This window comes from Bacteroidales bacterium, assembly GCA_035342335.1.
Lineage (GTDB): Bacteria > Bacteroidota > Bacteroidia > Bacteroidales > JAGONC01 > JAGONC01.
Window position 1 is genome coordinate 57,672 of the sequence record DAOQWY010000007.1, and the last position, 57,671, is coordinate 115,342.

Below are 57,671 nucleotides of genomic sequence, written 5' to 3' on the forward strand. Positions count from 1 at the left end.
TCTATATGGCTACCGATATGGTCAGCTCCCCGATGTCGGCAAAGGGGATGATCATCTACGGAGTGGGCTGCGGAATCATAACCATGCTGATCAGGATCTGGGGCTCTTATCCGGAAGGGGTTTCCTTCGCCATTCTTCTGATGAATGCGGTGACTCCGCTGATCAACCGCGGATTCAAACCGGCCCGGTTTGGATGAGCCTGTACAAAAGTACCTAACGGATGAAATGATCCATTAAAAGATAGATATCGTGTTCTCCTGAAAAGATACTTATTATGGCAAAGAAAACAGAATCGACGTTTATCAATATGTTCCTGAACCTGCTGATCTTTACCGCGGTAGGTTCGTTTGCACTGGCAGGCGTTTACAATATCACGCTGGAGCCCATTGCGAGGGTGGAAAAATTGAAAATGGAATATGCCATCCGACAGGTCATTCAGGATTTTGATACCGTTGTCACAGATACGCTGATCCTCCCCGACCAGGCAAGACCGATTGGAATGATAACCGGATACAAGAAAGATTCCCTTGTTGGTGTGGCCATTCAAACCTACTCAAAGAAAGGTTACAGCGGATTGATCGAACTGATGGTGGGGTTTGATACGAACGATTTCATTACAAAAATCGAAGTGCTTCAACAGAAGGAAACTCCCGGGCTGGGCACCAAGATGGAAACGCCGGAATTCAAGGAACAGTTTTACGGGAAAAATCCTGCGGAATTTAAACTCAAAGTGAAAAAGGACGGAGGTGATGTGGATGCCATTACGGCTGCCACCATCAGTTCCCGCGCGTTTTGCGATGCGGTGCAGCGGGCATATGATACTTATAAAAATGAAGGAGGTAATTGATTATGAACCAGTGGAAAAATTTTACCAAAGGGTTCATCAAGGAAAATCCGACACTTGTTCTGCTTTTGGGAATGTGTCCGACACTTGGTGTTACAACATCAGCGATGAATGGCCTGGGTATGGGATTGGCGACCACCTTCGTACTGGTGATGTCGAACCTGTGTATATCTGCCATTAAGAATTACGTACCTGATAAGGTTCGTATCCCCGTTTTCATTGTGGTCATCGCTTCATTCGTAACCATTGTTGACCTGTTCATGGCAGGCTATGCACCCGGACTTCATAAACAGCTCGGGATTTTCATCCCCTTGATCGTCGTAAACTGCATTGTGCTTGGAAGAGCAGAAGCCTTTGCATCAAAAAACAAAATACTTTCCTCCCTGATTGACGGAGCAGGGATGGGATTGGGATTTACCCTTGCCCTTACGATCCTCGGGTCCATCAGGGAGTTGCTGGGAAGTGGCTCAATCTTCGGATTGAAATTCATTCCGGGAGATGCCATTCTTATATTCATCCTTCAGCCGGGCGCATTCCTGACCCTGGGTTTTCTGATCGCACTGATAAACAAACTGAAAAAGGCAAATTAAAAATAATACGGAGATGGAATATGTAATCATAATAATATTTATTGTATTTGTCAATAATATTGTCTTTGCCCAATTTCTGGGCATCTGTCCCCTGCTGGGGGTTTCAACCCGCATCTCCACTGCAACGGGAATGGCAGGAGCCGTACTTTTTGTCCTGACACTGGCAACCATCATGACGTGGCTGGTCCAGCGGTTTATCCTTGAACCGTTTCACATTGGTTTTTTACAGACCATCGCCTTTATCCTGGTCATTGCCGCATTGGTCCAGATGGTGGAGATCATCCTCAAAAAGGTTAGCCCTGCCCTTTATCAGGCACTGGGAATCTATTTACCGCTCATCACAACGAACTGTGCTGTCCTGGGAGTTGCAATACAAACAATTACACGGGATCTGGCCTTGCTGACAGCAGTCGTATTTGCCATCTCCAATGCACTGGGCTTTGGTCTGGCCCTGTTGCTTTTCGCAGGTATAAGGGAACACCTGGCGCTGGTGGGAGTGCCGAAAGGGATGCAGGGAGTTCCCATCGCTCTGGTCATCGCAGGGATCCTTTCCATGGCATTCATGGGATTTGCGAACCTGGTGAGCTGGTGATTGCGGGAAAAGCTGCAAGTTACAAGCTGCAAGCTGCAAGCTAGAAGCTGATCGAAAAATTTAGAAATGGACAACGAACCGATCATAGATCTTCAGAACCTGGTAGTTTTCCAGAAGAACATACTGGTCCTGTCCAATGTTACCTTTTCCATCAGGAAAGGGGAGTTTGTATACCTTGTCGGCAAAACGGGAACGGGCAAATCCAGCCTTCTGAAAACCCTTTATGCTGAGTTGCCTGTCAGGGATGGTCTTGGCGTGGTGGCCGGTTTTGACCTTTCAACGATCAAACAGAAAGAGATACCCTTTCTGAGGAGGAAACTGGGCATTGTCTTTCAGGATTTTAAACTTCTGACGGACCGGTCTGTCAATGAGAACCTGAAATTTGTAATGAAATCAACCGGGTGGAAGGATAAGGAGAAAATGGAGGTTCGCTCACAGGAGGTACTTCAAAAGGTCGGTTTGGGCACCAAGGGCTTTAAAATGCCTCACCAGCTTTCCGGAGGTGAACAGCAGCGTGTCTCCATTGCCCGTGCCCTGGTGAATGACCCGGAGATCATCCTGGCCGACGAACCAACCGGTAACCTTGATCCTGAAACATCAGAAGGTATCGTGAAGCTTCTGTTTGACATCAGCAAAACCGGGTGTGCGGTATTTATGGCCACGCACAATTATTCCCTTTTCAGAAAATACCCCTCCAGAACCCTGAAGTGTGAAAATGGCAGGGTGGATACTTCAGAATACATATTCTATTAACCGGTCAGCATTCAGCCGGTTGGAATACAGCCGGGCAAGTACTTTTCTGCGGTGAAGTATTTCCGGTTCTTCGAACTCCTTTTCTTTCAGCCTGGTCAGAACAGCTTTCAGTTCTACGGGGGTATCGGCAATTTCACACAGCTCGTTCAGCCCTGTTCCGTTCAGCATGGCACTGTTGACCAGTAAGAACCTCCCCGTAAACAGGGTGTTCAGCAGCTTCAATTTCAATCCTGTTGCCTGAAATGTGACCAGCACATTGATGTGCGCCTGCTCAATCAGCCGGTTCATTTCTTCGGCGGAAGGATTTTCAATGATTTCGACATGCTTGCTGACCCGGGCTAACTTTTTCAGGTATTCGGGTGGATTCAATCCGGCAATTTTCAGATCAAGGCCGATATCATCAAAGACTTCCCTGATGAGGAAGGCAGCAGCCACCGAATTTTCAGCGACGGAAAGGTTGCCGTGGTAAAGACAATAATTTCCGCGTCCCGGTTTTATGCTAACCTCATTATTGAAATGAAAACTGGGAAGGTGATAAACCGGGATGCCGGTAAACTTGTCCTGCAGATATTCTTTATCCTTCGCGGAAACGGCCAGCATCAGGTCGGCAAATTTCAGAACTTTCTCATATCTTTTCAATTTGATGCTTGCGGTCAGAAAGTAGAGTTTTTTGAACAGGTTTTTTTCAGCCCTGCAGAGGTTGTAGTAATAATGATGTTCAATATTGCTCTCCCTGTAGATCTTCACCTTGCCACTGAGTCGCGGATCGTTCAGGTAGTAACATGTATGGAGCCCTTCAAAAAGGACCGGGTAATCGTCTTTTGACAGATTGCTGATCAGTTGCTCTGACCGGCGGCTGATGACGATGTAGGGTGTGCTGCTCAGAGTTGACCTCAGGCCTGTTTTTCGCTTGTAATAATGGACCGACTCACAGAATTTGTCCAGTTCATTGGCATGCTGACGGTCGTATTCGAAGCAATGGAGATGGATCTTTATTCCCTGGTTGTGCAGCGCCATAAGTTTGCAGTATACGTCGATGACGCCGCCATAGTTGGGAGGGTAGGGGACGGTGAAGGATACAATATGTAAATGACGATCATGCATACTTCCTGAATAGTTCAAGGAGTATCCCTTTTTCATTTTCCCAGTTCAGTTCTGCAGCAGCTTTCCGCAGGTTCTCTTTCCAGGTTTTCCGGCGTTCCTGATCAGTCAGCATGATCTTCATTCGTTCCGAAATGTGTTTTGGATCATGCGATTCGATCATCATGCCTATATTATATTTTTCAATGATCTTTTGTATCTCAGGCAGAGGGGAAGCCAGCACGGGCAGGCCGGCATGGATGTAGTCAAACAGCTTGTTTGGCAAACTGTACCGGTAGTTGATGTTGGTATCCTTGTCCAGGGTAATCCCGATATCTGCACATCGTGTATAATGAAACAGGCGCTCAAAAGGTTGCTTGGGAATGAAAAAAACCTTTTCCTCCAGGTGCAGCCTTTGAACCATTCCCGGGAGAACGGATACGATGTCCCCACCTCCAATGATCAACAGGATCGTCTTATCGAGGTACTGCATGGCCTCAATGGCTTCTTCCGCTCCCCGCTGGATGTTGATGCCAGCACCCTGCAGCAGCACAATGTGTTGATCCTCAGGAAGTTTCAGCTCCTCACGTGCTTTTGTTGTACCACTCCCCCTGGCCGGCGGGATATTCCTGACCACGTGCGGCCGTACACCATACTCCTGCCCGTAGAGATCTGCGATGGAATCGTTGACCGTAACGACATCTTTTAACCGTGGGAAGATCCACTTTTCGATCCTTTTCCAGAAATTCTGCACAAAGGGCCTGTTGACCAGCTCCGGAACACCCGTGTAATACTCGTGACTGTCGTATACAAGAGGGATGTTCTTGATCCGATGGATCAAAAAGTTGGGTAACAGCGTGTCCAGATCGTTGGCAATCAATAGGTCGGCTTTATGAAAAAGCAGGTATGAAAATAACCTGGCATTGAATTCCGCGTAGAACGGCGCCCCTTTTTCAAAAACCAGCCGCATCCGCCTGGTGATGTAGCTTCTTTCGCTCAAGGGCAAGCTGCTTCGCATCCTCCTTCCGACAAGGATGACCCTGAATCCGGTTTCCCGAAGGCTTTCAGCAGTTTTATCCACCCGCTGGTCGGTGACAAGATCGCTGGTGACGGAAACAATGGCTGTTTTCAAATCCAATTCCTTCAGATGATCTTATTTAACGAATCTGAGGTTCATTTGTTGCATTATGATTTTCAAGCTAAAATCCGTTATTTTGTCAGACGTTTAACTACCAACCGGCAGCGGCTGATTTGGCATGATCAGAAAAAATGTTTCATTAAAGAACCACAACACCTTTGGCATTGATGCCAGGGCAAGCCTTTTTGCGACCATTCAAACCGTGGAGGAATTGCAGGGACTGTTTCAGGGAAATGAGATTGACCAATCTGAGCCCATGCTGATTCTTGGCGGCGGAAGCAACATTCTTTTCACCCGGGATTTTGAAGGTCTGGTCATGAAAATGGATTTGCAGGGTGTCAGCGTGATCCGTGAAACCTCCGATGATGCTGAAATCAGGGCTTATGCCGGGCAGAACTGGGATCAGCTGGTCAGCTATGGTGTCGACAGGGGACTGGGAGGGCTGGAGAATCTATCGCTGATCCCCGGCACGGCCGGTGCCGCGCCCATTCAGAATATCGGGGCATACGGAGCTGAGCTGAAGGATGTTTTGACGGAGTTGTGTGCCTGGGACCGGAAAACAATGCAAATGGTTACGATCCCGGCTGAAGCGTGCGGTTTTGGATACCGGACCAGTATCTTCAAAACATCGGACAAGGATCATTATATTATCCTCTCCATCACCCTCCGCCTGATGAAACGTCCTGCCTTCAATCTCAGGTACAGTGCGGTTTCAGAGGAATTGAATCGAATGGATGTCTGTGAACCATCGCTGAAGGCTGTCAGGGATGCGGTGATCCGCATCCGGAGCCGGAAGCTCCCTGATCCAGCCCTTCTTGGAAACGCCGGAAGTTTTTTCAAGAATCCTTCCGTAGCTGCAGAACGATATTCTGATTTAAAGGAATCATTTCCGGGCTTGCCTGGAAATCAGCAGCCGGATGGAACGGTCAAACTGGCAGCCGGGTGGATGATCGAACATTGCGGGTGGAAGGGTTATCGGGAAGGCCAGGCCGGCGTTCATCAGGATCAGGCCCTGGTGCTTGTCAACCTTGGAAACGCCACCGGGATGGAAGTCCTGGACCTTGCGGATAAAATACGGCAATCGGTTGCGGGGAAATTTGGGGTAATGCTGGAAACAGAAGTCAACATTCTGTAAAATCCCGAATTCCAAGTACCAAGATCCAAACAAATTCCAAAATTCAAATTCCAAAACCGCTTTCTGACTATCCCAATGCCGACCATTAAGAGCTCCCGTTCATTGCTGACTGCTGACTGCTGACTGCCGACTTTTGTCAGGACGTCGCTTCGCTCCGCTGCCTACCGCTTCCCGCTCAGCTCCCTGAAGGTGATATACCGCTGGTCGTAGAGAAGGGTCAGGAACCGTGTGACCCTTTGTTCAGCCGGGCTGATCTTCTCGCCCAGACTTTCGTGCAATTTTGAGCAGATTTCTGCTACGTTGGATTCACCGTTAATGGCAAGCCAGGTGGCGGAACCCAGTTCATCGAGATGGATCCGGAAATGATCGGATTTATTCCTGGGGATCAGGTATTCCCGGAGCACCTGATTTTTGAACTTGGGAACCATCAGGGTCACTCTGCCATTTTCCGCAATTTCGTGCGCATGGATCCTGACAGGGGTCAGGGTGAGGTAGTTGGCTCCTTTCAGGATCCTGCGACGTTGAAAAAAGTTCATAAACGTGATCAGATGATAGGATTACGATGTTTTCGCCGCCTTCAAAGGTATTTTGACCAGAATGTAGCCGATGATCAGCAGGATAACGATGCCTGCCAGGTAGCTCGGGTGTGCAAAGATGGCCGGCGGGAACATATTTCCGACGGCGAAGATTGCAAAGAGCAGTCCTACGAGCGCTTCCCCGGCAATCAGTCCGGATGCGAGCAGAACGCCGGTGTTTTCTGCAGTTGTTAGCTGACTGGCTGAAAATCCTTTCTTTTTGGTAAAGTAGTCAACGATGCCTTTGATGAGGCCCCCTATGAAGATGGCGAAGGTAGTTTCCAGGGGCAGGTACATTCCGACACAGACCAGCATGGGGCTTTTGACCTGTGCCAGGATGAATGCAAATCCCATCAGCATCCCGGCGATGATCAGCGGCCAGGCCATATTGCCGCCCACGATGCCCTGGGAGAGCAGGGCCATCAGGTTGGCCTGCGGTGCGGACAGTTTGGTACTTCCAAATCCCCCCTCGTATCCTTCCACCGCTCCTTTGGCGATATCGCCGTCGTTGAGGAAACGCAGCACGAAGAACATTACGGCGGCGGAGATGACCACACCCAGAATGTCGCCAACCTGCATCCGCCAGGGAGTACCTCCCAGGATATGCCCTGCTTTAAGGTCCTGCAGCATTTCACCTGCAACAGCTGCACCCACGCAGACAATGGCCGCGACGCCAAGGGTGGTGGCCACTCCTTCCTGACCGTGAACGCCTAACAGTACCATGATCAGTGCAGTGACTACCAGGGCGGTCAGCGTCAGGCCGCTGATCGGGTTATTGCTCGATCCCATGATACCGACCAGGTAACCGGAAACAGCCGCAAAGAAGAATGCCAGGATGATCAGGATGGTGGCTGCCACGATGGCCACAAGAAAGTCGGCGTGGAAGATGAATTTGGTCACCAGGAAGGTCACGATGGCTACGGCGATGATGCCAAGGATGATCCAGTTGAAACGCAGGTCTTTTTCCGTACGCGGAACGTTCAGTTCAATTCCCTTGGCCGCTTTCCGCACATCGCCCACTGAGCGTTTCAGACCGGCACCCAGGCTGGCCCTCATTCGGTACAAGGTGAACACGGCGCTGACCAGCATCCCTCCGATGGCGATCGGACGGACAATGAAACGCCACACTTTATAGGCAGTATCCACCCAGGCTTTATCGATCGCCGCCGCACCGGATAAGGATGGATCTGCGGCCATAAACGAAGAAGCAATGGCCTGGATGTCAAAACCGGGAGCCAGGAAATACAGGATCATCGGTGTTAGCAATCCCCAGGCGAGCAGCGTTCCCGAGAAGTTCAGCGCCGCCAGCTTTGGCCCTATGATGTAGCCGACGCCAAGGTAAGCAGGAGCTATTCCCGGAGAGCCCATCATCATGCCTCCCTGACCCGAAAAACTGGTTCCGGTGATGAGTTGCTTTGAAAATGTGAAAAACTTTTCCCAGTATGTTGAAAAAAGTTTGAATTCGCCGAGGGCTTTGATCAGACCACCCACGCCCATGGCTGCAAAAAGATAACTGGATCCGCGGCTGGCCTTTTGTCCTGATTTGTGGATCTCAGCAGCAGCAATGGATTCCGGAAAGACCAGTTCAGTGTCTTCCACCATGACCCTGCGCAACAGAGCCACAAACATGATCCCCAGAATGCCGCCGGCAATGAGGATGATCGTGGTGGTTCCGTAGGTGAAGAAATCCTCCGCTGGAATACCCTGACGCTGTGAATCCAGGTACACGATGTAAAAAGCAGGAATGGTGAAAATGGCTCCTGCTGCAACGGATTCACCTATGGACCCCACCGTACGGGTGAAATTTTCTTCCAGAATGGTCCCCCGCATGGCTTTGATCAGCGCCATGCCAATTACAGCGGCCGGATAGGTGGCTGCAATCGTCATCCCTGCTTTCAGTCCCAGGTAGGCATTTGCAGCCCCAAGGACGACAGCCAGTATCAGACCGATGACCAGAGCCCGGATGGTGAACTCCTTCATGTTGGTCTCCGCAGATACAAATGGTACATACTTACGTTGTTCTGACATAGGTTTGGATTTTAATGAGAACGATTTGACCAGGCTAAATAAGGAAAAAATATTGACATGACAAAGTGTTGGCTGAATGTGAAGTTACAGGTTGCATCAAAAGGGTATGTGGATGATCTTTTTTTCCCGGAAATAGGGCTCACTGAAAAACGAATCAATTTCGTAAACGCTATAGGGCCTGTTTAACCGGCTCATCTCCCCGGCAACGTCCCCTCCTTTTAAATAAAGGATCCCGTTTGCGAGCAAACCGGATCCACCCTTGATCCCCTTATTCACGCACCACACCAGGAATTCAGGCAATGCAGCTACAGCGCGGCAAACAATGAAATCATACTGCTCATCAAGGTTCTCGATCCGGGTGTTCCGGGTGGTGACATTTCCAATTCCGGTTTCCTTGACGATATGATCAACCACCCTGATCTTTTTACCAATGGAATCCACCAGATGGAACTGTACCTCCGGGAACAGGATCGCCAGCGGAATGCCAGGGAAGCCCCCTCCGGTTCCGGCATCCAGGATCCGAGTTAATGATTTGAAGCTCATTATCTTAGCGATACTGAGTGAATGTAAGACGTGATGAAGATAGAGGTTCTCGGCGTCCCGGCGGGAAATGACATTGATCCGCGCGTTCCAGAAGGCGTAAAGGGGATGCAATTGCGAAAATTGCTCCTGCTGATGCGCACTGATCCCCGGGAAATATTTCAGGATGATCTCCATCACAACCTGGATCTCTTTGCCTCGAAAATGGAACTGCTCTGCCGGGCGAAAGTAGGATTTTTTATTTTATGAACAACTGCCTGTAGAAAACAATCCGTGCCCATTTCTTTTTGGATGGACCGGAACCAATATTTTTGTTCGGATTGATCAACCAGGCAATGAAAAAAATATTGGCGCTTTTTTTCCTGTGGAGCCTGACCCCGGCATCCCTGTTTTCGCAATCCAGCCAGAGGATGACCGCGGAGGAGTACATCCGGAGATACAGAATTATGGCGATCCACGAAATGAACACGCACCGCATACCGGCAAGCATTACCCTTGCCCAGGGTTTGCTGGAAACAGATAACGGAAACAGTGAACTTGCCCGTCTGGCCCATAACCACTTTGGCATAAAATGCAAAAATGACTGGACGGGACAGGTCTATTACAAGGATGATGACGCCGGGAATGAATGCTTCCGAAAATATGACTCGCCCTATGAATCCTATGCAGATCATTCGGTTTTTCTATCCACCCGGGAGAGGTATCGTTTTTTATTCGACCTGGAAATGACAGATTACGCTGGTTGGGCGAAGGGCCTGAAGTCGGCCGGTTACGCCACCAATCCGGAATATGCCGGTAGACTGATCAGGCTGATTGAAGCTTATTCCCTTGATGAACTTGATGATCAATATGTTCCAGGTAAAATTCTGATCATTAACGGAATGCCAATGGATACGGATACCCCTGTCGTCATGCAGCTGGCAGTTACCGATAGCATTGAATCGCGAAGCTTTGAGTCCACCTTTCGGAAGATCTATGAAAACAATGGTGTAAAGCTCATCTTTGCCTTGAAAAATGACTCTTATTACCAGATTGCCCGTGATTTTGGAATATATTCTTACCAGATACCCAACTACAATGAGCTTCCCAAAAGGGGATCTCTCGTGGAAGGTCAGGTCATTTACCTTGAAAAGAAAAAGAAAAGATCGGATTACGACTATCATTTGGTGAAAGAGGATCAAACATTACATTCGATCGCGCAGCAGTACGCCGTTCGCTCTAAGTCGCTGCGAAAGCTGAACCTGATGAGGAAAGCGGATCACCCGGGCACCGGCCGGATCCTGAGGCTGAACCCCGATGTGCCTTTACCCTGAGGGGTAACCCTCTGTTTTCATTCTAAAACGTCAGTTTGAGTTGTTCTTTACAGTGAAAGGTCAACCGGTGTTCCGGCGACAGACCTGCTTGCCGGATCGCTTTTTTGTGGAAGGCCGTTGGATAGCCCTTGTTGTCGTCCCAATGATAAACCGGGTAGGAGGCATGCAGGGTTTGCATGTATTCATCCCTGAAGACTTTCGCCAGAACGGAAGCCGCCGCAATGGACATATAGATGCTGTCGCCCTTTACGATGCAAACATATGGAATGTCTTCATATCTCCTGAACCTGTTGCCGTCGATCAGAAGAAATCCGGGCCTTGGCACGAGTGATTGAAGGGCCCTGTGCATGGCAAGGAAGGAAGCCTGAAGTATGTTCATTTGATCGATTTCCTGTGGAGTGGAAAACGCCACCGACCATGCGACCGCATCGGAAAGAATTTCGTCACGAAGCGTTTGCCGTTTTTTTGCTGACAGCTTTTTTGAATCATTCAGGTCGTCATTACGGTATCCTTTCGGTAAGATCACTGCTGCAGCATAAACAGGTCCTGCCAGGCAGCCACGCCCTGCTTCGTCGCAACCTGCTTCCGGAAGGTCATCCGAAAAATGACTGATGAGCATATTGAATCCCCTTTATGCTTCGATCCTGAAAAAAAGCTTTATGGCAGCAATCAGGATGATGAGAATGGTAAAGCTTAACTCCGCTACGGCTATCCGTCGGATACCCGAAAAGAAGTAGGCGGTCAGAATGCCTGCAGGCACCGCAAGCACACAGGCGTGGATCAGCAAATGTTCACCGGCCCAGAAAAAACTGATCATGCTGATGATCGTCCAGTAGATGATCACATTCATTCTCTTTCTTACCGTAATAACCTTCTCCGTTGTTTCAAGCGATATTTTGAACAACCCGATGATCACCAGCAGTACAACCACGATTCCCAAAACCAGGTATATTTCCCCGAGCCAGGGTTTCATCGGCCCGAACGTGAAGGGGATGAATCGGAACATGATCCGGACATAATCTTCCAGAAATACCCCGAAAGAATCTGTCCAGTAATAGTAAAAGGCCACAAAGACGTAAGGTGCAATCAGCCCGCTGATGGTGATGATCCACTCGCGGAGGGAAGAAATCCGGTAAATGATCAGGCTGAGCCAGAACAGGATCAAAAAGATCAGGGAAGGGAGGTAAAAAAGCGAGGCAACGGATATCAGGAAGGTTCCATTGAATATTTCTTTATAGGGCTCCGGTTTCAGGTAGATGCTCATATTCACGTTCAATGACAGGATCAGAAACAGGTTGGCCATCAGAACGGGATTTACCGTCTGCACGACAGGAGAATAACTCATCCACGTGAAATAGATCAGATAGGGTAAAAGTATCGTTCTTGCAATGATTTTATGATTGATCATGGATGAATTTAAAATTACAGCCTCCGCCACAACCAACAGGAAGGCGATGATGACCTGAAGGATGGCCGGAATTTTTTCCAGAAGAATGACCAGTCCTGAATATAACGGTGTTTGAAACGACAACCGGGAAGCCTCCTGGGGAAAGATAAAGGCATCCACCCACAGCAGGATGCTGAAAAGGGAAAAGACAATGACCTGACTGTTAAATTGTTTCCTGTAAAAATGGATGATCATCTCATTACTTCGTTAAGTAAGTCATTTCCGATATCCGTTCGGAAGTACATGCCGTCGAAAGCGATGATGCGGGCATTTTTATAGGATAGGGCCAGGGCCTGTTCAAGCGTGTCACCCATTGTGGACACAGCCAGCACCCTTCCTCCGTTTGTGCGGATCTCACCCGGGTCCGGCCCCGGGGATGTCCCGGCATGGAACAGGATACAACCGGATACGTCACCTGTGTGGTGTATCGGTTTTCCTTTTTCATAAGGCCCCGGATATCCTTTTGAGGCGATCATTACGGTTGCACATACCCGGGGATCAATTTCAACCGTTGTTTCAGCCAGCCTTCCGCTGGCAGTGGCTTCAAAAAGCTCAAGCAGGTCGGTTTTCAGGCGGGGCAGGATGGCTTCCGTTTCCGGATCTCCCATCCTTACGTTGTATTCGATCAGGTAGGGTTCGTTGTTTGTCTTGATCAGCCCGAAAAAGAGAAATCCGGAATAGGGAATGTTTTCCGTGAGGAGTCCCTGGATGGTGGGCCGGATGATCCTGTCTTCCAATTTCTTTTTGAACGCATCATCGGCAAAGGGCACAGGTGAGACGGAGCCCATGCCTCCTGTGTTGGGGCCGGTATCCCCGTCACCGATTCGTTTGTAGTCTTTGGCCTCGGGCAATATGCGGTAACTGGTGCCGTCGGTGATGACGAAGGCAGACAGTTCGATGCCCTGCAGGAATTCTTCGATCAGCACCCTGTGACTGGCATCTCCGAATTTTTCATGGATGAGCATTGCATCAAGTTCGCGGAGGGCTTCCCCGGTATCCTGGCAGATCAGGACTCCTTTTCCGGCTGCCAGTCCATCCGCTTTTAAAACGTACGGCGGACGGCTGGTCTGGATAAAATGCCGCGCCTCTTCCAGGTGCTCCCGGTCGAACATCCTGCTGGCGGCTGTGGGTATTCCGTGCCGGCGCATGAACTCCTTGGCGAACACTTTGCTGCCTTCCAGACGCGCTCCGGCAGCTGCAGGTCCGATCACCCTGACATCCCGTGTCAGAGGATCGTTCCCGATGAAATCAGCGATTCCTTCAACAAGGGGTGCTTCCGGACCAACCACCACCATCGTGATGTTCTGCTGGTGAACAAACTGAACGATCCGTTCGAAATCACTGACGGCCATCGGGACATTGGTTCCCACAAGAGCTGTCCCCGCATTGCCCGGAGCGATGAAAAGGTGACCGAGTTGCTTGCTCTGTGCCATTTTCCAGGCAAGAGCATGTTCACGGCCTCCGGACCCTAACAGCAAAACGTTCATAGATCACGGATTTGAGTGTCATGAAGTGCTTTTTCGATTGTTGACCACAGCAGTGCAGCGGTTTTGTCCCAGGAGAATTTATTTCCCTGTTCACTTCCTCTGGCAACCAGTTCCTTCCTTAAATCCGGTTCGTGAAAGATGCGCATCAATGCCTCGGTGATCTGGTCGGGTGAAAAGGGGTCTACCAGCAGCGCTGCATCGCCGGCAACTTCAGGCAGGGAGGTGGTGTTGGAAGCGATGACAGGCGTGTGGCAGGCAAAAGCTTCCACAACTGGAATTCCAAACCCCTCGAAATAAGAAACGTACGTGAGCGCAAGTGCGGAGGCCAGCATACGGTGAAGCTCCTCAAGGGCCACCCGCCCGGTGAAGATCACATCGCTTTTATGAGTCATTGATTCGTAAGCCTGGCGCATGGAGGAAGTCCACCACATTTTGGCACCGACGATCAATAATTTACACGGTGAATCGACGCGCTCTTTGAAATGGTCAAATGCGGTGAACAGGGAAGCAAGGTTCTTTCGCGGATGAAGCGCTCCAATGAAGATGAAGTAGGGCACGCCGCCTGTGTATTCATCCCTCACGCTCTGCTGCTGCCTTTCGTCCAGCGGACAAAAGACGGTATTGGCGCCGTTGTAGACCACATCGATTTTTTCCGGGGAAACGCCATAGCGTTCGGCAATATCGCCTTTCGAATAGGACGAAACAGTGGCTAACCGGACTGCCTTTCGGGCAAAGCGCGGGAAAAAGTTCCGGTAGTACCGGCTCACCTGTTTTGGGAGATCCTCGGGATAATGTTCGAAATTCAGGTCGTGGATGACATCCACGCAAGGTACAGATGTGGACAGTGAAAGGAATCCGTCGGGCGAAACGAACAGGTCGGGTTTGATCTTGCGGAGCATGCCGGGTACGGAGACCTCGAACCAGATCGTATAAAGGAGCACATGCCGTGCAGGAGGACGAACGACAACTGGGATCACATTGCCGGAGAATAGGAAGGATTCATCATAGGAACGGTCGAACAGAAAGTAAAACTCGTGCTCGGGATGCTGCTGTGTGATCCTTTTGAACGACTCACAGGTGAACCAGCCTATGCCGTCAAGTTTGTTCTTTATTAACAGCCGGGTATTTACGGCGATCTTCACGTAATATTGAGGTTAAGAGGAAATTATTACGGCGAACAGATGAATATTATGGTAAATTTGCGGCAAATATCTGAATTTTAATGAAGGCGTTGATAAAAAAAGTATTGCAAGTTGTGCTGGGTTATCAGAATTATCTTTTCATTTTCTCCCTCTTTACAATCGTTACGTTACGCTGGAAAAAAGATGAAGGCGATTTTATGCACCTGCTCAGGATCCTGCCCGATGGTGGGATCATTCTTGACATCGGTGCAAACATCGGGATCATGACAGCGCACCTGGGCCGTAAGTTTCCGGGTTCGGCCATCTACGCCTTCGAACCCGATCCTCAGAACGTGGTGGCTCTCAAAAGGATCATCCGGTTTTTCGGGATAAAGAATGTCACCGTAGTTGAAACCGCCCTGGGCAACTTTGATGGCGAGGCGCGTATGCGGAGACCGGTCATTCATTCGGTCAAAATGCAGGGGCTCACCCATGTCGTTACCAGTGACAATGGTTCCCCGGCGAATGAGGAAGGGGATGAATTCGTTGCCTCCGTGCAGAAACTGGATTCCATTACCGGTTTTTTAACGGATTCATCCAGGATCACGGGGATCAAAATCGATGTGGAGAATTTTGAATATTTTGTACTCGAAGGAGCCAGGAAACTGATCAGCATGCATAAACCTGCGATCTACTGCGAGCTCTGGAAAAATGAGCGAAGGCAGTTGGCCATCGGTCTGATGAAACAACTGGGTTATTCGGCTTACATTCTCCATCGCAAACAGCTTATGACGATTGATTCGGTCGCCCATGAAAAGGATAATTTTTATTTCCTCCCGGACTAGCCATCCAGTCTGAACGTGCCATGCAGAAGAAATTTCTTGCCAATCTGATCCTGTTACTTTCCCTGAATCTTCTCATCAAGCCCTTTTATATTTTTGGCATTGACCTGACCATCCAGAACCAGGTGGGAACCGATTACGGTCTTTATTTCGTGGTTTTCAACTTTTCTTTTCTCTTCAATATTTTACTGGATTGCGGCATCACCAATTTTAACAACCGGAACATTGCCCAGAACAGTCAGCTGTTGCATAAACATTTTTCCAGTATGCTGACTGTCAAATTATTACTTCTCCTGTCTTATTTTTTTATCACCTTCGGTGCAGCCCTGATCATCGGATACGAGGGAATTAAGCTGCGTTACCTTTTCTTTTTGGGCATCAACCAGTTTTTGATTTCCTTTATCCTGTACCTCCGTTCAAACGTTTCCGGATTGTTGCTGTTCAGAACCGACAGTTTTTTATCCATTCTTGACCGGGTTTTGTTGATCATCATCTGCGGTGTGCTTTTATGGAGCCGAGTAGCACCGTCGCCTTTCCGGATAGAATGGTTCATTTATGCGCAGACTGCTTCGTACGGTCTGACCGCGCTGGTCGCCCTGGTGATCGTGATCAGGAAGGCAGCCTTCCGTAAGCTGACCTGGAACTGGCCTTTCATTGTGTTGATTTTCCGAAAAAGCTTTCCGTTTGCGCTGCTGGTGCTGCTGATGACATTTTACAACCGGATCGATCCCGTGATGATCGAACGCTTGCTGTCCTCCTCCCAGGGGAAGGAGCAGGCCACCATTTATGCCTCTTCCTTCAGGATATTGGATGCAGTGAATATGATTGGTTATCTTTTCGCGGTGCTTTTATTGCCCATCTTTGCCAATATGTTAAAGAACAGGGAGCCGGTGGCCCAAATGGTGAAGTTATCCTTTACCCTGCTGATGGTCGTCGCCCTGATCATCAGCCTGGGATGTCATTTTTACAGCGATCAGGTGATGGAACTTTTAATGGCGGATCATGCAGAGCAGTCGGCTGACGTTTTTCGTATCATGATGTTTGGATTCATCGCCATTTCGATGAGCTATATTTTTGGTACGCTGCTCACAGCCAACGGAAACCTGATGCATCTCAATTTGATCGCGGGTGGGAGCATGTTGCTGAGCCTGATCCTGAATCTGATACTCATACCCCGGTATCTTGCTGTTGGAAGTGCCTATGCCAGTGTCATCACCCAGTTTGTTTCTGCCATCGCCCAGGTGATCCTGGTGCAGCTCGTTTTCAGGTTTAAATGGTCGTTAAGGTTCCTGCTGACCCTGGCATTGTTTATTTTAGGACTTGTTGTCATCAACCTGGCTACCCGCTCACTGATCCAACCGTGGGGTTACGCATTCGGGGTCATGGTCACGGCTTCGCTTGGTTATGCATTTGCTTTGCGGCTGATCCGTTTTTCTTCTCTCATCGGTATTTTGACGGGTAAGACCACCCAGGCATGAAAAAGGATTCAGATATTCATCAAATGACATTGCATATTTGAAATTTAAGTCTATTTTTGTTGTCCTTTATAAGTCTTTTTGCATATGAGTGATACCTTTTCGGGCAACAGGGATTTCGACTCATCAAATTTTGTCAGGTTTCTATGGGCTTGGAGAGTACCCATCTTTATCCTGACCTCCATTGCTTTTTTAACTTCGCTGATCTTCTCATCTCCTTTTTTTATCACCCCCAAGTATAAATCGGTCGTAGTGCTCTACCCCGTATCAACCAGCTCGGTATCCAAGGCATTGCTGAGCGAAACGTACGGGGGAAAAGAAGACATCATGGAGTTTGGCGAGGATGAGCAAACCGAGCAGATGCTCCAGATCCTCAATTCGAACCGTATCCGTGACCGGATCATTGAGAAGTATGACCTTATGGACCATTATGAAATTGATGCGGGTTCAAAATACAAGCTTACAAGGCTGTATAAGCAGTATGAGAGCAATATCACCTACAGGCGGACGGAATACAATGCTGTGAAGATCACCGTAATGGATAAAGATTCACAGCTGGCAGCAGATGTAGCCAATGACATTGCCAATCTGCTCGATTCCATCAAGATCGACATGCAACGGCAACGGGCCATACAGGGATTTAAGATCGTTGAGGCTGAATATGTTCAGCGCCTCGCGGAAATCCACCGGATGGAAGATTCATTGACCTACCTTCGCCAGAAAGGGGTTCACGATTATGAAACCCAGGCAGAGATGATCAACCAGCAACTGGCCATCGAGATCGCCAAGGACAACAGGAGTGCGATCCGCGCCCTGGAGGATAAACTGGATACGCTGGCCAAGTATGGCGGACCTTACGTTTCGCTGCGGGATGCCCTGGAGCATGAAAAAAAACAGCTTAGCGTGCTGAAAAGCAAATATGAAGAAGCCAAGGTGGATGCTGAGGAGGAGTTACCCCAGAAATTCGTTGTGAGCACGGCCTATGGAGCTGAGCGCAAGTCATATCCGATCCGGTGGCTTATCGTGCTGGTTTCGACCATTTCAGCTTTTCTTCTGACGATCCTGGCGATCATCGTTATCGAAAATGTTTCTAAAAGCGAGATCATCCCTGCCTCGCCAAAAAAAAAAATCAGTTTCAGAATCAGAGTCCCGAAGACTCATTTTGAAATAAAACAACCAGTCAGTGCACATGGTAAGATCTTTAATCATAACAACAAATGGAAAATGGAGCATTTTTTTAGTAATATAAACCTGCTTCAATTATTCTGGAAGTGGAAATGGCATATCATCATCATCTGCCTGGTGGCAGGCATGTTGGCGGCCATTTTCTCGGGCCCTTCCTTCCTTAAGCCCAGGTTTAAATCCGTCGGAATCATTTACCCATCCAACATTGCTCCTTATTCTGATGAAAGTGAAACTGAACAGATGGTGCAGTGGTTGAATTCAAAAGACATCAAGGACAGCATCATCCGGAAATTCAATTTGGCGAAGCACTATAAGATTGATTCCAGCTACAGATATTTCTCTTCAACAATCCTGTATAAATACGGACAGAATGTCCAGATCAACAAGACGATGTACGAATCCGTGGAGATTGTCGTTACGGATACCGATCCCAGGCTTGCCTGCGATATGGTGAACGAGATCATCCATCAATTGGACATAAAGGTCCAGACAACCCACAGGGAGAAATACATTGAAGTGGTCAGGGCCACAAAAGCGATGCTGGATGAGAAGAAAAGGGAGATCGATTCGGTTGAAGCCAAACTGTATGAGTTACGGACCAAATACGAGATCATTGATTACGGCAATCAGACGCGTGAGGTGGCCAGGGGTTACCTGCGGACGGTAGATGGAGATAATGCGGCCAGGAATATCAATACAGCGGAGGTGCTGAAACTTAAGAAAAATATTGAGGAAAAAGGAGGAGAGTTCATTTTTTACAATACCCGGCTTTATGATCTGCTTCGTATGTACAGTGAGTTTCAGGAAGATTATGACCGGGCTGTCTTTGATGCCAACAAGGCATTTACTCACACCAATGTCGTCACGCCGCCGGTGGTGGCTGATAAAAAATCATATCCTGTCCGCTGGATCATTGTATTTCTGACCATGGCCAGCACCCTGCTGCTGACGACTGTTCTGGTGGTCATCTTTGACAGCCGGCTCAACGAAGCGGTCCGCCAGGGATAACGTTTTTCGGCTTATCCTGTTCATCCGAAAAAATAGAACAAATTGATTGAGAAGTATAAATTAAAATGGGTCTACCTGATCAGTGCCTTGTTCATTTTGCTGACCATTGGGCTCATTTTGACGGAGCGTTATTATTTTGCCCTGTTGGTGCCCCTGCTGCTGATCATCGCCCTCCTTTATATCTTCACGCTTGACAAGGTCCTTTTGCTGGTCGTTTTTCTCACACCGCTTGCCGTTAACGTCAGGGACATCGACATTGGGATAGGGATTTCCATCCCCACCGAGCCTCTTCTTTTCGGTGTTCTGGTTTTGTTCCTTCTGAGAATCCTTTACAGGAACGATTATGACCGCAGGATTTTGCGACATCCGGTCAGCATCATCATTATGATCAGCTTGCTGTGGATGCTGTTTACCAGCCTGACGAGTGAAATCCCCCTGGTTTCCTTCAAATATCTGATCGCCCGCCTCTGGTTTGTCATCCCGTTTTATTTCCTTGGCATTCTTATTTTCCGGAAAATAAAGAACATTAAGCTTTTCAGCTGGCTTTACATTATTCCGCTGATGGCCGTGATCGCCTACACAATTTATAATCATTCCAAACTGGGATTTGATGAGGAAGCCGGTCACTGGGTCATGACACCGTTTTACAATGATCACACGGCCTACGGCGCCATCCTGGCCTTGTTCATCCCTGTGTTCACAGGATTCATTTTTGATAAAACGTATTCCAGAACCATGCGACTTGCATCCTCCGGTGTGGTGGCGGTATTGATCACGGCGTTGATACTCTCCTTCAGCAGGGCAGCCTGGGTAAGCCTTGCCGCTGGTGTTGTCATCTACCTCGTCATTTTATTGCGGATCAGGTTCAGATGGATACTTCTGACCATTGGTGTTTTCATTGGTATTTTCATGATGTTCAAGTGGGAGATCCTGGATGCACTGGAGAAGAACAAGCAGGATTCTTCGGCGAATTTCATTGAGCACGTGCAGTCCATCTCCAATATTTCATCTGATGCTTCCAATCTGGAGCGCATCAACCGCTGGCAATCGGCCCTGAGGATGTACAATGAACGACCGTTCTGGGGTTGGGGCCCGGGCACCTACCAGTTTTTGTACGCTCCTTTCCAGCGAACCAAGGAAAAAACGATCATCAGCACCAATTTCGGCGACATGGGCAATGCCCACAGTGAATACATCGGACCCCTGGCAGAGTCGGGATTGCCCGGGATGCTCATCATGGTCGCACTGGTGGTGAGCTTTTTCATTACAGGGCTGAGGGTTTACAGGGAACCAGCATCACGTGAGGTGAAACTGATTACGCTGGTCATTCTTCTGGGATTGATGACCTATTTCATCCACGGAATACTGAACAACTTCCTCGATACGGACAAGGCTTCCGTTCCGGTCTGGGCGATGATCGGAATGCTGGTGGCATTGGATCTTTACCACCGGAAGGGAAGACAGCAACCTGATGTTCAGGGGGATAGTCCTGCAAGGGAGTAGATCATTTCCGGTGTTTGCTCAGAAAATCCGGAAGCTGACGCAGAGCCGCCAATTCTCTCCATTTTCTTCCAACCTCGTCGACAGGTATTCCAAAGTAGGTCTTATGGGGTTCGAGGGATTTATCAACTGCGGAAGTGGCAAGGATCACGGCACCTTCACCGATGACCAGGTCCTTGTTGATGGCCACCCTGGCCCAGACGATGACATTGTCTTCAATCCGCGTCACGCCGGCAATGGCAGCAAAAGCTCCGATAAGGCAATGTTTCCCGATGCAGGTATCATGCCCGACCTGCACGTGGTTGTCCAGCTTTGTGCCCGCACCGAGGGTGGTATTCCCTGAAACGCCCCGGTCGATGGAACAAAGTGCTCCAATCTCCACGTGGTCTTCAATGATCACTGATCCGCAGGACTTTAGCTTTCGGTAGGCGCCGTTTTTTTTCTGGAAATAATACGCATCGGCTCCCAGGACACTGTTTGCGTGAATGATCACATGGTTCCCGATCGTGCAGCCATCGTAAATACTTACATTTGAATGGATGAGGCAGTTTTCGCCAATGGTGACATCGTTGCCGATAAATGCACCCGGCTGAATGATGGTTCCCTTTCCTATACGTGCCTCTGGGCTGACGGGAACCGTGGTGGGTGTGAATGGACTGTAACGGTTCACCAGAAGATTATAATCGCGGAAAGGATCGGTGGATACCAGGATCGCTTTTCCGGCCGGCACCTCGACCTCTTTATTGATCAGGATCGTGGTGGCCTCTGAAAGAAGGGCTTTGTCGTAATACTTGGGATGATCAACGAAGGTGAGGTCGCCGGGCTCGACCATATGGATCTCATTGATGCCTGTGATGAGCAGCCCGGGTTCGCCCCTGGGCATGGCACCCGTCAGGGAAGCAACAAACTCAAGGGTAAGGGGAGGATTGAATTTCATGGATGATCTGCTTATTCTCTGACCCGTTCACCATATTCTCCGGTCCGCGTGTCGACGCGGATCTTATCCCCCTCATTGATGAACAGCGGCACCCTGACGATGGCGCCGGTTTCGACCGTGGCTTCTTTCAGGGTGTTGGTGGCGGTGTTACCTCTTTCCCCCGGTTCTGTGTAGGTGATCTCAAGGGTGACAAAGGGAGGGAGCTCGCAGTACAAGGGTGTTTCCGTATCAGCATGGAAAACGATCTCGACTTCCTGGCCGTCTTTCAGCAGGGCAGGGGCGTTGATGAGCTCTTCATCGATGGGCACCTGTTCATAGGTCTGCGTATGCATGAACATGTACGTGATATCTTCTTTATAGAGATACTGGTAAGGCCGGCGTTCCACCCGGGCCACGTCGATCCTGACGCCCGAATTGAAGGTGTTGGCCAGGACTTTGCCGGTTTTCAGGTTCTTGAGCTTTGTGCGGACAAATGCCCCGCCTTTGCCGGGTTTGACATGTTGAAATTCGATGATGGTATAGAGCTCATTGTCAAGCTCTATGCACAATCCATTCCTGAAATCTGCTGTTGTGGCCATTTGAAAAGTGTTTTTAGCGGGAACGTTGCAAAAGAGGTGCAAAGATAATTCAAAATCGGAAACGTCCAACTCATCAATGGAAGATAAATGATTACTTTTCTGAAAGGAATTCCTGTACTTTTCGGGCAATCGTTTCAGGATCGAATCCGAATTTTTCATCCAGCACCTCTGCCGGGGCTGAATAGCCAAAGTGATCCATTCCCATCACTTGTCCTTTGCCACCTGCCAGTCCCTGCAGGGTGACGGGCAGGCCGGCGGTGAGTCCGAAGACCGGTACGCCATCCGGCAGGATCATTTTCTGATAATCGATTGGCTGGCGACGGAACAATCCTTCCGAGATGGCGGAAACGACACGGGAGGATACCCCTTTTTCCTGAAGCAACTTCGCCACTTCGTACAGGGTTGCCACTTCCGATCCGTTTGCCAGAAGGATGACATCCGGATGTTCTCCGAAAGCACAGACGGTGCAGGCACCCTTTTGTGCCCCGAGAGCGGCCTGGTAACTGGAGGTTCCTTTTGGTGCTGGCAGATCCCGGATGGACTGCCGTGACAGGATCAGGGCAGTAGGTGTTTTCCGGTTTTCCAGAGCCATTTTCCAGGCCACCTTGGTCTCGTTGCCATCGGCCGGCCGCAAAACAAGGATGCTGTTCTCTCCATCATGATTTTTTAACTTTTCCAGCAGACGGATCTGTGCTTCCTGTTCCACGGGTTGATGTGTGGGGCCATCTTCTCCTACCCGGAACGAATCGTGCGTCCAGATGTAGATCACCGGCAGGCCCATCAGCGCCGCCAGGCGCACGGCCGGCTTCATGTAGTCGGAAAATACGAGAAAGGTGCCGCAGGCCACATACAGTCCCCCGTGGAGGGCAATGCCATTGGCAATGGCAGCCATCGAAAGCTCGGAGACACCCGCGTGCAGGAATGTCCCTGTGAAATCCTGATGGGTGAGGGGTTTGCTGTTTTTGAGAAATCCGTCGGTCTTATCGCTGTTGGCAAGATCGGCCGACATCACCAGCAAGTTGTCGAGGCTGACGGAAAGGTACTCCAGTATGTTGGAGGAAGCCATGCGGGTGGCTTTTCCCGGGTCAAGTGAGATGGCCTCAAAATCCAGGTCGGGGAGCTTGCCGGACATAAAGCGTTGATATGCAGCTGCTTTTGCAGGATGTGTCTGCATCCACGCTGTTTCATCCGCTTTTCGGATCGTTGCCGATCTGATCTTTTCCTGCCGGATGCGGGCATAATAGGAGTCCACCTCCGGGCATACCGCAAAAGGATTCTGAGGATCGCCGCCCAGGTTCCGGATCGTGTTTTCGATGGAAGCCCCTGCCTTGCTAAGCGGTTGTCCATGGGTGGAATAATGGCCTTCGAGGGATTCTCCCTGTGCCGTAAGGGTCCCTTTGGCCATGATGGTTTTTCCGATGATCAGCGTAGGGCGCTGTTTTTCGCTGACGGCAGCATCCAGCGCCTTCCTGATCTCCCGGTGATCGTGTCCATCGATCGTGAGTACCTGCCATCCCCAGGCTTCGTACTTGCGGGCCGTATCTTCACGGGTTACCGCACTGGTGAGGGTCGAAAGCTGGGCGTCATTGGAGTCGAAGAACATGATCAGGTTGTTCAGCCCGAGAAATCCGGCGATGCGGCCCACACCCTGTGATATTTCCTCCTGGATGCCTCCATCGGAGATAAGGGTGAAGATTCTGTGTTCCATCCAGTTCCCGAAGCGGTTTGTCAGGTGACGTTCGGCAAGGGCTGCACCAGTGGCCATGGCATGCCCCAGCCCAAGCGGGCCTGATGTGTTCTCGATCCCGTGCCGGATATCCAGCTCGGGATGGCCTGGGGTAGGACTGCCCCACTGCCTGAAATTTTTAAGATCATCTTCCGTATAGATGCCATAGAGGTAAAGGACTGCGTAGAGCAGGGCCGACAGATGGCCGGGATCAAGGAAGAACCGGTCCCTCAGATCCCATTCGGGGTCCGAAGGATCAAAGCGCAGGTACTCGGCAAAGAGGATCTGAATGAAATCCGCCGCTCCCAGAGCTCCACCGGGGTGTCCCGACCGGGCTTTTTCGACCATGGCAGCGCACAGAACACGGAGATTGTCGGCTGCGTTTAGGGCGATCTGGTTTTCGTGGGAGTTATCCATTTGAATAACGTGAGAATCCCTTCATGATGCCACGGCTCGAACGGGCAATAAAGCTCAGTATCTCATCCCGTTCAGGGGATACGCGAAAATCAGCTTCAATGATGGAGACTGCCTGGGAAACGTTTTTCCCTTTGATATAGATGAAGCGATAGATATCCTGGATCTCATTGATCTGGGCCTGGGTAAATCCCCTGCGCCGAAGACCGATCGAATTGACCCCGATGTAGGAAAGTGGCTCCCTGGCTGCTTTGACATAAGGCGGGACATCTTTTCTGACGAGAGCGCCTCCTCCGACAAGTGAATGACAGCCAATGTGCACGAACTGGTGCACTGCGGCCAGGCCGCCCACAATGGCCCAGTCGTCGATAACGATGTGACCGGCCAGGTTGGCCGCGTTGGAAAGAATCACATGGTTGCCCAGGATGCAATCGTGTGCCACATGTGCATAGGCCATGATAAGGCAATTCTCTCCAATGACGGTCTCATAATTGGCCTTGGTCCCCCTGTTGATGGTCGCAAACTCGCGGACGGTGGTGTTGTTACCGATCTTGACCATGGTTTCCTCCCCGTCGAATTTCAAATCCTGCGGAATGGCAGCGATGACAGCTCCCGGGAAGATCCTGCAGTTCTTGCCGATCCGGGCACCTTCCATGATGGTCACATGGGATCCGATCCAGGTGCCTTCTCCAATCTCCACATTCTTCTCGACGTTGACAAAGGGCTCAATAACTACGGTATTGGCAATCCTGGCCTGCGGATGAACATATGCTAACGGTTGTGTCATAGATTTTTGGTCTTTTTTACTAATTGAGCCATTAATTCGGCTTCTGTCACAATTTTGTCACCGACATAGACATAACCTTTCATATGGCAGATGCCTCTTCGGATTGGAGCAACCAGGTCAAGTTTAAATACCAGTGTGTCACCGGGTAACACTTTCTGCCGGAATTTTGCATTATCAATTTTAAGAAAGTAGGCTATATATTCCTTGGGATCCGGAACGCTGCTCAAGGCCAGGATCCCTCCTGTTTGCGCCATGGCTTCCACCTGGAGCACGCCGGGCATGACAGGCTCGCCGGGAAAATGCCCGACAAAGAAAGGCTCATTCATCGTCACATTTTTCATGGCGATCACCCTCCGGTCCGTCAATTCCAGAACCCTGTCGATCAACAGGAAAGGAGGACGATGCGGGAGGATGTTCTGGATCTCGTTAATGCCATAGAGTGGTGGCCGTGAAGGATCGATGAAGGGAGCTTTTTCTTTCTTTGCCTGCGATCTTCCGTGTTCTTTGATCAGGCGTGCCAGTTGAATGTTGGCACCGTGACCGGGGCGGTTTGCGATGATATGTCCCTTGATGGGTTTTCCCACCAGGGCCAGATCCCCGACCACATCCAGCAGTTTATGGCGCGCAGGTTCGTTGGGATAATGCAAGCGGACGTTGTTCAGGATACCTTCTTTCAGAATGGTCACGCGGGGCTTGTTAAAGAAGGCAGCCAGCCTGTCGAGCTCATCCTGTGAAATGATCTTGTCGACAAAAACAATGGCATTGTCCAGGTCGCCGCCCCGGATCAGGTTGTTCTGAATGAGGTATTCCAGTTCGTGCAGAAAAACGAATGTACGGCAATCGGATATCTGGTCCCGGAAATCTTCGATGCGGTCGAGTGTGGCATACTGGTTCGTCAGCACGGTCGAGTCATAATCGACCATGACCGACAGCCTGTACGATTTGGCAGGAACAGCAATCAGCTCAACCTTGTTGCTTGGCTCCTGGAAGGAGAGGACCTCTTCGATCTCAATGAACTCTCTGAAAGCATCCTGTTCGACGATCCCTGCTTTTTCCAGGGCATCGACATACATTTTTGAGCTGCCGTCGAGGATGGGCGTTTCCTGGCAATCAATCCCGATCAGTACGTTGTCGATCTGCAGACCGACCAGGGCGGCCAGTGCATGTTCGGCCGTCATTATTCTTGCTCCGTCCTGCTCCAGCGTTGTTCCTCGTGACACATCCACCACCCGGTCAACATCGGCATCGATGACGGGCTGGTCTTTCAGGTCGGTACGTTTGAATTTTATTCCATGGCCCACGGGTGCCGGAAAAAAGGTCAGTGTTACATGCTGGCCCGTGTGAAGGCCATTTCCGGAGATGACGAACGAATTCTTTATGGTTCTTTGCAAACCGTCCATTGTGGCTGCAAACATAACCATATTATTGATTATTTACAATTTTTCTTTCCAGATCATCGATCCTTTTGATATGATTTTCAAGATTCCGGAAATGAACATAGGAAATCTTGAATTTTTTGATATCGAATGCGGGGGCGCCCATCACTGTCTGGTCTGCCTTAATGTTAGTGGACACACCCGATTGGGCAGCGATCTGAACATTGTCACCGATCACCAGGTGCCCAATGATCCCCACCTGTCCGCCGATGAGGCAGTTCCTGCCGATATGGGTGGATCCGGAGATCCCGGTTTGAGCAGCGATGACGGTATTTTCACCGATGACCACGTTATGGGCAACCTGTATCAGATTATCCAGCTTGACACCCTTACGTATGATGGTGGAGCCCAGCGTGGCCCGGTCAACCGTAGAGTTAGCGCCGATCTCCACCTCATCCTCAATGACCACATTCCCAATCTGGACAATCTTGCGGTAGTGATGGTCCTCCTGTGGTGCAAAACCGAATCCATCCGATCCGACGACCACACCGGGGTGAAGAATGCAGTCACTGCCAACCTGGCACCCCTGCAGGATCCTGACTCCGGGATGAAGGATGGTCCGGCTGCCAATTGTTACCTTTTCCCCGATGTAAACCTGGGGATGAATCCTGGTCCCGTCTCCGATGACCGCATGTTCACCGATGACACTGAAATCACCGATAGATACATCTTTGCCAATGCTGGCAGTGGAAGCCACGGATGCATGCTGTGATATCCCTTTCTTTCCGCCCGTGTACTGGTTATAAATTTCCAGTAACTGTGCAAAAGCGCTGTAGGGATCCTCAACCCGGATCAGTGTTGCACTGACAGGAAATTCAGCCCTGAAATCTTTCTGAACAATGACAATGGAGGCCCCTGTTTTGTAAATATAGGGAGTGTATTTTGGGTTGGCCAGGAAGGAGAGGGTGCCGGGATGCCCTTCCTCTATTTTTGAAAGCTGATCGACAGTTGCCTGCGGATCTCCGTCCACGGTGCCATGAAGGATTCCTGCGATCTGGTTGGCGGTAAAATGCATCTGTTCAGGTGTTGTATTTATTTTCGGGCAAAGATAGGGTGAATATTTAGGACGGGAGACGGTTCAAATTCAAATTTTTCGGATAGCATAAATAATACTTCGTGACCATCCTGGATAACAGGGCAACGCTCAGCTGTTCGGAGGCGCTTTCCAGTTCGGTGATCCTGCCGTCCCTGTTCAATACCTTGATCCCATCGGTGTACTGATCATAGGCCTTGTTGGAGATAAGATCGGTATATACCAGGTAATCACATTCTTCCAGCGGTATCCGGAATGCCCGGGCAACCATCTCCTTTATCTTCAGGACTTCCGCCGGTTCAAAAGGAGCATTTCGTATTTCAATTTTAAACAGATTCCTCATCACCAATCCATTGCAAAGTAACGAAAGAGTCTTATCAGGGTGCGACGCCCAAACTTTTACCGAGGTGAAAATATCCGTGTCGTCCAGCTCTGAAAAGGTCTCAAGCAAGTCAGGACGATCTGCAAGGTCCTGTATTGTCAGGTCATTTTTTAAAAATACGGAAAGAGCAGGGGTCATGAACAGGTCATTTCCCCTGGAAATCAACTCCCGGGCCCGTTCCAGCAGGCTGGTGAGCATTTTTTCTGCTGCAATCACGGTTTTGTGCAGGTAAACCTGCCAGTACATTAGCCGGCGCGCCACAATGAATTTCTCAATGGAGTAAATTCCCTTTGCTTCCACCACCAGTTCATCATCCACCACGTTGAGCATATCGATGATCCGGTCGGTATTGACCACTCCTTCGGAGACCCCGGTGTAAAAACTGTCCCTCCGGAGAAAATCCAGCCGGTCGACATCCAGCTGGCTGGACACCAGCTGATGAAGGAATTTGCTAGAATGTTTGCCTGTGAAAATATCCTGCGCCAGAACAAGGTCTGCTGTTTTTTGACTGTTGAGCGATTTCATATAGAGCAACGACAGGTCTTCGTGGGAAAGCCGGTGGACAATTCTGCCCTCCAGAGTATGGGAATAGGGGCAATGCCCTATGTCGTGCAGCAAAATGGCCAGCAGGGCACCCTTCTCTTCCTCGGCGGTGACCGGGATCCCCTTGAAACGAAGCGCCTCGATCGCCTTCTTCATCAGGAACGTCGCACCCAGGGAATGATGAAACCGTGTATGGAGAGCGCCGGGATAGACCAGGTCGGTCAACCCGAGTTGCCTGATACGGCGAAGCCGCTGAAAATAAGGATGCTCAACGACATTGAACAACGACTCGTCTGATATGGTGACGAACCCATATACCGGGTCATTGAAAATTTTTCTCCTGTTAAATGAGGACGACCTTCCTGTATTCATTAACTTTGTATGAATAAAAAATAAGCGTTCGGGACAATAAAATCCAATTTTACGACTTTATTTTAATAAAACCAAAGCTTACCTGAAGAAAGGTGCCTTCCTGTACCGGCTGCTCCTGATTCAGTGACCGGTTCAATCATTATGTTCAACTTAATCTATTACGATGGCGATACAGATTTTATGGGTAGATGATGAGATTGATATGCTCAAACCGCATATCATGTTCCTGCAGGAAAAAGGTTATGATGTTTACACCTCCAACAATGGCGATGAAGGGTTGGAATTACTGAATAGCCGTTTGTTTGACATTGTTTTTCTGGATGAACAGATGCCGGGGTTGTCAGGGATAGAAACCCTTACCCTGATGAAGAACAAATATCCGAACCTGCCCATCGTGATGATCACCAAAAGCGAAGAGGAGGCCATTATGGAGGATGCGATCGGATCAAAGATATCCGACTATCTGATCAAGCCTGTCAACCCCAAGCAGATCCTTCTCTGTCTGAAAAAGAACCTGGAAACGAAAAAGCTGGTGAGCGAGAAGACTTCCCTTACTTACCAGCAGGAATTTCATACGATCGGTTCGGAGATCTCCGTGGATCTTACATACACTCAATGGATTGAAATCTACAGGAAGCTTGTTTACTGGGAACTGGAGCTCAACAAGGCCCAGGATGATCAAATTGCCGATATCTTGCGGCTCCAGAAAGAAGAGGCCAACCGGGTATTTTCAAGGTTCATCGAATCCAATTACCTGGGATGGGTCAGCGCCAGGATGCCGGATCGTCCCACCATGTCCCATACATTATTAAAAGATAAACTATTTCCGCTGCTCAACGGGAACAAACCTTATTTCCTGATCCTGATCGATAATCTTCGTTATGATCAGTGGAAAACCATCCAGCCGATCATCGAAGAGTATTACAGGGTTGAGCAGGATGAACTGTATTACAGTATCCTTCCCACGACCACTCAATATGCGCGGAATTCACTTTTTGCAGGTCTGATGCCTTCGGAGATCGCCAGGAAGTATCCCCAGTACTGGGTTGATGAAGAAGATGAGGGCACCAAGAATCAGTTTGAAGGCGAACTTCTGGGTGAGCAACTCAAACGTTATGGAAAGGATATCCGGTATTCGTACAACAAGGTGCTCAATCTGACCGTTGGCCGAAAGCTGGCTGATTCGTTGCCCAATCTGCTTGGAAACCGGCTGAACGTGATCGTCTATAATTTTGTTGACATGCTTTCCCACGCGCGTACCGAGATGGAGATCATCCGTGAACTGGCGGATGATGAGCCGGCTTACCGCTCCATCACCCGGTCGTGGTTCGAGCACTCGCCGTTGCTCGATATTTTTCAGTATCTGTCGGATAAAAAGATCCCTCTGATCATCACCACCGATCACGGTTCCGTCAGGGTTCAGAATCCGGTGAAAGTGGTCGGTGACCGTAACACGACCACCAATCTCAGGTATAAAAGCGGCAGGGCACTGAATTTTAAGGAGAAAGAAGTATATGAGATCAGGAATCCGGAAGATGCCTACCTCCCACGTTCCAACGTCAGCTCTTCCTATATCTTCTGCCGGCGTAATGATTTCTTTGCTTACCCCAATAATTATAATTATTACGTTAACTACTATAAAAATACTTTTCAGCATGGTGGCATTTCCATTGAGGAGATGCTGGTTCCTTTTATAACTTTGTCGCCAAAATAGCCACCTCTCGAATGGACACACTGCGATGCGACAGTGTCGAAGATTTGGATCAAGTGTCGATGGAACTGCTGCGCCGGTATCCGGATCAGCGGGTCTTCGGATTCTACGGACAGTTAGGTGCCGGGAAGACCGCCCTGATCAAGAACCTGTGCAGGCATCTGGATGTCGTGGATATGGTCAGCAGTCCCACCTTTTCCATTATCAACGAGTACCGCACCCGGACAGGGCAATCGGTGTATCATATGGATTTTTACAGGCTGAAGAGCTGCAGGGAGCTTCTGGATATCGGAGGAGAAGAGTACTTTGACAGCGGGTGCTATTGTTTGATTGAGTGGCCCGAAAAATTCGAAGAACTTTTACCGGATAATTGCGTATACATAAAAATTCAGGCCGACGAGACAAATCACAGCCGGATCATACAGCTTTAGGGCTTGTGACAGGTGTTCAGACCGATTGGAACGATGCAGGAACAGGGAAACATTTACAATTTTTCCGGTGCGGAAGGGTTGATGCCGAAGGAGGAGACCCTGGAGGTCGCTCAGCGGAAAAGCCGCATCCGGATTGGCGTTCCGAAAGAAATTCACTATCAGGAGAAACGGATCCCCCTGGTACCGCAGGGTGTCGGTCTTCTGGTGGCCAGTGGTCACGAAGTCGTGATCGAAGCCGACGCGGGCAAGGCCGCCAACTTTTCCAATGAGCAATATGGCGACGCAGGCGCTCATATCGTTTATTCCCCGGAAGAGGTCTTTAAAACGGATATCATCCTAAAAATAGCTCCTCCCTCCCTTGCCGAGACAGAGCTGCTCACCTCACGCCAGACCCTGATCTCTGCGCTGCATCTGGCCGGGCAGTCGTTTGACTATTTCAGGATGCTGATGAACAGGAAGATGGTGGCCATAGCCTTTGAGTACATCATGGACAAAACCCATACGTATCCGGTTCTGCGCACCACCAGTGAGATCGTTGGGAATGCTGCCATCATGATCGCCGCGGGCTACCTGGCAGACACCAGGAACGGAACCGGTTGCATGCTGGGTGGTTTCTCGGGAATTGCACCCACCGAAGTGGTCGTTTTGGGCGCTGGCACCGTGGGCGAGTACGCCGCAAGGGCAGCACTGGGCCTGGGAGCATCGGTCAAAGTGTTCGACAATTCCGTTTACCGGTTACGCAGGATACAGAATGATCTTTCGACCCGGATCTTTACCTCGATCCTTCAACCGGGCATCCTGCTGAGTTCGTTGAAACGGGCCGACATTGTCATCGGTGCCATGCATTCCCCCGAGGGAAGGGCCCCCATCGTCGTGTCTGAAGACATGGTGCAAAAAATGAAAAGAGGGGCTGTCATTGTCGATGTGAGCATCGACCAGGGTGGATGTGTCGAAACCTCACGCGTCACCTCACATAACGAACCGGTCTTCAGAAAACATGACATCACACACTATTGCGTTCCCAACATAGCTTCCAGCGTTCCTCATACGGCATCGTACGCTCTCAGCAACTATTTTGCGCCAACTCTGCTGCGCCTGGGTGAAGCGGGAAATATCGTAAATTTGCTGAAAGCAGATAAGGATTTCAGGCAGGGTGTGTACCTCATTGGGGGAACCCTCACAAAAAGTATCATCAGTGATCAGTTTCATTTGCCATTTCAGGATATTGATCTGTTGATGGCAGCATTTCATTAAACAGTCAGGTATGGCAGTGCGAATTCTCAGAGCAGAATCCTATCCGATTGTCGTCGGAGAAGATATTTTCGAAGAAATCCAGACACATCTGCGCGAGCCGGAAATGAGGGATTCCAGGTTCATCATCCTGGTGGACGAGAACACCCGGAATTTGTGTCTTCCGATGCTGACCGCGAAACTGGAACAGCTGAAGGATTGCGCGGTCATGGAGGTTCCCGGCGGCGAAGACCACAAGAATATCCAGACCTGCGTTGAGATCTGGCAGAACCTGATTCATCTCAAGGCTGACAAAGGCACTGTACTGGTCAACATCGGCGGCGGAGTGCTCACCGATATGGCAGGATTCATTGCAGCGACCTTCAGACGAGGGATACGGTTCATCAATTTTCCCACCACACTCGTTGGTCAGATCGATGCAGCCTTTGGTGGTAAGGTGGGTGTGAACCTGGGAGGACTTAAGAACCAGATCGGTGTCTTTGCCGACCCTGCTGCCGTGTACATTTATCCCCTCTTTTTGAAGACCCTGCCCGCTAAAGAAAAGCTCAGCGGATTTGCAGAAGTGGTCAAATATGCCCTGATCATGGATCAACACTTCTGGAAACTGCTGAAAAATGTCAATTTCGCTCAGATCAATCTCTGGGATGACATAATCTACCGGTCTGTCGAAATCAAGAACAGGATCGTAAAGAATGATCCTTATGAAAAGCGGCTGAGAAAACGTTTGAATTTCGGCCATACGATCGGTCAGGCCTTTGAAACGATCGCCCTGGGTAAACAGGATGCAACCATGTCCCACGGTACCGGTGTGGCCATGGGAATCATCTGCGAAACATTTCTCTCCTGCAGGATGAAAGGTTTGCAGTGGGAGATCATGGAAGAGATTGCCAGCTACATGCTGGAGAACTTTCCGTATTATCCGCTGGATGAACAGGACGTGGAGCGCATCCTGAAGGTTCTTCAGCAGGATAAAAAAAATGCCGGCGACGCCATAAATTTTACCCTTCTTCCTTCTTTGGGTCACGCTTTAATTGACCAGTACTGCACACCGGAGGATATCCTGAGTTGCCTGCAGTTCTACCGGGAACTCGACTGACCGGATCCTTATCCCCGCTGAGTTACTCTCCGCTGAAAGCGTATGAATCCGGCCATTGTATCCTTAAATATCGTTACTTTTGCCCGGTGGAGTTAAGCAGGCAATTATGAACCAAGAAGTGGATCTGTTCATCCCCTGTTTCATTGACCAGATCTTCCCTGAAACCGCAATAAACATGGTCAGGGTGCTCAGAAAATGCGGTGTAGGGGTGCGATACAATGATCAGCAGACTTGCTGCGGTCAGATGGCTTTCAATGCAGGTCACTGGGATGAGGCAAAAGCCATGGGGGAGAAGTTCATCAGGGATTTCAGCCATTCAGGGTGGGTCGTTGGCCCATCCGCTTCCTGTGTGGGCTATGTCCGCAATTATTACCGCACGCTGTTTCATAACAGCGCCTATCACATTGAGTACAAACAGCTGGTCGGCAAGATCTATGAATTCACTGATTTTCTGGTGAATGTGGCCCATTGTACGGATTTTGGCGCCCGCTTCGACGCCGTGGTCACCTACCATGATTCCTGTGCCGCACTGCGCGAATATGGCATCCGGGAGGAGCCGCGGATCCTCCTGTCCCGTGTGAAAGGCCTTGAACTTCGTGAAATGAAAAATACGGATGAGTGCTGCGGGTTCGGGGGAATGTTCTCCGTGAAATTTGAACCAATCGCCGTTGCGATGGCTGAGCAGAAGGTGCATCACGCACTGGATACGGGAGCTTCATACATTGTCTCGACCGACGCATCCTGCCTGATGCATCAATGGGGGTACATTCAAAAACACCAGTTGCCCATCAAGGTCATTCACATTGCGGATGTGCTGGCCTCCGGCTGGTAGTGCTTTCAGTTGTATCGCTTGCCGAAAGATACACTCAGGAACAAAGTCAGGAAATAATATTCCTTACCGTTGTAGGCCATCACCGGGATGGGATTCGGAAAAACATCGATCATGGCTCCCAGCTCCAGATTTTTGATCGTGGTATTATAGGTGCCAAAGTCAAAAGAGAATCCTGCCTTTACATAAAGACCGGGATAAAATTTCATCTCGTTGAACCCCTTCATAAAGGAAGCCCTGCCGTAGATGTTATCCGTGAAATGCTCATCCGGGTCGTACTTTTCAGTGGTAAGTCTATATTCGTAATAATACGATGAGATGGAGACCAGGTTGATGATGTTCAGGTAAACCGGTTTGGCCATTCCGATGGATGCGCCTCCGATGTAGAAGTACCTTAATTCAACTCCGCCCCAGTAGGGCTTGGTGGCGATCAAACGCTGGAACCCGTAACCTCCGCGCAGGATGAAAACGCTGTTCAGCTTGCCATAAGCATAGCTTTTGGCATTGGTAAAATAAGGATTGATAACACGGATTTCCTTGGGCGACCGCACATCCACCAGACTGAAATCCAGCAGGCGTTTCTTGACGTAATTGACGTTTTTCCCTTTCTGAAACTCAATGCCAAATCCCTGGGAGTGAAGGATGATCCCCCCTGAGGTTTCTTTGGTCAAAAGAACACTGTCGCTGAACTCAAGAAAACCCTCCCCGTCATCCCTGAAGATATCCTGCTGCGCAGCCAGTTGGGCGGAACAGATGGCTATCAATACCACGATCACTCCTGTACGAAAAAACGAAATCATAAAAGTGGATGAAAGACTCTCAAATATACGCTTTTTTTTTTGAGAATGGGGAAAAAAAACGGGAAATATCCGATCAGATCCGGAAGAAACGAACGAATCAATACTTCTGTTCAATTTGAAATTTTTGTGTTTCTCCATATGCCGGACATTTTTCCCTTGTCTTGCACGAAGAAATGACCATGATCACCAGGATCGAGGCAATGATCAGCACCGCTGCTTTTTTCATTCGAATACCCATCATGATTACGTTGTTAAAGGAACAGCAAAATTAGCCAAACTAAACTACATAACAAATTTTTTCAAAACTTATTGTTTACGTACTATCTTTCATTGCCCACTCCCCACGTTGGTTGTGACCAACCGGTAATTTTTGTATCTTTCCAGCTGATTTAAAATGAGACGTCAATGCACGAAGCCCTTTATTATGAAAAACAGGAGGATGGTGTTGTGTGCACCCTCTGTCCGCATTTCTGCCGGATCAGGCCGGGAAAGGAAGGTATTTGCCGTAGCCGTTACCATCAGGACAATATCCTGGTGACAGCCAATTACGGGAAAGTTTCGGCCCTGCATTTTGATCCCATCGAAAAAAAACCGCTGTATCATTTTCATCCCGGCAGGGTCATCTTCAGCATCGGAAGCACAGGATGCAACCTGCAGTGTTCGTTTTGCCAGAATGCGGAGATCTCTCAGACCTCCCCTTCGGATTTCTTCCATTTACACGAATATACCCCGCAACAGTTGATCGACCTGGCCCTTCAGAAAAGCGGCAATGTGGGCATTGCCTTCACGTATAACGAACCGGCGGTGTGGTACGAGTATATGCTTGACATTGCCGTGCTGTCGGCGGAAGCCGGGTTGAAGAATGTGATGGTGACCAACGGATACATCAATCCTGCGCCACTGGATCAGCTCCTGCCTTTGATGAATGCGTTCAGTGTGGACCTGAAAGCTTTCACGGAAGAGTTTTACCACAAGGTCACCAAAGCAAAGCTTGAGCCCGTGAAAGATACCCTCCAGCGTATCCGGCAGGCCGGTAAGCACCTGGAGATCACCAACCTGGTCATTCCTACCCAAAATGACGACGAATCGGTTTTTGATGCCATGTGCCGGTGGATCGCTGATGAACTTGGGCCTGATACGGTTTTGCATCTGAGCCGTTATTTCCCTGCGTATAAAATGACCATTCCCGGCACACCTGCCCAAACATTGATCCATCTGCGTCAACTAGCCCGGAAATACCTGGATTATGTTTTCATCGGAAACATATCCTTGCCCGAAGGAAACGACACGGTGTGCAACAGGTGCGGCCAGACAGTCATCACCAGAACGGGATACCTGATCTCGGCCCCGGGGCTGGATGCATCCGGAAAATGCGTGAAATGCGGCAATCCCATCGCTGTCGTATGATTTCATTCAACCTTGGACCACTGCAAATGGCGAAGCACAGGAAAAATTCTTTCATCATCTCCATTGCCCTTCTGCTGGTACAGTGTGCACCATTGAATAAAATGAGCTATTCCAACCTTGCTTACCTGTATGATCCGGACCAGAATGACTTCCGGATTGAATGCCTCCCCTGGCACTCCACCAGGGATAGGACGGATCTCTATTTTAGTTTTTCGCTTTCCGACCTGCTGTACGAAAAAAAGTCCGAGACTGATGATTACCTGGCCAACTTCAACATCCATTATGAATTGTTCGACTTATATAATGACAGGATGCTGATTGACAGCGGAACGGTCACCTATCCTGATTTTCCGCAGGATGTGTCCGGAAAGCCTTTCATCTCTTCTTTTCCCCTGAAGACAAGGTACCCGGGTGAATTCGTTCTGAACCTTACCCTGACGGACCTGAACAGGAAGCAGGCCTACACTGCCTATTGTGAAATTAAAAAAACATCCGTTTGCAGCCGTCAGAATTTCATGTTATCCGATGAAGCAGGTTCGATTTTGTTTGAATCCTCCATCGGATCCGGTCAGGAAGTCGTACTAAAGTACAACGAGCCTGAACTGCCCGGGCTCTGGGTCAATTACTATCACAGTGATTTTCCGGTTGCCGGTCCGCCTTTCCTGGAACAAAAGCCTGTTCCTCTTGCGTTTGAACCCGACAGTCTGTTCCGCGTCAGGCTCTTCAATGGCGAAACTGATCTGTTGACCTTCGCCAGGGAAGGAATCTATTTCTTCCAGGCTGATACGGCTGTCAGTGAAGGATTCACGCTCCTGCGCCTTCACGAAGGGTATCCCGGGATCACCCATCCTGTGCAAATGACCTATCCGGTGAGGTATCTCACAACGCAGAGGGAGTATGAGAAGATCGAAACGAATCCCGATAAAAGGAAGGCGGTGGAGGAATTCTGGCTTCAGAATGCCGGCAATCCCGGCAGGGCGGCTCAGATGATCAAAAGATACTATACGCGCGTGGAACAGGCCAACCAGCTCTTCACTTCGTTTCAGGAAGGATGGAAGACCGACAGGGGGATGATCTACATCATCTATGGCAATCCGACAATCGTGTACCGCCAGCAGGATGCCGAACAGTGGATCTATGGAAATGAGGGAAACATCTTATCCCTGACCTTTAATTTTACCAGAGTGATCAATCCTTTTACGGATAATGACTTTGAACTGGAACGGTCGGGCAGTTACAAAGAATCCTGGTATATGGCTGTGGAAAGCTGGCGCAGGTAAAGGATTCGCTCAGTGATACAGCATCGTTCCCGGTATTTCCTGCCTGCTCAGACGAGGTCCCTCGATATGGGCTTTCAGCTCATCCGTCCCTGTTTTTTCAAAGAACCGTATCTCAATGAGATGGTATCCCGCCGACAGTGCACACTGACCTTTTTTTTCCAGCATCCCGTGAAGTCCATCGTTATCCGCCACCAGCTGTCCGTTGATGAGCAGCTGGCTTCCGTCGTCGGAGGAGACCGACAGGGCATACACACCTGTTGAAGGGATCCGGAGATAGCCCCTGAACAGCAGGCCATAGTGTTCCTGCTGGTTTCCTTCCACATCGTGGATGGCAGGCACGACATCGGTTCTGACAGGTTGGAGCTTTCCAAAATCCGGAAGGATGTCCCAGTCGCCTTCAAACAGGTGGCAAACGATGCCTGGCTCCGCGGCGGAGATTTCAATGGATTTCGCCGGCTCCACCTTGCTGAAGATACGCGTTGCCACGCTGCTTACGGGTTCATTGTTCCTGAAGCACCGTGCGCTGACGCAGGTGGTTTCGGTGAGGATCACCGGATGTGTTGCAAGGGGAGAAGCTGCGGTGGGAACCGATCCGTCGAGTGTATAGCGGATCTCCACCCTGTCGCGCCCGGATTTCAGCTCCGTTTTCAGGGAGTCGGTGAACAGGTTGCTGATCCCGGTAATTTCAGGAGGGATGTCCACATCGGGTTTTCCATTAACGTCGAGCACGATCACCGTATTGACCGTATCCGGGCACTGAACGGGCACCTCAATGATCAGTGCAGCACCGGATCTCTGGAGGTTTAATTTGTTTTTCTTTTGATCGGACAAAAGGAACGCACGTTCCGGCTCGCTGTACAAGCCGGGCACCTGGAGTTTTCCATCTGCAGGCCAGTCAAAAACATGCAGGTACAACCTGGTTCCCCGTTCGGTTGCTTTGGCAGTGCACCGCCCCCAGGGCAGGAATGGGAAGGGGCTGGCGGCTGTGCCATAGATGGCTTCGCTGTTGACTGCCATCCACTGACCGATGTCCTTGAGGCGGTCGATGCTTTCCTGCGGGAATGCACCCTGTGCGGTAGGGCCAACGTTCAGCAGGAAATTGCCTCCCTTGGACGCAATGTCTGCCAGCATCCTGATCAGGCTGGCAGAGGATTTCCAGTTCTGATCGGTCCGGTTGTATCCCCAGTGATCATTCATGGTCATGCAGGTTTCCCAGTCGACCCCCGGAAGACCCGTTGCAGGCACTTCCTGTTCCGGTGTGCCGTAATCACCTGCAAATTCGCCATCTTTGCTGAATCCTTCCATGCTTCCATCCCGGCCGACATCCACCCGGTTATTGATGATGATGTCGGGCTGCAATCCCCTGACGTAGTCATAGAGGTCCTTTCCGCGCTGGTGATTCCAGGTGCTTTCCCATTCACCGTCGAACCAGAGAATGCCCAGGGGCCCGTAGCGGCTGGTGAGCTCCTTCAGCTGGTTCTTCAGGTGCCCGACATACCGTTCAAAATCAGCTCCTTCGGCCGAACGGCCTGTTTCCCATTCCCTTCTGGGCAGGTAATCCGGGTGGTGCCAGTCCATGATCGAGTGATAAAAACACAACCGGATGCCTTCCTGGTCACAGGCGTTTTTCAATTCAGCAAGAATGTCTTTTTTAAACGGGGTGGACATCACATCGAAATCTGTATACTCTGAGTCCCACAGGCAAAATCCATCGTGATGCTTCGAGGTAATGACGATGTAGTTGACACCCGCTTCCCTGGCTGTCCTGACCCATTCCCGTGCATCGAAATCCGCCGGGTTGAACTGATCTGCGAATTCATCGTACACTTCCAGCGGGATCTGTGCCGAGTGACGGATCCACTCCCCGTAATGTGCCGTCCCGTTCCACTCCCCGGCGGGTATGGCATACAATCCCCAGTGGATGAACAACCCAAAGCGTGCCTGCCTCCACCAGTCCATCCGGTCATCAGGACTGGTCAGGGGAGTCGGGTTTGAATGACGGCAGGATGACAGCCCGAGGAGCACACCGGACAGAAAAAGCCCCGAGAATACAATTGACAATGCTTTTTTCATGCGCATATTTTTTGACAAGGCAATTTAACGAAAAAGAGGATTGGCACTTTCGAAGGGTTATAATTTTGGAATGAAGTCAGGTCATCAACGATGCATCTGTCGAGGAATATTGCTACATTTGAAATCCGATTTCAAGGAAAAGACAGGCATTAACGGATCATTAATTATCAGCATTTTGGACAAAGATTCATTTATTTATGGGCTTCGGCCGGTACTGGAGGCCATTGATGCAGGAAAAGATGTTGAAAAGATCCTGATCCAGAACGGCATCAGAGGGGAGCTGTCAGCAGAGCTTCTTAAAGTGGCTTCCAATCACCGGATTCCGGTGCAGTGGGTCCCTGCTGAGAAGCTGAACCGTTTCCCGGTGAAGAATCATCAGGGAGTTGTTGCGATTGCTTCCCCCATCACCTATTACCGGATCGAGGATATCATACCCGGATTGTTTGAGCAGGGCAGGAGCCCGGTCATTTTGATCCTCGACGGGCTGACCGATGTGAGGAACGTGGGTGCCATTGCCCGGACAGCCGAGTGCACCGGCGTTGATGCACTGATCGTTCCGACCAGGGGCTTTGCCCAGATCAACGCGGATGCGGTGAAAACATCGGCTGGCGCACTTGCCAGGATCCCGGTTTGCCGCAGCCCCAACCTGCACCGAACCTGCAACTATTTAAAAAACTCCGGATTGCAGCTTGTGGCCTGCACCGAAAAAGGAAAGGATGTTTATCACCGGATCGACTATCAGCCACCAACTGCCATCGTGATGGGTGCAGAAGATACGGGCGTTTCAAAAGATCTCCTGAAGCTGGCGGATCAGCTCGTATCTATTCCCCTGCTGGGAGAGATCCAGTCCCTGAATGTCTCGGTCGCCACCGGAGTGATCCTGTACGAGCTGGTCAGGCAGCGACAGGGATCAAGCGACGGATGAAAAAGACACTGATCAAATATTGCTGTGAGATCGTCCTGCTGATCTATGTGATCCTGTTTGCTGCTTTCAAACACCCGCAGCAGGAATGGGACCGGCTGATCAACAGCGACGGGAAAGCCTATTATGCTTACCTTACAGCGATCTTCATCTATCACGACCTCCAGTACAACTACGTAGAATCCTATGAGTCCAGCTATTATCCCGATGACCGTTCTGCCTTTAAGGAATTCAGGGTAAGGCTGAATGACCGTGTGGTCAACAAGGCTTTTCCCGGACTGGCTGTTCTCTGGCTGCCGTTTTTCCTGATGGCGCATCTTCTCACCCTGATCGCCGGCCTGCCGGCCGATGGGTATTCGATCATATATCAGTATGGCATCGGCTTGTCCGCATTCTTTTTCCTCTGGTTGGGCTGCAGGTTTCTGAAAAAATTACTGTCTGCCCGCGGAATGTCCGGTGAACTGGCCGCCCTCGTCACTGTCGTGACGGCCCTGGGCACCAACCTCATCTATTACACGGTCAATGAAGGCACCATGACCCACACCTACACCTTTGCGCTGATCGCTGCCTGGTCGTATTATGCCACGCTGACCTTCCGCTACGAACAGCAAAGATGGCTGCCTGCTGTTGCAGTTCTCACCGGGTTGATCATCATCATCAGACCCCTCAACGGCCTGGTGCTGCTTACCATTCCGTTCTGGGCCGGAAGCCCTGACAGGATCGGTTCCTTTATTCGCCAGCTGGCCAAAAAACCCAGCCGTGGAGTACTATCACTCTTCCTTTTCTTGCTGGTGATCGCCATCCCCTTCCTTCTCTGGTACACGCAGACCGGCAAACCCCTGGTCTATTCCTACGGCACGGAATCCTTCGATTTTTCCCATCCCCGGGCCTACAAGCTCCTGTGCAGCTATGAGAAGGGATGGTTTCTCTATACCCCTGTGGCGCTGATCAGTTTTTTGGGATTGCTGCCTCTCTTCAGGCAGGACAAGACCGGAACGTTGTCATTACTGTTTTTCTGGGTGGCCTTCATCTACCTGTCGTCCTGCTGGTGGGTATGGGATTACACTTCCCGCTTCAGCCAGAGGATCTTTATCGATTATTTGCCTGTCAATGCAGTGATGCTGGCAGCTTTTCTGTCGGCATTCCCTAAAGGAAGGGCGGTGCACTGGATCCTTGCAGGCATTTTGTGCCTGGCCATCGGCTTGAACATTCTGCAGTATTACCAGTCATTAAAATGGGTCTATCCGCGGGGACCTGTGACGAAAGAGACCTACTGGGAGTATTTTTTCCGTATACGGCCGCTTGCCTCCGTCGAATATCCTTTTGAGGAAACCATCGTTCACAGGAGCATGTTTTGCCACGGCATGGAGGAGGATATCGGCTGGATCCATCCCGAATCATACTCCCGGCAGGCTGCACACACCGGAGCTTTTTCCTCGGCATCCGGCGGGACGGACACGATCGTCGCCGGGATCGACAAGCTTGTCGCCCCCCTTTTGCAGGGCAGCCGTGCGGATGTCATCATCGATGCCTGGGTTCACGCCAGGGCCCGCAAACCCGGGCTGATGCTGGTCGTGGATTTCTTACACAACGGAGTCAGCTATTATTACCAGCCCTTTGAACTGGACCCCTATCTGGTAAGAAATATCTGGAAACATGTTCAGTTCAGGGCGGCTGTACCGCGGTTACAAAGCGACCTGGACCACGTCAGGGTGTATTTCCTGAACAGGTCACCGGAGGCGACTGCTTACATTGACGATGTTTGCATTGAATTTCTTTCCCTGCTGACAGGTCCTGATCCGGTGCCGGCCATCGTCAACATTTCCGAAGATAAGATCACCGAATCCAGCAGGGTGTTCCTGGATATGGAAACAGACCCTATGGAGACGGAATCCCTGTTCCTGACGGAGGATCTGGCCATGAAAGGCCGGCGGTCGTCGCGGGTGGATAAAACGCATCCGTACTGTGTGGGTTTCCGTGGGCAGACCGGCCAGAACCTGCCGGCTTTTGATCCGAAAATTGAAGTCAGCGCTTACATCCACACCGATGCGGAGCCGTCACGGGCTTTCCTGGTGACTGACTTCCAGCGGCGGGGAACGTCCTATTACTATCTACCTGTCAGATTGGGACCCTGCCTCCGGAAACACAACTGGACCCTCTGTGAATTTCTGGTCACTCCGCCTGATTTAATGAATGAAGAGGACAATCTCGTGATCTATTTCTGGAATCCTGACACTGCTGAAGTCGTGCACGTAGATGATTTGACTATCCGTTTCCTTTCATTGAAGCAGCCCGGTGGAAATCCTGCCGGGTGGATGGGCAGGCAGAGCGTTGCATCCGATACAGTGCTTCTGCATACGATGGAATACCGGATAGGATGGAACAACGAAGGTACGCTGACCGGTGAGAAAGCATTGTACGGAAAACAATCCTGCAGGATATCGGCTGCAAATCCGTACAGCGTATCCATTCAGGGAGCACTGGATGAATTTCTGGAAGGAACGGGATGGATACGGATCAGTGCCTATGTACTCTCCAGTTTGAAGAAATCATCGGTAGCCCTGGTTGTGGACTTCAGGAGGGATGGGAAAAGTTACCGGTACGTACCGTATTACATGAATGAGCGGACCCGTTTCAATGAATGGGAACACATCACCTTCACGACTTTTGTGCCGGATGAACGGCTCCCGGGGGATGAGGTTTTGATCTATTTCTGGAGCGCCTCCAGAGAGGAGGTTTTTTACATTGACAACATGCAGGTTGAATTTATGACCATAAACGATCAGCGTCCATGAAATCATTCTCTGCGAAAAAAACAGGGCACATCATTCTCCTGGCGGTCTTGCTCGTGGCTGCTTTTTTGCGGCTGCTTGACCTTGCCGGGTTTTCGTTTTCCAATGATGAGCTCAGCGCGCTTTACAGGGTCAGGTTCGATCATTTCCGCGATCTGGTTTCTCAGGGATTTTATGTGGATGGTCATCCCGGTGGCGTGCAGGTGTTCCTTTATTACTGGGTGAAGCTGGCCGGCACAACGGAATTCGCTGTCCGCCTGCCCTTTGCGCTGGCTGGAATCCTGGCCGTCTATGTGGCTTACAGGCTGGGAAAACGGTGGTTCACTGCCACCGCAGGATTGTTTTGTGCACTTTTGGTGGCCATCCTGCAGTTTCCGCTCCTCTACAGCCAGATCGCACGGCCGTATGTAACCGGATTGCTGTTTGTCCTAATGACCGCCTGGTTCTGGACCCGCCTGGTCTTTGATGGTGAGGAACTTAACCGGCGGTCGAAAATTTTCTGCATCACCGGGTACATCCTGTCAACAACGCTTTGCTTGTACAATCATTACTTCAGTTTTCTGATGGCCGGCATCATCGGGCTGACGGGCTTGTTTTTCATAAAGCGCTCCACCAGGCTACCCTACCTGCTGAGCGGTGCAATCAGCATTCTTTTGTTCCTGCCTCACCTGTCCATCACGCTGAACCACCTTCGAATCGGCGGGGTTGGACTGTGGCTGGGAAAACCTTCCTGGGATTTTTTGTTCAGACACATATTTTATATATTCAATGAATCCTGGTACCTGCTCGTTGTGGTCGTTGGCATTGCCGCCTGGATGATGTGGAAACAGCGCCTGTCAAACCCGTTCACGACATTCCGGCTGCTGGCCCTGCTCTGGTTCTTCCTGCCGATGATCATAGGATTCATCTATTCCAGGACCGTCAATCCACTGCTGCAGCATTCGGTTCTGATCTTTTCCTTCCCATTCCTCATTTATTTTCTGTTCTCGTTTGCTGAACCCGTCCTGAACCGTTCCACACTGCTGCTTCTTGTTTTTTTGTTTGCGGCGGGCCTGGTCAGCCTTCTGGCTGAAAAAAGATATTACCGTACCCAGCATTTCGGGGAGTTCCGGGACATCGCCCGCCAGGTAGCCTCCTGGGACCAAAAATATGGTGCTGACGACATCACCCGGGCCATCAATGTCAACCATCCCTGGTATGTTGATTTCTATCTGAAAAGGGAAGGCTCGCAGGCAACCTTCGCACAGTATGAGAACCGGGGAGGCAAGGATCTCCTGGACCTGAAACATATCGTCTCCCGGAGCACCACCTCCCACTTCGTTTATGCCTGGACAAAACCTACCCCCACGGAAACGGAGGATATCGTGCGGGAATTTTTCCCCTATGTTGTTGAAAAGCATCTTTACGGAGGCCTGTCAGCCGTTGGCCTGTATGCCCGGGAAGCTCCTGTCGTTCCGATAGCGGAGCCTGAGCCGTTGCTGGTGGTCAGGAACGGGTTTGAACAGGCCGGCCGGTGGAAGGCTGACCCTGACCAGAGGGACACAGCGCTCGTTTACGGAGGATCTTACAGTTACCGCCTTGATCCGATGACCGAGTACAGTCCGGCTTTCGATACGGTTCTTCACAAAATATCCCAAAAGCCAATCCGTTACATCAAAGTGTCATTGTGGGGACTGATCCCTCCCAGTCACGGGACAACGCCAATCGTCATATCCGTCGACGACACAAAAGGTCAGAATTATGTCTGGGCATCCATGAATATGGAAAATTTCCTGGATCCGTCCTCCTGGGGAAAAGCGTATTTCAATTACGACCTGCCCCGCATCCGGTCATCCGGTGACCGGTTGAAGATCTATGTCTGGAACCCGGATAAGTACGCCTTTAACATCGATGAAATGGAGATCCGATTTTATGAGTAGCATAAAACAGCTTATGTTTGCCGGGGTGATCAGCCTGTTGCTGCTGGTAACCGGCTGCCAGCGTACAGTGACCACCTACTGGGAGAACGGATTGAAAAAATCGGAGCTTTCTTTCAGAGGGAAGACATTCGAAGGGATTTCGACGTGGTGGCATTCCAACGGGAATAAGCAGATGGAGGCCAGTTATCACAACAATCTGCTCGATGGCAAATCGACACGATGGTTTTACAACGGGAATGTTGAATCCATCACCTTCTATTCCGGCGGCCTGAAGAATGGCCCGGCAATCACATTTTCGGAATCAGGAGAGAAGGTCTCCGAAGAAAATTACCGGAACGACAGCCTGGAAGGGCCATATACGACCTGGTTCCCTGGAGTAGGGATCCGGATCACCGGTTTTTTTGACCACGGATTGTACGACAGTACCTGGACATACTTCAATGAGCAGGGCAGGCGTATCGGTGAGGGTAGGTTCGAAAAGGGTACCGGAACACAGGTGGGCTTTTATCCATCGGGTAAGGTGATGAGGGAGATTCCGTACGTGGAGAACAAAAAGCACGGAGAAGAACGATGGTATGGTGAACAGGGGAACCTCGAACGGGTCCTGGTCTTTGAAAATGACCGGCTGATATCAGAACGGTCAGGCGAGTAAAATATCTTCATTAAAATTCGGTTATATCAAACATTCACTTTAATTTTGCGCCGTCAAATCCGGAACATTGTTATTTAATTAACAATGTTTTTTTCATTCACTAATAAATTCAAAGACATGGACATAGAAAGAATTATGCTTGACCTGGAAAAGAAGCATCCCGGTGAACTTGAGTATCATCAGGCGGTCAGGGAGGTGCTGGAATCGATTGAAGAAATTTATGACAACAATCCGCAGTTTGAAACGGCAGGGATTCTGGATCGGATCATTGAGCCCGACAGGATCCTGACCTTTAAAGTACCCTGGCTGGATGACCACGGGAAGGTGCATGTCAATCTTGGATACAGAGTGCAGTTCAATAATGCCATTGGTCCCTACAAGGGAGGATTGCGTTTTCACCCGAGTGTGAACCTCAGCATATTGAAGTTTCTCGGATTTGAACAGATTTTCAAGAACAGCCTGACCACGATTCCAATGGGAGGTGCCAAAGGCGGATCGGATTTCAATCCGAAAGGCAAGTCCAACAATGAGATCATGCGTTTTTGCCAGTCGTTCATGCTGGAGCTCTGGCGCATCATTGGACCGGAGATCGATGTACCGGCCGGCGATATTGGCGTTGGCGGCCGTGAGATCGGTTTTCTTTACGGAATGTACAAGAAATTGATGCTGGAGCATACGGGTGTCCTGACAGGAAAAGGATTGGGCTGGGGCGGAAGCCTGGTACGTCCGGAAGCCACCGGCTTCGGAGCCGTTTACTTTGTGAAGGAGATGCTGAAGCTGAAGGGTGAAGAGATCAACGGAAAGACCTTTGCTGTTTCAGGATTCGGTAATGTGGCGTGGGGAGCCGTGACCAAGATCAACGAGCTGGGAGGCAAGGTGCTGACCATCTCCGGCCCGGATGGATATATCTATGATCCGGACGGCATTTCAGGTCCCAAGATTTCCTATATGCAGAACCTAAGGGCCTCCAATGAGGACATTGTTCGTCCCTACTCGTTTGAGTTCCCGGGTTCGCAGTTCCACCAGGGCAAGCGCCCGTGGGAGGTGAAATGCGACATTGCGATGCCGTGTGCCACTCAGAATGAGCTTGAAAAAGCCGACGCTGAGCAACTGGTTGCCAATGGCTGCCAATGTGTTGCTGAAGGTGCCAACATGCCCTGTACGCCGGAAGCCATTGAGGTCTTCCAGGAAGCAAAGATACAATATGCCCCGGGTAAGGCAGTCAACGCAGGAGGTGTTGCCACTTCCGGCCTTGAGATGTCGCAGAATGCCATGAAACTGGGATGGCCGAGAGAAGAGGTGGATAACCGCCTGCACGGGATCATGACCAGCATCCACGCCACTTGCGTGACCTACGGAAAAGATAAAAATGGTTATGTTAACTATGTGAAGGGTGCCAATGTGGCTGGTTTTATGAAAGTTGCCAATGCCATGCTGGACCAGGGAATTGTCTGATCCCCGGCAGATCTTTCAAAGAGGCTCCTTCTGCTGATGAGGGAGCCTTTTTTTTTTATATTTTTGCCGCTCGTATTCATGGTATTATTTACATTAAGTTTGATCGAATGAAAGCATTCACATCGGTTGATGACATACTGGATTTTGCCATTCAGAATGAGCAGGAAGCGGTTGACTTCTATGCCAGCCTTGCCCGGGAAGCCCGCAATGAAGAGATGAGCAATGTGTTCACCCAGTTTGCACGGGAGGAAATGGGACACAAGTCACGGCTTCTTGCCATTAAATCCACGGGACAATTTGACCTTGGAAAAGAGAAGGTCATGGACATGAAACTGGCTGACTACCTGGTGGATATGCAGCCACATCCCGGAATGACCTACCCGGAGGCGCTGGTGCTGGCCATGAAGAAGGAAAAGAATGCCTTCAGGCTTTACCTTGACCTTTCGAACAAAGCACCGACACCTGAGCTGGCAGGTCTGTTCCTGTCGCTCGCCCAGGAGGAAAGCCGCCATAAGCTCAGGTTTGAGCTGGAATACGATGAATTTGTTTTAAAGGAATTCTGAGCCGCTCGCATGAACGTTCACACCCGTCCGTAATCCTATCAACCTTTACCCAAAATGCAATTTGTCCACCCTTATTTTCTTTTTGGATTACTGGCTGTTTCAATACCCATTATCATCCACCTTTTCAATTTCCACCGGTACAGGAAGGTTTATTTCACCAATGTCAGGTCTATCCGCAATCTGAAGCAGGAAACCCGGAAGCGTTCAAAGCTGAAACACCTGATCCTTCTGGCCCTCAGGATCCTGACCATCGTTGCGCTGGTCATGGTGTTTGCACAGCCGTTTGTTCCGGTAAACAAGCAGGCGGCGGATATGAACAGGAAAAATCTCGTCGTGGTCTATCTGGACAATACCTTCAGCATGGAATCGGTAACCGGCAGCATCACCCTGCTGGATCTGGCAAAAAATAAGGCACGGGAGCTGGCAGGTGCCTACCGCACTTCCGATGAGTTCCTGCTGATCACCAATGACTTCGAGGGGAAACACAACCGGTTGCTGTCAAAAGAGGAATTCACGGAACTGATCGATGAAGTGACCTTTTCCCCCGTGCACCGCAACCTGTCGGAGATCCTCAGGTATGCATCCGATGAACGATTCAGGTCAGGGGAAAAGAATCATCTGGCCTATCTTCTTACCGACCTGCAGAAAAACTTGTTTGACTGGCCGAAGCTATCACCCGACTCCAGTCTGTCGGTCTACCTGGTTCCCCTTCAGGCCGATAAACCTTCCAATGTTTATATTGATACCTGCTGGTTTGAAAACCCGGTCCAGAACCTGCTCAGCCAGGCTGTTCTGAGGGCCCGGGTATGCAATCTTTCTGAAACGGACCTGGAAAAGGTGCCGGTCAGGCTTTCGGTCAACGGATCGCAGAAAGGACTTGCCAACATCGACATTCCTGCGAACCACACTGTCAAGATTGCGATCCCGTTCATCCATTACGAGGCCGGTATACACTCCGGTGTATTGTCACTGGAAGATTATCCGGTCAGGTATGACGATCAGTTTTATTTTTCTTACCTGGTCAGTGAGTTCATCCCTGTGCTGAATGTTTACCAGGGTAAAGAGAATGCTTACCTCAGGGCTGTTTTTGGCCGGGATTCGACCTTTGTCTTCGATCAGAGTTTTACCGGCAGTCTGGATTACACCTCTTTCGGCCAATACCGCCTGATCATTCTCGATGGACTGGATGAGATTTCATCCGGGCTGGCCCAGGAACTTAAGCGCTTCGTTGAGAACGGGGGCAGCCTGGTCATCTTCCCGGGTGATGCTACGAATACCGAAAGCTATAACCTGTTCCTCTCTGCCGCAGGCTCTGCAGCCTACCTGCCACTGGACACAGCTGATACAAAAGCGATCGCCATTAATTCAGACCATCCCCTCTACCAGGATGTATTTGAAACGATCCCGGAAAATATTGACCTCCCAGTGGTACATAAACATTACCCGATCGCGCGTCTGTCAAGAAGTGACCAGGAATGGCTGATGAACCTTCAAAACGGCAGCATGTTCCTGAGCGTACAATCGGTAAGCAATGGTCTGGTCTATCTGGCTTCCGTCGGCCTGACGGATGCGTTTTCGAATTTTCAGAAGCATGCCGTGTTCGTGCCCACCCTGTTCAACATGGCCATGCTGAGTCATCAGCGTCAGAAGCTTTTTTATACCATTGGATATGATGAGGTGATTGAACTGCGCGGTAACATCCTGCAGGGGGACCGGACGTTTCGGATCAGCAGCCCGGAGAAGGATTTCTCGTTCATTCCCGAGCACCAGGTCGTTGATTCAAGAACGTACCTGTTTACGCACGACCAGGTAAGGCAATCAGGTAGTTATCTTCTGGAGTCGGACGAGTTGGCGGTTACAGGCCTTTCCTATAATTATGACCGGCGCGAATCGCTGATGGAATTCTACACACCGGATGAAGTTACGGCTCAGTTCAACAAGGCGGGGATGCAGGACGTTATGAGCATAAGCGACACCAAACAACCTTTTTCGCTGATCCTGGAGGAGCTCAACAGGGGCGTGCGGCTGTGGAAATGGTTTGCAGTCATTGCACTGGCAGCCATTGCGGCTGAGGCGCTGATCATACGGTTCTGGAAGTAATACCAACGCGGAATTTAATTAATTTTGTCTGCACAGGGATGGATGAACAGGATGATATAGTACAGGAAGAAGAAGCTGCTCCGTCACCGGACAAAAAAGGCGGGACAGAGGAGGTTCACAAGATCAGGCATCTTTCGGGACTTTATGAAAGCTGGTTCCTGGACTATGCCTCCTATGTGATCCTGGAGCGCGCGGTACCGGATGTATATGATGGGCTTAAACCCGTACAGCGGCGTATCCTGCACGCAATGAAAGAGTTGGATGACGGAAGGTACAACAAGGTTGCCAACATCATCGGCCATACGATGAAGTACCATCCCCACGGCGACGTTTCCATCGGGGATGCACTCGTTCAGCTGGGCCAGAAAGAGCTGCTGATCGATGCCCAGGGCAACTGGGGCAACATTCTGACCGGCGACAGTGCTGCTGCACCCCGTTACATCGAGGCACGCCTTTCCAAATTCGCACTGGAGGTCGTCTTTAGCCCGAAAATTACGGAATGGAGAGCGTCGTATGACGGACGAAATAAGGAACCCGTAACCCTGCCCGTTAAATTCCCCCTGCTGCTTGCCCAGGGGGTGGAAGGGATCGCCGTAGGACTTGCTTCCAAGATACTCCCTCACAATTTCAACGAACTGCTGGATGCCTCGGTCAGCATCCTGGAGGAAAAAGATTTTACACTTTTTCCCGATTTCCCGACAGGAGGACTCGCGGATTTCAGCAAATACAACGAGGGACTGCGTGGCGGCAGGGTCAGGATACGTGCACGCATCGTACAACAGGATAAGCGAACCCTGGTGATCACCGAGCTGCCCTTCGGGGTGACCACCTCCTCCCTCATTGAAACAATCATCGCAGCCAACGACAAGGGAAAGATCAAGATCCGCAAGATTGACGACAATACGGCCAGCCAGGTCGAGATCCTGGTCCACCTGGCCACGGGCGTGTCGCCGGATACCACCATGGACGCACTCTACGCCTTCACCGATTGCGAAATCTCGATTTCACCCAACGCCTGCGTGATCCTCGACGGGAAACCCAGGTTCCTGGATGTGAAGGAAATCCTCAGGATTTCCACCACCCATACCATGGATGTCCTCAAAAAAGAACTCCAGGTCAGAAAGTTCGAGCTCCAGGAAGAATTGCTGTTTGCATCGCTGGAAAAAATTTTCATCGAGAAACGGATCTACCGGAAAATAGAAGAATGTCAGACCTGGGAATCGGTGATCGAAACCATCGACACGAACCTGAATCCTTACAAAAAGAAATTTTTCAGGCCGATCACGGTTGATGATATCACCCGGCTGACGGAAATCAAGATCAAACGCATCTCCAGATTCAACGCGTTCAAAGCCGATGAGATCATCAACGAACGGACCGCTGAGCTGGATGAAGTTGAAAATCACCTGGAACACGTTACGGATTATACGGTGAACTATTTCCGTAAGATCCAGAAAAAGTACGGCGCATCCTACCCAAGAAAAACCGAAATTCGGAACTTCGACACCATCGAAGCAGCGATGGTGGCTGCTGCCTCCCAGAAACTCTACGTGAACAGGGAACAGGGATTCGCCGGTACGGGATTGAAAAAGGATGACTACGTCTGCGACTGCTCGGACCTTGATGATATGATCGTTTTCAGGGCCGACGGATCGTTCATCGTGACTAAAGTCCTGGAAAAGTCGTATGTCGGCGAAAATGTGATCCATATCGACATCTTTAAAAAGAATGACGACCGCACCATCTATAATCTCGTCTATCAGGATGGCAAACAGGGAGGGGTGTATATCAAGCGGTTTCCGGTGGTCGGCATCGTCAGGGATAAGGAATACCTGATCACCAGGGGCAAGCCGGGCTCCAGGATCCTCTATTTCACGGCGAATCCCAATGGAGAGGCGGAGATCATCAAGGTGTACTTCAAACCCAAACCCAAAATGAAGATCCTGTCGATGGACTTTGATTTCGGACAGGTTTCGATCAAGGGTAGAAACACTCAGGGCCGGATGCTGACACATAAGGCCGTCAGAAAAGTGGTCAAGGGAGAAGAGGGCGTGTCGACACTCGGCGCGATCGATGTCTGGTACGATGATACGGTCAGGCGGCTGAACTACGACGGAAGGGGAGACTACCTGGGGGCCTTCGCCGGCGATGACAAGATCATTACCGTTCAGCAGTCCGGCGTTTACCGGATCAATGGTTTTGACCTCTCCGCCCATTTCGAGGAAGATATGATCAGGATCCGCAAATTCGAACCGGAAGAGATCCTCTCCGTTGTTTACATCGAAGGAGAAACCCAGGCGCCCTATTTAAAACGTTTCCAGGCTGAAGTTTCCGTAAAAAAGATTAATTTTATTGGCGACGACCCGAAAGCCCGGCTCGTGCTGGTCAGCTTCGACCCGGCACCGCAGCTGGAGATCAGCTTTATGCCCAACCCGAGGAGAAAGACCGAAAGGGAGATCATCCAGGTGGCGGAGTTCATCGCAGTTAAAAGCAATAAGGCGCGCGGCAAACGGATAACCACCTTTCCCTGCGAATCGTTCCGGTTCTTAGAAACCGAATCACCGGAACCTGCTCCGGAGCCTGCAACCGAAGAAAATGCCCGGGAAAGCCGGCCCAACGATGAAGTCGTGCAGGATGAGAGCGTAAATGAACGGGATCCAGTTGACGAAACCCGGGACCAGGTCATTTCCGATGAATTACAACGTTCTGATTTGGAAAAAGATGAGTTAAAAGAGATGAAAGAACGGCGGAAGGAGGAAGAACCCCGCCAGATGGAGCTGGACTTCTAAGATAAAACCATACCTATGAAAAAGCAACTCTTATTGATCAGTAACTCCACCAACGCCGATGAGCTGTACCTGGAGTGGCCGAGGCCTTATATCAGGCAGTTTTTGGAAGGGAAGGGTGTTAAGCGGATCCTGTTTGTGCCTTATGCCGGCATCAGCCTGGATCCTTCCAGCCTTGAGCGTTCATATGATCTGTACGAACAGAAGGTGAACCAGGTATTTGCATCGCTGGGATACGAGATCTACAGCATTCACCGGGAGCCTGATCCGGCAGAGGCCATTGAAAAGGCAGAAGCGATCGCCATCGGAGGCGGGAACACCTTTCACCTGGTCCATATGATGCATAAGCTTGATTTGATTACCCTTATCCACAACCGTGTAAAGGAAGGAATACCCTATCTGGGGTGGAGTGCAGGCGCCAATGTAGTGTGCCCTTCGCTGAAAACGACGAACGACATGCCCATCATTGAGCCGGCAACATTTCAGTGTCTTCACCTGGTACCCTTTCAGATCAATCCGCACTACCTGGATGCCCATCCGGAAGGTCATGGCGGGGAGACCAGGCAACAACGGATCGAGGAGTTCCTGTTGATCAACAGGGATATTTTTGTCGTGGGCCTCCGGGAAGCCACGCTGCTTCAGGTTGAGGGCAACCAGGTCTTTCTGAAGGGGATCCGTCCGATGAGGCTGTTCCGCTATGGACGCGAACCGGAGGAGTTCGAACCGGGAAGCGACATCAACATCCTGATGGATTATGCCTGAATCCGTTAACCTATCATTACACTATGCATTAAATCAAATTGATCATGGAGACCAAACTTAAGGAATTGACGGAACGGATATATGAGGAAGGGATCCTGAAAGCGCAGAGGGAAGGGGAGGAGATTGTCGAAAAAGCAAAAAAGGATGCTGCCCTGAAGGTGGAAGAGGCCCGGAAGGAAGCCGGGCGAATCCTTGACCAGGCCCGCCAGCAGGCCGATGAAATAAGGAAAAACGTCACCGCCGAGGTCAAACTGACCACCCATCAGGCTCTGGGATCCCTCCGGCAACAGATCATGAACCTCATCACGGCAAAGGTGGTCGACCAGCCTGTAAAAAAGGTGTTTGCCGACAGGGATTTCATCCGGGATCTGATCGCAGAGCTGGTGAAGAACTGGCCGGCCAGCGGTAAGTCGCAGGGATTGCAGGTGATGGTTCCCGAAAAGTACAAAAAGGAGGTGGATGATTATTTCACCGCACGCCAGCGTGAATTGCTTTCGGGCGGACTTGAAATCATCAGCGATGAAACCAGTTCGACCGGATTCCGGATCGGGCCAAAAGAGGGTAATTACAGGATCAGTTTCACGGATGAGGATTTTGCCAATTTCATTAAGGCTTACCTGCGTCCCCGCACGCAACAGATGCTTTTCGAAGATAACAGGGAATGAGCAGGAACTACTACTATCTGGTCGCAGGACTCCCTGAACTGCTTTTGGGGCAAAGCAAACGTCCGTTTGAACTGGCCGCGTTCAAAAACGAGCTGAGGGATTTTCTTCATCCAGAAGATTACCGGCTCGTTGAGCTGTTTTTTCTTCCATACGATCATATCAACCTGCTGAACCTCCTGGAGAAAAAGACCGCCCCGTTCCTTACCCTTGGCAGGTACAGTCAGGAAGAACTGGAAGAAGCCATCCGGGAACCGGTGGAGGTACCGGAATATTTCCGGGTCTTTATCGAACGGTTCAGGGAGGAGGCCGGTGTCTGGCAGGACCGGCCGTGGGAAAACCAGATCGCTGAACTGTATTATGACCACGCTGGATCGTTCTCCAACGAATTCATCCGGGACTGGTTCGAATTTGAAAAGAACCTCCGGAATATCCTGACTGCCTACAATTGCCGCAAATACAGCTTGCCGGCCGACCAGGAACTCATCGGGCAGGGTGATCTTGTTGAATCGTTGAAGAAGAGCCAGGTGAGGGATTTTGGACTCAGCGGAGAGGTGGATCATATGGACCGGCTGCTGGGCATCCTTGATCAGAAGGATCTGCTCGAAAGGGAGAAAGGGCTGGATCTGCTGAGGTGGACGCATCTGGATGAGCTCACCACGTTCCATTATTTCAGCACAGAGGTTATCCTGAGCTACGTCGTCAAGCTGCTGATCATCGAAAGGTGGCTGACACTTGACAGGGCAACAGGGGAACAGTTATTTGGCAGATTCCTGGAGGATCTGAAAAACAGTTATGAATTTCCAACAGAATACACGATCAATGAAAGAAGGTAACTCCACCACCGGCAGGGTTGCAGGCGTCATTGCGAATCTTGTTCACATCGAAGTGGACGGACCGGTTCGCCAGAATGAAATATGTTACATTCATCTTGGATCCGTCCGGCTGATGGCGGAGGTAATCAAAGTGAAGGAAAAGATTGCCTATTCGCAGGTTTTTGAAAGTACGCGGGGGCTTAAGGTGGGTGCCTTTGCTGAGTTTACCGGCCACATGCTCGAGGTGACCCTGGGCCCCGGAATCCTGTCGAAGAATTACGACGGTTTGCAGAATGATCTCGACAAGATGAAGGAGATCTTTTTGCAACGGGGAGAGTACACCTTTGCCCTGGATGAGGAGACGGACTGGCATTTCACACCGCTGGCCCGTCCCGGTCAGCGTGTTACTGCGGGTGACTGGCTGGGTGAAGTGAAGGAGAACTGGATGACGCACCGGATCATGGTACCCTTCAGCCTGGAGGAGACCTATACGGTGAAAGAGGTGGTTGCAGAAGGTGATTACAGGATCCACCATACCATTGCCACCCTGGAGGATCTGCGGGGCAATCCTGTCACGGTGACCATGGTTCAAAAGTGGCCGGTAAAGGTACCTGTCAAAGCGTTCAGGGAAAAATTACGGCCATTCCGGGTGCTGGAAACGGGCGTCCGGTGCATTGATACGTTGAACCCGATCACCGAAGGGGGAACCGGTTTCGTCCCCGGACCGTTCGGTTGCGGCAAGACCGTTTTGCAGCATGCTCTTTCCAGGCAGGCTGAAGCGGATATGGTCATCGTGGCTGCCTGCGGGGAAAGGGCCAACGAGGTGGTGGAGATTTTCAAGGAATTCCCTGAACTTGTGGATGCCCGAACGGGACGCAAGCTGAAAGAACGAACCACGATCATTGCCAACACATCCAACATGCCGGTGGCAGCCCGGGAAGCCTCGGTGTATACGGCCATGACCATCGCGGAATACTACCGGTCGATGGGCCACAAGATCCTGCTGCTGGCCGACTCCACCTCCCGCTGGGCCCAGGCGCTGCGGGAAATGTCGAACCGGATGGAGGAACTGCCCGGACCGGATGCTTTTCCCATGGACCTGCCCGCGATCATCTCCAACTTCTACGCACGTGCAGGCCACGTCATCCTGAACAACGGGAAAACAGGCTCCATCACGTTCATCGGAACCGTTTCCCCTGCAGGGGGTAACCTGAAAGAACCCGTCACGGAATCCACCAAGAAAGTGGCCCGATGCTTTTATGCGCTGTCGCAGCAACGTTCCGACAGCAAGCGGTATCCTGCCATCGATCCGATCGACAGCTATTCAAAATACCTCGAGTATCCCGAAGTGAAGGCTTATCTGGATGAAAATATTTCCGACCGGTGGCTCGACCAGGTGATCAAACTGAAGGACCTGCTCATCCGCGGAAAAGAAGCCTATGAACAGATCAATATCCTGGGCGACGATGGCGTTCCGCTGGAATACCATATCCGCTACTGGAAATCGGAGGTCATCGACTTCATCATCCTTCAGCAGGATGCGTTCGACAAAGTGGATGCCTCCACGCCCATCGAACGGCAAAAGTACATCCTGGAAAAAATCCTTCACATCTGCGACAGGGATTTCACGTTCGATAATTTTGAGGAGGTGAATCCATTCTTCAAAAGGATGATCAACGTGCTGAAGCAGATGAATTATTCTGAATTCAAGTCAGAAGCATTCAGTAATTTTGAGCAAGAACTTGAGTCTGTCATATCCGAACGAATGAATTGATGGAAAAAATCGCATTTCAGAAGATCTACACAAAGATTACGCAGGTGACCAAGGCCACCTGTACCCTCCACGCCGATGATGTGGGATACGAGGAGATGGCCGTGGTGGGAGGAAGGCTGGCACAGGTGGTCAAGATCATCGGTGATGAGGTCACCCTGCAGGTCTTCAAGGGAACGGAGGGCATCCCGACCAACGCCGAGGTGATGTTCCTGGGCAAGCCTCCCGTGCTGGTGGTTGGCGATGAACTTGCCGGCCGGTTCTTTAACGCCTACGGGCAACCGATCGACGGCGGCCCGGAGATCGGCGGCGAAGAACGCGCCATCGGAGGCCCGTCGGTGAACCCCGTGAAACGCGAACAACCTTCCAAGTTGATTGCCACAGGTATCGCCGGTATCGATCTGAACAATACCATCGTGACCGGCCAGAAGATCCCCTTCTTTACCGACCCCGATCAGCCCTACAACCAGGTGATGGCCATGGTCGCCCTGAGGGCCCAGGCCGATAAGATCATCCTCGGGGGAATGGGGCTGACACACGACGATTACCTGTTCTATAAACAGGTTTTTGACAATGCCGGCGCCCTCGACCGCATCATCAGCTTTGTCAATACCACCGAAGACCCGCCGGTGGAACGCCTGCTCGTTCCCGACATGGCGCTGGCAGCCGCTGAATTCTTTGCCTCCGACAGGAACGAGAAGGTGCTGGTGCTGCTGACCGATATGACGCTTTA

At 50.4% G+C, this 57,671-nt stretch carries 50 protein-coding genes (2 of these 50 cut by a window edge); 31 read left to right on the forward strand and 19 right to left on the reverse strand.

Annotation, left to right across the window (positions count from 1 at the left end; genetic code table 11):
- The 5 genes from PKI34_05320 to PKI34_05340 all read left to right on the forward strand — a co-directional run.
- A protein-coding gene (locus PKI34_05320; protein ID HNS17221.1) for an RnfABCDGE type electron transport complex subunit D crosses the window boundary here: on the forward strand, window positions 1-197 show its final stretch. It extends 787 nt beyond the left edge of the window; only the last 197 of its 984 coding nucleotides appear in the window; its start codon lies beyond the left edge, outside the window; the stop codon is at window positions 195-197.
- Between the two features lie 77 nt (window positions 198-274).
- Window positions 275-847 (forward strand): RnfABCDGE type electron transport complex subunit G, encoded by a 573-nt coding sequence (locus tag PKI34_05325; protein HNS17222.1) that lies wholly within the window; start codon window positions 275-277, stop codon window positions 845-847.
- Between the two features lie 2 nt (window positions 848-849).
- On the forward strand, window positions 850-1,434 hold the full coding sequence (locus PKI34_05330; GenBank protein ID HNS17223.1) for an electron transport complex subunit E: 585 nt from the start codon (window positions 850-852) through the stop codon (window positions 1,432-1,434).
- A gap of 13 nt (window positions 1,435-1,447) precedes the next feature.
- Window positions 1,448-2,026, forward strand: coding sequence for an RnfABCDGE type electron transport complex subunit A (locus PKI34_05335; GenBank protein HNS17224.1), 579 nt, complete (start codon window positions 1,448-1,450; stop codon window positions 2,024-2,026).
- Window positions 2,027-2,092: 66 nt separating this feature from the next.
- Window positions 2,093-2,779, forward strand: coding sequence for an ATP-binding cassette domain-containing protein (locus PKI34_05340; protein ID HNS17225.1), 687 nt, complete (start codon window positions 2,093-2,095; stop codon window positions 2,777-2,779).
- Here the strand turns inward: PKI34_05340 and PKI34_05345 are convergent.
- Together PKI34_05345 and PKI34_05350 are read right to left on the reverse strand one after the other, a co-directional pair.
- Window positions 2,759-3,919 (reverse strand): glycosyltransferase family 1 protein, encoded by a 1,161-nt coding sequence (locus PKI34_05345; GenBank protein HNS17226.1) that lies wholly within the window; start codon window positions 3,917-3,919, stop codon window positions 2,759-2,761. The genes PKI34_05340 and PKI34_05345 overlap by 21 nt on opposite strands.
- Window positions 3,876-4,997, reverse strand: coding sequence for a glycosyltransferase (locus PKI34_05350; GenBank protein HNS17227.1), 1,122 nt, complete (start codon window positions 4,995-4,997; stop codon window positions 3,876-3,878). The genes PKI34_05345 and PKI34_05350 overlap by 44 nt, the downstream gene beginning before the upstream one ends.
- A 118-nt stretch (window positions 4,998-5,115) precedes the next feature.
- On the opposite strand from PKI34_05350, the gene murB reads away from it, so the two are divergent.
- The gene (gene murB / locus PKI34_05355; protein ID HNS17228.1) at window positions 5,116-6,132 is read left to right on the forward strand and encodes a UDP-N-acetylmuramate dehydrogenase; all 1,017 of its coding nucleotides are present in this window, start codon (window positions 5,116-5,118) and stop codon (window positions 6,130-6,132) included.
- 161 nt (window positions 6,133-6,293) lie between these two features.
- On the opposite strand, the gene PKI34_05360 is transcribed toward murB, so the two are convergent.
- From PKI34_05360 to rsmG, 3 genes are all read right to left on the reverse strand, one after another.
- On the reverse strand, window positions 6,294-6,668 hold the full coding sequence (locus tag PKI34_05360) for a PqqD family protein (protein ID HNS17229.1): 375 nt from the start codon (window positions 6,666-6,668) through the stop codon (window positions 6,294-6,296).
- Window positions 6,669-6,689: 21 nt separating this feature from the next.
- Window positions 6,690-8,735 carry an oligopeptide transporter, OPT family gene (locus PKI34_05365; GenBank protein ID HNS17230.1) on the reverse strand — a complete coding sequence of 682 codons (2,046 nt, stop codon included), beginning with the start codon at window positions 8,733-8,735 and terminating at the stop codon, window positions 6,690-6,692.
- A gap of 96 nt (window positions 8,736-8,831) precedes the next feature.
- A complete protein-coding gene (rsmG, locus tag PKI34_05370; GenBank protein HNS17231.1) occupies window positions 8,832-9,452 on the reverse strand; it encodes a 16S rRNA (guanine(527)-N(7))-methyltransferase RsmG in 621 nt (206 codons plus the stop codon).
- Between the two features lie 158 nt (window positions 9,453-9,610).
- Between rsmG and PKI34_05375 the strand changes: the two genes are divergently transcribed.
- Window positions 9,611-10,588: a glucosaminidase domain-containing protein gene (locus PKI34_05375; protein HNS17232.1), complete on the forward strand. Its 978-nt coding sequence runs from the start codon at window positions 9,611-9,613 to the stop codon at window positions 10,586-10,588.
- A 22-nt stretch (window positions 10,589-10,610) separates the two neighbouring features.
- Here the strand turns inward: PKI34_05375 and PKI34_05380 are convergent, their stop codons facing one another.
- Genes PKI34_05380 through PKI34_05395 form a run of 4 tightly spaced genes read right to left on the reverse strand, consistent with a single transcriptional unit; the run spans window position 10,611 to window position 14,664 of the window.
- Entirely contained in the window at window positions 10,611-11,207 is a 597-nt protein-coding gene (locus PKI34_05380; protein HNS17233.1) for a ribonuclease HII, read from the reverse strand.
- Window positions 11,208-11,219: 12 nt separating this feature from the next.
- A complete protein-coding gene (locus PKI34_05385) occupies window positions 11,220-12,230 on the reverse strand; it encodes a hypothetical protein (GenBank protein HNS17234.1) in 1,011 nt (336 codons plus the stop codon).
- Window positions 12,227-13,522: a phosphoribosylamine--glycine ligase gene (gene purD, locus PKI34_05390; protein ID HNS17235.1), complete on the reverse strand. Its 1,296-nt coding sequence runs from the start codon at window positions 13,520-13,522 to the stop codon at window positions 12,227-12,229. Before purD ends, PKI34_05385 begins: the two co-directional genes overlap by 4 nt.
- Window positions 13,519-14,664 (reverse strand): glycosyltransferase family 1 protein, encoded by a 1,146-nt coding sequence (locus tag PKI34_05395; GenBank protein ID HNS17236.1) that lies wholly within the window; start codon window positions 14,662-14,664, stop codon window positions 13,519-13,521. The genes purD and PKI34_05395 overlap by 4 nt, the downstream gene beginning before the upstream one ends.
- Window positions 14,665-14,744: 80 nt before the next feature.
- Between PKI34_05395 and PKI34_05400 the strand changes: the two genes are divergently transcribed.
- The 4 genes from PKI34_05400 to PKI34_05415 all read left to right on the forward strand — a co-directional run bounded on the left by PKI34_05400 (window position 14,745) and on the right by PKI34_05415 (window position 20,656).
- The gene (locus tag PKI34_05400) at window positions 14,745-15,488 is read left to right on the forward strand and encodes an FkbM family methyltransferase (protein ID HNS17237.1); all 744 of its coding nucleotides are present in this window, start codon (window positions 14,745-14,747) and stop codon (window positions 15,486-15,488) included.
- Between the two features lie 20 nt (window positions 15,489-15,508).
- A complete protein-coding gene (locus tag PKI34_05405) occupies window positions 15,509-16,963 on the forward strand; it encodes an oligosaccharide flippase family protein (GenBank protein ID HNS17238.1) in 1,455 nt (484 codons plus the stop codon).
- 84 nt (window positions 16,964-17,047) lie between these two features.
- A complete protein-coding gene (locus tag PKI34_05410) occupies window positions 17,048-19,153 on the forward strand; it encodes a Wzz/FepE/Etk N-terminal domain-containing protein (GenBank protein HNS17239.1) in 2,106 nt (701 codons plus the stop codon).
- A gap of 42 nt (window positions 19,154-19,195) precedes the next feature.
- On the forward strand, window positions 19,196-20,656 hold the full coding sequence (locus tag PKI34_05415) for an O-antigen ligase family protein (protein ID HNS17240.1): 1,461 nt from the start codon (window positions 19,196-19,198) through the stop codon (window positions 20,654-20,656).
- 1 nt (window position 20,657) lies between these two features.
- Here PKI34_05415 and PKI34_05420 read toward each other — a convergent pair whose 3' ends face one another.
- The 7 genes from PKI34_05420 to PKI34_05450 all read right to left on the reverse strand — a co-directional run bounded on the left by PKI34_05420 (window position 20,658) and on the right by PKI34_05450 (window position 28,861).
- Window positions 20,658-21,590 (reverse strand): UDP-3-O-(3-hydroxymyristoyl)glucosamine N-acyltransferase, encoded by a 933-nt coding sequence (locus PKI34_05420; protein HNS17241.1) that lies wholly within the window; start codon window positions 21,588-21,590, stop codon window positions 20,658-20,660.
- Between the two features lie 11 nt (window positions 21,591-21,601).
- Window positions 21,602-22,168 carry an elongation factor P gene (gene efp, locus PKI34_05425; GenBank protein ID HNS17242.1) on the reverse strand — a complete coding sequence of 189 codons (567 nt, stop codon included), beginning with the start codon at window positions 22,166-22,168 and terminating at the stop codon, window positions 21,602-21,604.
- 91 nt (window positions 22,169-22,259) lie between these two features.
- Window positions 22,260-24,311: a transketolase gene (locus PKI34_05430; protein HNS17243.1), complete on the reverse strand. Its 2,052-nt coding sequence runs from the start codon at window positions 24,309-24,311 to the stop codon at window positions 22,260-22,262.
- Complete coding sequence (gene lpxA / locus PKI34_05435) at window positions 24,304-25,095, reverse strand: acyl-ACP--UDP-N-acetylglucosamine O-acyltransferase (protein ID HNS17244.1); 792 nt, start codon at window positions 25,093-25,095, stop codon at window positions 24,304-24,306. Before lpxA ends, PKI34_05430 begins: the two co-directional genes overlap by 8 nt.
- Window positions 25,092-26,495, reverse strand: coding sequence for a bifunctional UDP-3-O-[3-hydroxymyristoyl] N-acetylglucosamine deacetylase/3-hydroxyacyl-ACP dehydratase (locus PKI34_05440; protein HNS17245.1), 1,404 nt, complete (start codon window positions 26,493-26,495; stop codon window positions 25,092-25,094). The genes lpxA and PKI34_05440 overlap by 4 nt, the downstream gene beginning before the upstream one ends.
- A gap of 22 nt (window positions 26,496-26,517) precedes the next feature.
- A complete protein-coding gene (gene lpxD / locus PKI34_05445) occupies window positions 26,518-27,546 on the reverse strand; it encodes a UDP-3-O-(3-hydroxymyristoyl)glucosamine N-acyltransferase (GenBank protein HNS17246.1) in 1,029 nt (342 codons plus the stop codon).
- A gap of 46 nt (window positions 27,547-27,592) precedes the next feature.
- Window positions 27,593-28,861 carry an HD domain-containing protein gene (locus tag PKI34_05450; GenBank protein ID HNS17247.1) on the reverse strand — a complete coding sequence of 423 codons (1,269 nt, stop codon included), beginning with the start codon at window positions 28,859-28,861 and terminating at the stop codon, window positions 27,593-27,595.
- A 163-nt stretch (window positions 28,862-29,024) separates the two neighbouring features.
- On the opposite strand from PKI34_05450, the gene PKI34_05455 reads away from it, so the two are divergent.
- From PKI34_05455 to PKI34_05475, 5 genes are all read left to right on the forward strand, one after another.
- Window positions 29,025-30,575: a PglZ domain-containing protein gene (locus tag PKI34_05455; GenBank protein HNS17248.1), complete on the forward strand. Its 1,551-nt coding sequence runs from the start codon at window positions 29,025-29,027 to the stop codon at window positions 30,573-30,575.
- Between the two features lie 11 nt (window positions 30,576-30,586).
- The gene (gene tsaE / locus PKI34_05460; GenBank protein HNS17249.1) at window positions 30,587-31,003 is read left to right on the forward strand and encodes a tRNA (adenosine(37)-N6)-threonylcarbamoyltransferase complex ATPase subunit type 1 TsaE; all 417 of its coding nucleotides are present in this window, start codon (window positions 30,587-30,589) and stop codon (window positions 31,001-31,003) included.
- A 12-nt stretch (window positions 31,004-31,015) separates the two neighbouring features.
- Window positions 31,016-32,257, forward strand: a complete 1,242-nt coding sequence (locus PKI34_05465) for an alanine dehydrogenase (protein HNS17250.1) — start codon at window positions 31,016-31,018, stop codon at window positions 32,255-32,257.
- A gap of 10 nt (window positions 32,258-32,267) precedes the next feature.
- Window positions 32,268-33,350, forward strand: a complete 1,083-nt coding sequence (gene aroB, locus PKI34_05470; GenBank protein ID HNS17251.1) for a 3-dehydroquinate synthase — start codon at window positions 32,268-32,270, stop codon at window positions 33,348-33,350.
- Window positions 33,351-33,456: 106 nt separating this feature from the next.
- Window positions 33,457-34,182 (forward strand): (Fe-S)-binding protein, encoded by a 726-nt coding sequence (locus PKI34_05475; protein ID HNS17252.1) that lies wholly within the window; start codon window positions 33,457-33,459, stop codon window positions 34,180-34,182.
- 5 nt (window positions 34,183-34,187) lie between these two features.
- Here PKI34_05475 and PKI34_05480 read toward each other — a convergent pair whose 3' ends face one another.
- Both PKI34_05480 and PKI34_05485 read right to left on the reverse strand, forming a co-directional pair.
- The gene (locus PKI34_05480) at window positions 34,188-34,979 is read right to left on the reverse strand and encodes a hypothetical protein (protein HNS17253.1); all 792 of its coding nucleotides are present in this window, start codon (window positions 34,977-34,979) and stop codon (window positions 34,188-34,190) included.
- Window positions 34,980-35,076: 97 nt separating this feature from the next.
- Entirely contained in the window at window positions 35,077-35,220 is a 144-nt protein-coding gene (locus tag PKI34_05485) for a hypothetical protein (protein HNS17254.1), read from the reverse strand.
- 164 nt (window positions 35,221-35,384) lie between these two features.
- On the opposite strand from PKI34_05485, the gene amrS reads away from it, so the two are divergent.
- The gene (gene amrS / locus PKI34_05490) at window positions 35,385-36,386 is read left to right on the forward strand and encodes an AmmeMemoRadiSam system radical SAM enzyme (protein ID HNS17255.1); all 1,002 of its coding nucleotides are present in this window, start codon (window positions 35,385-35,387) and stop codon (window positions 36,384-36,386) included.
- Entirely contained in the window at window positions 36,383-37,666 is a 1,284-nt protein-coding gene (locus PKI34_05495; GenBank protein HNS17256.1) for a GWxTD domain-containing protein, read from the forward strand. Before amrS ends, PKI34_05495 begins: the two co-directional genes overlap by 4 nt.
- A gap of 9 nt (window positions 37,667-37,675) precedes the next feature.
- Here the strand turns inward: PKI34_05495 and PKI34_05500 are convergent, their stop codons facing one another.
- Complete coding sequence (locus tag PKI34_05500; protein ID HNS17257.1) at window positions 37,676-39,739, reverse strand: alpha-L-fucosidase; 2,064 nt, start codon at window positions 39,737-39,739, stop codon at window positions 37,676-37,678.
- 172 nt (window positions 39,740-39,911) lie between these two features.
- Here PKI34_05500 and rlmB point away from each other — a divergent pair, with 172 nt between their 5' ends.
- The 13 genes from rlmB to PKI34_05565 all read left to right on the forward strand — a co-directional run.
- Window positions 39,912-40,664, forward strand: coding sequence for a 23S rRNA (guanosine(2251)-2'-O)-methyltransferase RlmB (gene rlmB / locus PKI34_05505; GenBank protein ID HNS17258.1), 753 nt, complete (start codon window positions 39,912-39,914; stop codon window positions 40,662-40,664).
- Complete coding sequence (locus PKI34_05510) at window positions 40,661-43,456, forward strand: hypothetical protein (protein ID HNS17259.1); 2,796 nt, start codon at window positions 40,661-40,663, stop codon at window positions 43,454-43,456. Before rlmB ends, PKI34_05510 begins: the two co-directional genes overlap by 4 nt.
- Entirely contained in the window at window positions 43,453-45,372 is a 1,920-nt protein-coding gene (locus PKI34_05515; GenBank protein ID HNS17260.1) for a glycosyltransferase family 39 protein, read from the forward strand. Before PKI34_05510 ends, PKI34_05515 begins: the two co-directional genes overlap by 4 nt.
- The gene (locus tag PKI34_05520) at window positions 45,365-46,024 is read left to right on the forward strand and encodes a toxin-antitoxin system YwqK family antitoxin (protein HNS17261.1); all 660 of its coding nucleotides are present in this window, start codon (window positions 45,365-45,367) and stop codon (window positions 46,022-46,024) included. Before PKI34_05515 ends, PKI34_05520 begins: the two co-directional genes overlap by 8 nt.
- 117 nt (window positions 46,025-46,141) lie before the next feature.
- Complete coding sequence (gdhA, locus tag PKI34_05525; protein HNS17262.1) at window positions 46,142-47,479, forward strand: NADP-specific glutamate dehydrogenase; 1,338 nt, start codon at window positions 46,142-46,144, stop codon at window positions 47,477-47,479.
- Between the two features lie 107 nt (window positions 47,480-47,586).
- On the forward strand, window positions 47,587-48,042 hold the full coding sequence (locus PKI34_05530; GenBank protein HNS17263.1) for a ferritin family protein: 456 nt from the start codon (window positions 47,587-47,589) through the stop codon (window positions 48,040-48,042).
- Between the two features lie 54 nt (window positions 48,043-48,096).
- Complete coding sequence (locus PKI34_05535) at window positions 48,097-50,142, forward strand: BatA domain-containing protein (protein ID HNS17264.1); 2,046 nt, start codon at window positions 48,097-48,099, stop codon at window positions 50,140-50,142.
- 38 nt (window positions 50,143-50,180) lie between these two features.
- Window positions 50,181-52,931, forward strand: coding sequence for a DNA gyrase/topoisomerase IV subunit A (locus PKI34_05540; protein HNS17265.1), 2,751 nt, complete (start codon window positions 50,181-50,183; stop codon window positions 52,929-52,931).
- Between the two features lie 15 nt (window positions 52,932-52,946).
- Window positions 52,947-53,690: a dipeptidase PepE gene (pepE, locus tag PKI34_05545; protein ID HNS17266.1), complete on the forward strand. Its 744-nt coding sequence runs from the start codon at window positions 52,947-52,949 to the stop codon at window positions 53,688-53,690.
- Between the two features lie 44 nt (window positions 53,691-53,734).
- Entirely contained in the window at window positions 53,735-54,355 is a 621-nt protein-coding gene (locus PKI34_05550) for a DivIVA domain-containing protein (protein ID HNS17267.1), read from the forward strand.
- Complete coding sequence (locus tag PKI34_05555; GenBank protein HNS17268.1) at window positions 54,352-55,188, forward strand: DUF2764 family protein; 837 nt, start codon at window positions 54,352-54,354, stop codon at window positions 55,186-55,188. The genes PKI34_05550 and PKI34_05555 overlap by 4 nt, the downstream gene beginning before the upstream one ends.
- Window positions 55,175-56,941, forward strand: a complete 1,767-nt coding sequence (locus PKI34_05560; GenBank protein HNS17269.1) for a V-type ATP synthase subunit A — start codon at window positions 55,175-55,177, stop codon at window positions 56,939-56,941. Before PKI34_05555 ends, PKI34_05560 begins: the two co-directional genes overlap by 14 nt.
- A protein-coding gene (locus tag PKI34_05565) for a V-type ATP synthase subunit B (protein HNS17270.1) crosses the window boundary here: on the forward strand, window positions 56,941-57,671 show its 5' portion. The gene runs 583 nt beyond the window's last position; the window shows 731 of its 1,314 coding nt (coding positions 1-731); the start codon lies at window positions 56,941-56,943; the stop codon falls past the right edge of the window. The genes PKI34_05560 and PKI34_05565 overlap by 1 nt, the downstream gene beginning before the upstream one ends.

What these genes read in the sequence shown, in the direction of transcription:
- PKI34_05375 (HNS17232.1), top strand. Translation starts at nt 9,611, where the DNA reads ATGAAAAAAATATTGGCGCTTTTTTTCCTGTGGAGCCTGACCCCGGCA.
- PKI34_05450 (HNS17247.1), bottom strand. Translation starts at nt 28,861, where the DNA reads ATGAATACAGGAAGGTCGTCCTCATTTAACAGGAGAAAAATTTTCAAT.
- pepE (HNS17266.1), top strand. Translation starts at nt 52,947, where the DNA reads ATGAAAAAGCAACTCTTATTGATCAGTAACTCCACCAACGCCGATGAG.
- PKI34_05510 (HNS17259.1), top strand. Translation starts at nt 40,661, where the DNA reads ATGAAAAAGACACTGATCAAATATTGCTGTGAGATCGTCCTGCTGATC.
- PKI34_05325 (HNS17222.1), top strand. Translation starts at nt 275, where the DNA reads ATGGCAAAGAAAACAGAATCGACGTTTATCAATATGTTCCTGAACCTG.
- PKI34_05550 (HNS17267.1), top strand. Translation starts at nt 53,735, where the DNA reads ATGGAGACCAAACTTAAGGAATTGACGGAACGGATATATGAGGAAGGG.
- PKI34_05515 (HNS17260.1), top strand. Translation starts at nt 43,453, where the DNA reads ATGAAATCATTCTCTGCGAAAAAAACAGGGCACATCATTCTCCTGGCG.
- PKI34_05340 (HNS17225.1), top strand. Translation starts at nt 2,093, where the DNA reads ATGGACAACGAACCGATCATAGATCTTCAGAACCTGGTAGTTTTCCAG.
- PKI34_05500 (HNS17257.1), bottom strand. Translation starts at nt 39,739, where the DNA reads ATGAAAAAAGCATTGTCAATTGTATTCTCGGGGCTTTTTCTGTCCGGT.
- PKI34_05455 (HNS17248.1), top strand. Translation starts at nt 29,025, where the DNA reads ATGGCGATACAGATTTTATGGGTAGATGATGAGATTGATATGCTCAAA.
- amrS (HNS17255.1), top strand. Translation starts at nt 35,385, where the DNA reads ATGCACGAAGCCCTTTATTATGAAAAACAGGAGGATGGTGTTGTGTGC.
- gdhA (HNS17262.1), top strand. Translation starts at nt 46,142, where the DNA reads ATGGACATAGAAAGAATTATGCTTGACCTGGAAAAGAAGCATCCCGGT.
- PKI34_05345 (HNS17226.1), bottom strand. Translation starts at nt 3,919, where the DNA reads ATGAAAAAGGGATACTCCTTGAACTATTCAGGAAGTATGCATGATCGT.
- PKI34_05430 (HNS17243.1), bottom strand. Translation starts at nt 24,311, where the DNA reads ATGGATAACTCCCACGAAAACCAGATCGCCCTAAACGCAGCCGACAAT.
- PKI34_05335 (HNS17224.1), top strand. Translation starts at nt 1,448, where the DNA reads ATGGAATATGTAATCATAATAATATTTATTGTATTTGTCAATAATATT.
- PKI34_05475 (HNS17252.1), top strand. Translation starts at nt 33,457, where the DNA reads ATGAACCAAGAAGTGGATCTGTTCATCCCCTGTTTCATTGACCAGATC.
- PKI34_05330 (HNS17223.1), top strand. Translation starts at nt 850, where the DNA reads ATGAACCAGTGGAAAAATTTTACCAAAGGGTTCATCAAGGAAAATCCG.
- efp (HNS17242.1), bottom strand. Translation starts at nt 22,168, where the DNA reads ATGGCCACAACAGCAGATTTCAGGAATGGATTGTGCATAGAGCTTGAC.
- PKI34_05495 (HNS17256.1), top strand. Translation starts at nt 36,383, where the DNA reads ATGATTTCATTCAACCTTGGACCACTGCAAATGGCGAAGCACAGGAAA.
- PKI34_05420 (HNS17241.1), bottom strand. Translation starts at nt 21,590, where the DNA reads ATGAAATTCAATCCTCCCCTTACCCTTGAGTTTGTTGCTTCCCTGACG.
- tsaE (HNS17249.1), top strand. Translation starts at nt 30,587, where the DNA reads ATGGACACACTGCGATGCGACAGTGTCGAAGATTTGGATCAAGTGTCG.
- murB (HNS17228.1), top strand. Translation starts at nt 5,116, where the DNA reads ATGATCAGAAAAAATGTTTCATTAAAGAACCACAACACCTTTGGCATT.
- PKI34_05555 (HNS17268.1), top strand. Translation starts at nt 54,352, where the DNA reads ATGAGCAGGAACTACTACTATCTGGTCGCAGGACTCCCTGAACTGCTT.
- PKI34_05560 (HNS17269.1), top strand. Translation starts at nt 55,175, where the DNA reads ATGAAAGAAGGTAACTCCACCACCGGCAGGGTTGCAGGCGTCATTGCG.
- PKI34_05410 (HNS17239.1), top strand. Translation starts at nt 17,048, where the DNA reads ATGAGTGATACCTTTTCGGGCAACAGGGATTTCGACTCATCAAATTTT.
- aroB (HNS17251.1), top strand. Translation starts at nt 32,268, where the DNA reads ATGGCAGTGCGAATTCTCAGAGCAGAATCCTATCCGATTGTCGTCGGA.
- PKI34_05540 (HNS17265.1), top strand. Translation starts at nt 50,181, where the DNA reads ATGGATGAACAGGATGATATAGTACAGGAAGAAGAAGCTGCTCCGTCA.
- purD (HNS17235.1), bottom strand. Translation starts at nt 13,522, where the DNA reads ATGAACGTTTTGCTGTTAGGGTCCGGAGGCCGTGAACATGCTCTTGCC.
- PKI34_05365 (HNS17230.1), bottom strand. Translation starts at nt 8,735, where the DNA reads ATGTCAGAACAACGTAAGTATGTACCATTTGTATCTGCGGAGACCAAC.
- PKI34_05360 (HNS17229.1), bottom strand. Translation starts at nt 6,668, where the DNA reads ATGAACTTTTTTCAACGTCGCAGGATCCTGAAAGGAGCCAACTACCTC.
- PKI34_05530 (HNS17263.1), top strand. Translation starts at nt 47,587, where the DNA reads ATGAAAGCATTCACATCGGTTGATGACATACTGGATTTTGCCATTCAG.
- PKI34_05400 (HNS17237.1), top strand. Translation starts at nt 14,745, where the DNA reads ATGAAGGCGTTGATAAAAAAAGTATTGCAAGTTGTGCTGGGTTATCAG.
- PKI34_05405 (HNS17238.1), top strand. Translation starts at nt 15,509, where the DNA reads ATGCAGAAGAAATTTCTTGCCAATCTGATCCTGTTACTTTCCCTGAAT.
- lpxA (HNS17244.1), bottom strand. Translation starts at nt 25,095, where the DNA reads ATGACACAACCGTTAGCATATGTTCATCCGCAGGCCAGGATTGCCAAT.
- PKI34_05385 (HNS17234.1), bottom strand. Translation starts at nt 12,230, where the DNA reads ATGATCATCCATTTTTACAGGAAACAATTTAACAGTCAGGTCATTGTC.
- PKI34_05380 (HNS17233.1), bottom strand. Translation starts at nt 11,207, where the DNA reads ATGCTCATCAGTCATTTTTCGGATGACCTTCCGGAAGCAGGTTGCGAC.
- rsmG (HNS17231.1), bottom strand. Translation starts at nt 9,452, where the DNA reads ATGGAGATCATCCTGAAATATTTCCCGGGGATCAGTGCGCATCAGCAG.
- PKI34_05520 (HNS17261.1), top strand. Translation starts at nt 45,365, where the DNA reads ATGAGTAGCATAAAACAGCTTATGTTTGCCGGGGTGATCAGCCTGTTG.
- PKI34_05440 (HNS17245.1), bottom strand. Translation starts at nt 26,495, where the DNA reads ATGGACGGTTTGCAAAGAACCATAAAGAATTCGTTCGTCATCTCCGGA.
- PKI34_05480 (HNS17253.1), bottom strand. Translation starts at nt 34,979, where the DNA reads ATGATTTCGTTTTTTCGTACAGGAGTGATCGTGGTATTGATAGCCATC.
- PKI34_05535 (HNS17264.1), top strand. Translation starts at nt 48,097, where the DNA reads ATGCAATTTGTCCACCCTTATTTTCTTTTTGGATTACTGGCTGTTTCA.
- lpxD (HNS17246.1), bottom strand. Translation starts at nt 27,546, where the DNA reads ATGCATTTTACCGCCAACCAGATCGCAGGAATCCTTCATGGCACCGTG.
- PKI34_05485 (HNS17254.1), bottom strand. Translation starts at nt 35,220, where the DNA reads ATGATGGGTATTCGAATGAAAAAAGCAGCGGTGCTGATCATTGCCTCG.